The organism is Chitinophaga qingshengii (assembly GCF_014529935.1).
GTDB lineage: Bacteria > Bacteroidota > Bacteroidia > Chitinophagales > Chitinophagaceae > Chitinophaga > Chitinophaga qingshengii.
Map to the genome: position 1 here is coordinate 461,371 of NZ_JACVFC010000001.1, position 57,671 is coordinate 519,041.

Below are 57,671 nucleotides of genomic sequence, written 5' to 3' on the forward strand. Positions count from 1 at the left end.
ACATCGGTTATATCATCAAAACTTCCGGTTACCTGAAATCAGCCGAAGAAATCGGCAATATATCGGTCAAAACCCAGAACAGCATCCCCATACGGGTAGCCGATGTAGCTACCGTTCAAATGACCGGCGAAACGCGCCTCGGCATTTTTGACCAGGACGGACAAGGAGAACGTGTAGGCGGTATCGTAGTGATGCGTTATGGCGAAAATGCCGCCGAAGTAATAGACCGCGTAAAAGCCAAAATGCAGGAAGTGGCCAAAGGTTTTCCGGAGAAAGTGAAGTTCGACATTGTATATGACCGCGGGGAACTCATCAAAGAATCCGTAGACTCCATCAGACATACCCTGATCGAAGAAATGATCGTGGTATCTGTGGTGGTGATCATCTTCCTTTTCCACTGGCGCAGCGCCCTCAGCATCATCATACAGATACCAGTTACCCTGGCCGCCAGCTTCCTGCTGCTAAATGCTTTCGGCATCTCCTCCAATATCATGTCGCTCACCGGCATCGCACTGGCTATCGGCGTGATCGTAGACAACGGGATCATCATGAGTGAAAATGCCTATAAACATCTGGCCGAAAAATATGCCGACTGGCAGGAACAACAAAAAAAGCAATAACATGAACTGGCTGAAAAAAATATTCAAAAAACCACCCCAGTGGATCACTGAAGAAGAAAGGCTGAAAGTCATCGAGCAGTCGAGCAAACAGGTGTCGCGCGGCGTATTTTTCGCTACCATCATCATTATCACCTCTTTCCTGCCCGTGTTTATGCTCACCGGTCAGGAAGGCAAACTCTTTCACCCGCTGGCCTATACGAAAACATTTATCATGATCATGGATGCCCTGCTGGTGATTACCCTGGCGCCTGTCCTGATCTCCTTTTTTATGAAGGGCAAATTCCGGCCCGACAACGCCAACCCGGTGAACCGATTCCTGGAACGGATATACGAACCGGTCATTAAGGGAGTGTTGAAGTGGCGTAAAACCACGATCGCCATCAATGTAATAGCGCTGGTGATCACCATCCCTTTGCTGAAAAGCCTGGGCAGTGAATTTATGCCGCCGCTGGACGAACAGAGTATCCTGTTTATGCCCGTTACCCTGCCTGATATCTCCAATGCTGAAGCCAAACGTATCCTGCAGGTACAGGACAAGATCATCAAATCGGTACCCGAAGTAGAAAAGGTATTGGGCAAGGCCGGACGTGCCAGCACCGCCACGGATAACTCCCCTATCAGCATGATTGAAACCATCATCATGCTAAAGCCCAAATCACAATGGCGGGAAGGCAAAACAAAGAAAGACATTATCGACGAGCTGGATGCCAAATTGCAGATACCCGGAGTGGTCAATGGCTGGACACAGCCCATCATTAACCGTATCAACATGCTGGCTACCGGTATTCGTACAGACGTTGGCGTGAAAGTATACGGCCAGCAGCTGGACACCATTGCCGCCGTATCCGAAAAAGTGCGGAAAGCACTGGAAGGTACACCCGGCATCACCGACCTGTACGTTGAACCCGTTACCGGTGGTAAATACCTCGATATCACCGTTCGCCGTGCCGACCTGGCCCGTTACGGCCTCAACGTAGACGACGTAAACCAAACCGTAGAAACCGCATTGGGCGGTGCGCCTATCGGTAACACGATCGAAGGACGGCAACGTTTCTCTATCAGTGTACGCCTGGCACAAGACTATCGTAACAGTGTGGAACGTATCCGCCGCATCCCTATTATGTCTGCCTCCACCGGCGAAATTCCTTTATCAGCCGTAGCAGATGTGACATTCACCGACGGTCCGCCGATGATCACTTCTGACAATGCCATGCTGCGCGGCGCTGTTTTGTTCAACGTCCGTGACCGCGACCTGGGCAGCACCGTACAGGAAGCCATTCAGAAAATGAGCCAGGCACAGGGTATCCTGCCACAGGGTTACTACCTGGAATGGAGCGGCCAATACGAAAACCTCATCCGTGGCCAGCAAACGCTGTTGTGGATTGCGCCGGTGGTATTGGTCATCATTTTCTTCTCGCTGTATTTCGCGTTCCATTCTATCCGCGAAGCGTTCCTGAGCCTGATCACCGTTCCTTTCGCCCTGATTGGCGGCGCATATATGATCTATTTCTGGGGCGTGAACCTTTCCGTGGCCGTGGCCGTAGGTTTCATCGCCCTCTTCGGCATTGCCGTGGAAACCGGTATTGTGATGGTGATTTACCTCAACGATGCCATGCAACAGCTGGTGAAACAGAAAGGCAACAGCGCCGACACCATCACCCGGGAGGACCTGCGTATACATGTGATCTATGGCGCCGCCAAAAGGCTTCGTCCCAAGTTGATGACGGTGTGCGTATCCTTATTCGGACTGGTACCGGTTTTATGGGCCAACGGCGTAGGCACCGATGTGATGAAACCCATCGTACTGCCCATGATCGGCGGCGTACTCACGTCATCCACGCATATTTTGCTGGTGACCCCGCTGATCTTCCTCATGACAAAAGAATATGAATTGCGTAAGCACGGAAAACTGGAGATCCATGAAGTACATCACTAAATATATAGCAGTCATGCTGGCGATACTGGCAACGGTTCCCGCCGTTGCACAGCAATCGCCCGTGATGAGCCTGCAAGCCATACTTGAGAAAATAGACAGCAACAACGTATTGCTGCAATCTTACCGCCTGAAAGCGGAAAGCTACCACCACAGCGCCGAAGCTGCTACCGCCTGGATGGCACCCATGGTGGGCGCCGGCACCTTTATGACACCGTATCCGGGTCAAATGGTGATGGACGACCGCGATAAAGGCAGCCTGATGCTACAGCTGGAGCAGGACATTCCCAATCCGGCAAAACTGGCCGCCAAAAAACGTTTCATCGCCTCCCAGGGCAATGTGGAAATAGCCAGCCGGGGCATCACGCTCAACGAGTTCAATGCCCAGGCTAAACGACTGTATTATACCTGGATCATCGCACAGCAAAAAATACGGGTGTTGCAGGAAAATGAAAAGATCATGCAAACCATGCAGAAGATTGAAGAAGTGCGTTTTCCCTATAATCAGTCGCAGCTTAGCGGAGTGTATAAAACCACCGCCAAACTGGAAGACAACCACAATATGATCCGCATGCAGGAAGGCACGATTGCCAAAGCACGCGCCTGGCTTAACAGCCTGATGAACAGGCCCGGTAATCATTCCTTCGATATTGACACGGCCTATCAGCCGGTATTTGAACCGGCTGCCTCTTACGACACCGCTTCCCTGGCGGCCGTACGGCAGGATGTGTTCAAAATGAACGAAAGCATCCGGTCTATGCAACTCAATGTGGAAAGTATGAAAAAGGACAAAAAGCCTGATTTCAAAATACGTTTCGATCACATGCAGCCGCTGGGATCTATGATGCCAAAGGCATTCAGCGCTATGGGCATGGTCAGCATCCCGATAGTGCCCTGGGCATCGAAGATGTATAAATCCGGTATCAAAGCCATGGAGTACAATGTAGCTGCCATGGAAAAAGAAAAAGCGGCGATGTTGCAGGAAACACAAGGTATGCTGTACGGTATGCAGTACGAGATCCGTTCCATGCAACAGCGTATCAGCGCTATGGAAGATAAGATCGTGCCTTCCCTGCGGCAAGCCCTGGACGCAGGTTTCGTGAACTACCAGGAAAACAAACAGTCGCTTTCCGCGGTCATCGATTCCTGGGAAGCGCTGACCATGATGCAGTCCAACATACTGGATGAAAAATTGAAACTCTATGAAATGATTGTGGATTATGAGAAACAACTATATCGTTAATATCAATATCCTGTCGGCGGCCGCACTGGCTTTGCTGGCCCTCGCCGCCTGCCAGCGTAAACCGGCGCAGACACATGCTACCGGTCACGCACAAACGCCCGACAGCAGTATCACCGCGCTGACGCAGCCGGTCAATGCCCGCGTGATCGCCACCATTCCGGTAATCAAAGCCGAAAGCGGCACCCGCATCTTCACCTCCGAAGTAAGCGGTGTGATCACTTACGACACCCGGCGGCAGACCAGCATTGCCAGCCGCGCAGGCGGCCGCATAGAACGGTTGCTGATTAAATACAACTACCAACCGGTGCAGAAAGGTCAGCTGATCATGGAGATTTATTCGCCGGAACTGGCCGCCGCACAACGGGAACTACTCCTCGTCGCCAAACAGGACGGTCCGCTGAAAAACGCTGCTCAACAGCGTTTACAGCTGCTGGGTATGCAGCCGGCGCAGATAGCCCAGGTACTGAAAACAGGCCGGATATTATACCGTGTTCCGGTATATAGCAACGCCAACGGCTATATCCTGGAGCAAAGCAGCGCTGCTGCACCTGCTGCCATGGCGCCAGCCGCGACTGCCGCCGCGCCCTCCGGGGACGGTATGGGTGGTATGGGTAACGGCGGTGGCAGCGCTGCACCGGCTACGCCGGCGGCTCCCGCCAATACGCCCGTGATGCTGCGGGAAGGCCAGTATGTAAGTGCCGGCCAATCTTTATTTACCATTTACCAGGCAGACAACCTGGTCGCGGAATTCGCCATTCCTGCTTCACTGGCGGCGAAAATAAAACTACAGCAACGCCTGTTGTTTTACCCGGTACAGGACAAAGCCGCCCTGCAACCCGGTACCATCGGGCTGATAGAACCGGTATACCGCAACGGCCAGAATTTCACGCTGGTACGGGTATACCTGGGAACGCATCATTTCAGGGCCGGGCAACTGCTCACCGCCAGCATTCCCCTTGTATACCGTGAAGGCTGGTGGCTGCCCGCCAAGGCCGTGTATCAGTCCGGGAATCAGTCGCTCGTATTCCGTAAAACAGGCGGCGCCTTTACACCGGAAACTGTGACTACCGGCGCTGTCATAGCCGGCATGGTACAGGTAACAGCTGCCATCGGCGACTGGGAAGTGGCGTCCAATGCCGCTTACCTGGTAGACAGTGAAAGTTTTATCAAAACCCGGTGATCATCTTCCTAAATTTTTACAACCATGGAAAGAAAAAAATTCCTGCGCAATATCGTCCTCGTATCCCTGGCGCCAGCGGTATGGCTGGCTGCCTGCAAAGATACCGGCAAACCTGCAGCACAGGCGGGCGAACAAGCCACGTACACCTGTCCCATGCACCCGCAGATCGTACAGCACAAACCCGGTACCTGTCCTATTTGCGGGATGGACCTCGTTCCCTTCGACAAAAACAACAAAGACCATTCGCTGACGCTGGATAACAGCCAGATAGCCCTTGCCAATATCACCACGATGACCATCGGCGCCGGTGACCTGGCAGGTTTCAAACAACTCAATGGCCGGCTGGCCACCGACCCGGAGAAAACCACCGTTATCTCCAGCCGGGTACCCGGGCGTGTAGAAGCGCTATACGTAAAGGAAACAGGTGTTAGCATCAAAAAAGGGCAAGCGCTCTACCGCATCTATTCGGAGCAGCTGGCTTCCCTGCAACAGGAATACCTGCTGGCGGTAGCACAGGTACGGCAGTTCCCCGATGATGCCCGGTTTGCACAGATTGAAAAAGGTGCCCGGCAAAAGCTGTCGCTTTATGATCAGTCAGATACCGATATACAGCGGCTGGTACAATCGCAAAAGGTAGATCCCTATGTGACATATCCCGCGCCACAGGGCGGCGTAGTAGCAGAGCTGTCTGTTACCGAAGGGCAGTATGTAACGGAAGGCGGCGCTATCATGCGCCTGGAAGGCTATCATCAGTTATGGGTGGAAGCAGACCTCTACCCTGCCGAAGCCGTAAAACCCGGTCAGACCGTGAAAGTAATCGTGGCCGGCTGGGAGCAGGAACCTCAGCAGATGACGGTTCAATTTATCAATCCTGCCCTGCAAAGCGGTAGTCAGCTGATGCAGTTGCGTGGTACCATCCCCAATCCGGAGAACCGCTGGCAACCCGGTCAGCAGGCCAATATCCTGTTGCCCGTTAAAAGCAAAAACGACGTACTTACGTTACCGGTAGATGCTGTAATCCGCGATGGTAAAGGAACCCATGTATGGATAGAAAAAAGCAAAGGCAAATTTGAACCACGTATAGTCGCTACCGGTATGGAAAATTACGATGCCGTAGAAATTACTGACGGGTTGAGTGCCGGCGATAAAGTAGTCGTCACCGGCGCGTATCTGCTTTACAGTGAATACATCCTGAAAAAAGGAGCCGATCCGCTGGCAGCAGCAGCCGGTCATCAACATTAATCTCTTTATCATTATAAAAAAGAACCACCATGAACACATTTCTGAAAGCGGGTATGCCCGTATTATCCGCCCTGGTACTGGCTGCCTGCGGTAACAACGCTGCAAAAACCAACAACAGTGATTCCACACAACAGGCGACCACTCCCGCAGCAGCTCCAGCAGCGCTTCAATTGAAAGACGATCAGCTCAACGCCGTGTATCAGCAGTATCAGCTGTTGTCCCAGGCGCTTGTCAAGGGTGATGCAGCAGCAGCCAAAATCGCCGCCAACGCCCTGGAAGCAGGCGCCAGAGAACTGACAGGTGCTGAACAAACCGTGAAAACTGCCGCCAGTATTATTGCTGCAGCAGACATCGAAGCACAACGGGCGGCCTATGCTACCTTGAGCAATGACCTGATTGCGCTCGTGAAAAAGTCAGGACTCAACAGCGGTGCGCTGTACGTGGATTTCTGCCCTATGGCGCTGAACGACAAAGGCGGTTACTGGCTGAGTAGTGAAAAAGGCATACAGAACCCGTATTTCGGTGACCAAATGCTCACCTGCGGAGAAGTAAAGGAAACGATTCAATAACACTCAATACATACGCATGAAAACTATCATCCTCAGTACCCTTGCGGTTACCACACTGGCCTTTGCCGCCTGCAACCATCAACCTGCCGGTCATGACGCCGGTCACAACGACAGCTCCGCTACCGCGCATCATCATGATACCGCACCTGCCGCCAGAGATGTCACTACCGTCCGGCCACAGTTCATCGACGTCGCCCCTACCATTACCACCGCTTTTAAAGGCGTGGTAGACGGCTACCTGCAACTGAAGAATGCGCTTGCCGCCGATGATGATGCCGCCGCCGCCAAAGCCGGCGAGACCATGAGCGCTGCGCTGGCGAAAATAGATGCTTCCGGCTTTACCGCAGCGCAAAAGAAAATATATACCGACAACGAGGCAGACCTGAAAGAACATGCCGAACATATCGGCAAAAACGCCGGTAATATTACGCATCAGCGGGAACACTTTACCATGATGAGCGACGATATGTATGCGCTGGTGAAAGCCTTCGGTGGCGGACAGCCGTTATACTATGCCCATTGCCCGATGTACAATCAAAATAAAGGTGCTTATTGGTTAAGTGAATCTGCCGCCATAAAAAACCCCTATATGGGTCAGCAAATGGCAGGTTGCGGAGCTGTGAAGGAGTTAATCCAATAACCATATTTTCATTTATTTTCTTTACCTTAACCATCCCGGGGCTTGACGCCCCGGGGACTACAACATGAAAAAACTCAAATGGACAGCCGGCATATTATTGCTCCTTTTCGCTGTCATACAGCTTTTCAGACCGGTCAAAAACCAGGGCGATGATCAAACAGCAGATATCAGCCAGGTTGTTTCCCTGCCGGACAGTATACATACCCTCCTGCAACAGGCCTGTTATGACTGTCACAGTAACTATACACATTATCCATGGTACGCACAGATTCAACCTGTTGGCTGGTGGCTGGCCAATCATGTCAACGAAGGCAAGAAAGAACTGAACTTCCATGAATTCGGCAAGTATCCCTCCAAACGTCAGCTTCATAAACTGAAAGAGATGAAGGAACAAATCGTTAAAGGAGAAATGCCACTGTCATCCTATACCCTGGTCCATAAAGAAGCCATTTGGACGCCGGCACAGCAACAGGCGGTGATCAACTGGATAGATAGTACAGCGGGAAAAATCAGGTAAACTTCAATACACCACAGGTAAAAATGGCGAGCAACAACAACAGCTGTATCATGTAAAACAGCGTTAACTGGCCTTTGATCGGCTCCAGAGACGTTTCTATTTTTTCATTGGATGATACCGCCAGTAAAACAGGCCGCATCTTTTTTCCCAGTCTCCTTCCTACCACACTATTCAGCACCAGCAGTACTACCATACCCATTTTGATGCGGAACCAAAGCTGCTCGCCATAGGTACCATGCACCAGGGCCATCATATAGATACCCGATACCAGCAATAATAACATACCGACACCCATGATGATGGGAAAACGGGCGGTCAGATCCAAAATAGCGGCAGCCCTTAAACGATCGGAAGCATATACTTTCCAGAAACGGCGATTGGCCATAAATCCAGCCAGCACGACACCGGACATCATAGACAGTCCGATGATGTGCAGCAGCAAACTCAATAAATAGGTGTTCATTTAGCAGTATTTTTTATACTGACAAAGGTCTGTATGCGTTGCTTTTTCCGTTTACATTAAAGGGAGCCTTATTTATATAAAAAGGAATTAGATTTGTAGAAAAAGAACCATGCCGCTGCAATGGGATGACTCAGGAAATGGCCGGCCGCAAATCGATCGCACACAGCCGGGCATCAATACACCGCAATTACATGAAGGGTCTGCCGAAGTATCGATGGCTTTCGGCCGGGGGCAAATGTCTCACTGGATGTTTGACGGTATCCGTATGATAAAAAGCGACTGGGAATACAACAACCGCAGTCAGATGAGCTGGCAGAATGAAGATGATGTGATCCACCTGCATTTTATTATGCGGGGACATATGGTCATGGAATCGCTGGAAGGTAAAGCGCCATTGCATTTTACCACCAATACCCATAACATGTTGTACAACAATATGGCGCCTGGTATAGTTTCCAATGAAGAATTGAATGCTTCCGCCTTTATCCTGCAATTTACCAAAGAAACTTTCCTGCAACTCACAGAACACTCAGACGAAGTATTGCAACGTTTTGCAGACAAAGTACTGACTGGCAAACCAGGAGCATTATCTGACCGCAGTTTACCCATAGACCTGTCCATGCAGCAGACTATCAATGCTATCCTCCATTGCGGTTACCAGGGCGGTATCAAAAAAATGTTCCTTTTTTCCAAAGCTATTGAGATGCTGGTACTTCAGGCAGCATCCTATCATCAGTATCACCAACGGCAAAGCAGTATCGTACGCACCGCTTATGACCGCGACCGGCTGCACTTTGCCCGGGAACATCTGCTGGAAAACCTGGAAAATCCTCCTACCCTTCCTGCACTGGCCAAACTGGCAGGACTAAACGAATACAAGTTGAAACACGGATTCAAGGAGCTGTTTAACACCACCGCCTTCGGACTGGTAGCGGAACAGCGGCTGGAACTGGCACGTACCTATTTGCTGGATCATCACAAAACCGTAGGTGAAATTGCAGATATGCTGGGGTACTCGTCTATACAGCATTTTAGTAGCGCGTTTAAAAAGAAATTTGGTCGTTCACCTAATAAAGCGAGATGACGTTGTTTGCACCACTACCTGGTTAAAGCAAGCACTCCTCACAAACTTATCAAGACCGCCCACCAGCGGTCTTTTTTCATCTCCTCTCTTTTCCGGTTCATCCCCCATTTTTTCCGCTTCACCCCGATTGTCGGTTTCCCATCTCCTGTAATACGCCACATTTGCCCCCTATAAAGAAAAATTGATGGCAATGAATCACCTAACAAGCAACATAAGAAACAGATATCTGATTCCAGGGATGATCATGGCCTGCCTGCTGCCCGCCGCCCTGAGCAGCTGCGGCAGCAAAGCCGGTGCGGAAGCTGCCGGTATGCAGGCTCCCGTACCGGAACTGCCGGTGATGACCCTGGATACGACTTCGGCTCTGACCGTCAGCGATTATTCCGCCCTGCTGGAAGGAAAAGTAAATGTCGATATCCGTCCACAGGTGGATGGTTATCTCGATAAAATATTTGTCGATGAAGGCAGCTATGTAAAAGCCGGGCAGCCTTTGTTCCAGGTCAACGAGCAACCTTTCCGGGAGCAGCTCAACAGGGACATTGCCAGTCTTCATGCAATGGAATCAGCCCTGAATGCCGCACAACTGGAGGTGGACAAAGTAAAACCCCTGGTAGACGCCAAAGTGATGGCAGAGATGCAACTGAAAACCGCGCTTGCCACCCTTCAAACCGCTAAAGCCAATGTAGAACAGGCGAAAGCTGCTGTAGCAGCCGCCCGCATCAATGTAGGTTTTGCCCTGGTAAAAGCGCCGGTGAGCGGCTATATTGGCCGTATCCCAAAAAGGGTCGGCAACCTGGTAGGTAAAACAGATGCTATGCCACTCACTACCCTGTCCGATATCAGCGAAGTATATGCGTATTTCTCCATGAGTGAAAACGACTTTATGAATTTCAGCAAAGGCGCTTCCGGCGCGACTTTACAGCAACAACTGAAACAACTTCGCCCGGTAACGCTGATACTCTCTAATGGAGAAACCTATAACCAGAAAGGGCGTATTGAGATGGTAGACGGTCAGTTTAACAAAACCACCGCTGCTATCAGTCTGCGCGCCACCTTCCCCAACCCCGCTTCCCTGCTACGTTCCGGCAATACCGGCAAAGTGAGGGTAGAACAATTGTTCAACGGTGTGATAGAAGTACCGCAGGCCGCTACCCTGGAAATGCAGGACAAGGTGTTTGTATACCAGCTGGGTGACAGCAACAAGGTACAACGCCGCATTCTCCAGCTGGCAGGCAGAAGCCAGGACAACTTCATTGTCAGGGAAGGTGTACAGCGGGGCGATAAGATTGTGACCGCCGGTATCGAAACCCTGATGGAAGGCGCCGTGGTAAAACCCGCCGGCAGTAAAGATTCCGTTGCCCCGGCAGCGGGAAAATAAACCCAAAGTAATACAAGCCATGCTGAATAAAATCATTCAACGACCAGTACTTGCTACCGTTATATCGGTGATCCTGGTTATCCTGGGTATCGTAGGGCTTACCCGCCTGCCGGTTACCCAATTTCCCGACATCGCTCCACCCAGCGTAGTGGTGAGCGCCACCTTCCCGGGTGGTAACGCCGCAACCGTGCTGCGTTCGGTAGTTACCCCGCTGGAAGAAGCCATCAACGGCGTGGAGAACATGACCTATATACAATCCACCGCCAGCAATGACGGTATGGGTATGGTCACCGTTTTCTTTAAACTGGGTACCGATCCTGACCAGGCCGCGGTAAACGTACAAAACCGCGTAGCCCAGGTGACAAGCCAGTTGCCGCCGGAAGTAATACAGGCCGGCGTTACCACCACCAAACAACAGAACGGGATGATCATGATCCTCGACCTGGTGAGTGACGACAACAAAAAATACGACGAAGCTTTTCTGCAGAACTACGCCAAGATCAATGTTATACCGGAGATCAAACGTATTCCGGGTGTAGGCCAGGCGCAGATTTTCGGCGCCAAGGACTACTCCATGCGTGTATGGCTGAAGCCCGAGCAACTGGCCGCCTATAACGTAACCACCACCGAGGTGATGAACGCTATCCGCGACCAGAGCCTGGAAGCCGCTCCCGGTAAATTCGGGGAGGGTACCAACGAACCTTTGTCTTTTGTGATCAACTATAAAGGGAAATTTAATCTCCCTGAACAGTATGAAAAAATCGTGATCCGCGTAGCGCCCGACGGCTCTGTGCTGTACCTGAAAGACCTGGCCCGTATTGAGCTGGGATCTGCCAACTACACCACCGATAACCGGGTGAACGGTAAAGATGCCGTAACCATGGCCATCTTCCAGACCAATGGCTCCAATGCCAACGCTATACAGACCGCTATCAGCGAAGTGATGAACAATGCCTCCAAAACGTTCCCCAAAGGGATACATTACAATGTGACCATGAGCACCAAGGAGCAGCTGGACATCTCTATCGAGCAGGTAAAATCTACCCTGATAGAAGCATTCATACTGGTATTCGTGATCGTGTTCCTGTTCCTGCAGGATTTCCGTTCCACCCTGATCCCGGCTATTGCGGTACCGGTATCACTGATAGGCACCTTCTTTTTCCTTCAGTTGATGGGCTTTTCCATCAATATGCTGACGCTCTTCGCGTTGGTGCTGGCCATCGGGATTGTGGTGGACGACGCTATCGTAGTAGTGGAAGCCGTGCATAGTAAGATGGAGCGATCGCACCTTCCCGCCAGGGCTGCCACGCTATCAGCCATGAGCGAGATCACCGGTGCGATCGTATCTATCACCCTGGTAATGGCTGCCGTGTTCCTGCCCGTAGGTTTTATGGAAGGCCCCACCGGCGTGTTTTACCGGCAGTTTGCCTTTACGCTGGCCATCGCCATCCTGATATCCGCGCTGAACGCACTGACCCTTAGTCCTGCATTGTGTGCCCTCTTCCTGAAGAACACCCATGCCGGCGAAGGCAGTCACGATGGTAAAGCCCCGGCACGCCAGGGATTTGCCGGTCGTTTCTTCACCGCGTTTAACTCTGGTTTCCAGGCCATGACCAACAAATACGGTCGTGCGGTGAAATGGCTGATCTCCCACAAATGGGTAGGTCTTGGGCTGTTGGCTATCATCACCGCCGTATCGGCATGGCTGATGCAGGTCACCCCTAAAGGCTTTATCCCTAATGAAGACGGCAGCTTTGTGGCCTACTCGCTGTCACTCCCTCCGGGAGCGGGTTTAGACAGGACCACCAAAGTATTGCACCGGGCAGACAGCATTCTGCGGCAGATGTCCTTCGTAGAATCAGAGACCAGTATCTCCGGTTATAATATCCTGAGTAATGGCGCCAGTCCCGCTTACGCCATGGGTTTCGTAAAACTGAAGCCTATCAAGGAACGTGGCGACATCAGCAAAATAGATGACATCGTGGGTGTGCTCACCGAAAAACTGGCAGCCATTAAGGAAGGGACTTTCAGTGTGTTCACCTTCCCTACCGTACCCGGCTTCGGTTCCTTCAGCGGCCTGGAGTTGGTATTACAGGACCGCACCGGCGGCCCGGTGGACAAGTTCAGCGAAGTAGCCAATAAATTCATCGGCGAGTTAATGCAAACACCGGAGATAGCCGTTGCCTTTACCATGTTTAAGGCCGACTTCCCCCAGTACGAGATCGTGGTAGATGCCGTAAAAGCCAAACAGCTGGGCGTGAGTGTGAGTGACCTGATGATGTCTTTGCAGACCTATTACGGTAGTAACCAGGCCAATGATTTCAACCGGTTTGGTAAATATTACCGCGTAATGGTGCAGGCGGAACCCGGTTCCCGTGGTAACCCGTCCAGCCTGGAAGGGATGTTCGTTAAAAATGATCAGGGACAGATGGTGCCGGTGAACAGTGTGATCACGCTTAAAAAAGTGTATGGCCCGGAGATGATGAACCGTTACAACCTGTTTAACTCCATCACCATCAACGCCATGCCTAAACCGGGCTACAGCAGTGGTGATGCCATTAACGCCGTAGAGCGGCTGGCCGCTACCCGTCTGCCTGTTGGCTTCAGTTATGAGTGGACCGGTTTAAGTAAGGAAGAAAAAACAGCCGGTAACCAGATGGTGTTCATCTTCGTGCTGGCGCTGGTATTCGTTTACTTCCTGCTGGCAGCGCAATACGAAAGTTACCTGTTACCGCTGGCCGTACTGTTGTCTATCCCTACCGGTATATTGGGCGTGTTTCTCGCTATCAACCTGACCGGTATCGACAACAATATTTATGTACAGGTGGGGCTGGTGATGCTCATTGGCTTGCTCGCCAAGAACGCCATTTTGATCGTGGAGTTCGCCGTACAGCGGCGCCGTGCAGGTAAAACCCTGTTGTCTGCCGCGCTGGAAGCTGCCAAACTGCGTCTCCGTCCGATCATCATGACATCCCTGGCCTTTGTGGCAGGTCTGATGCCGCTGATGTTCGTAAAAGGACCTTCGGCGTTGGGGAACCACTCCATCAGTATTGGTACTGCAGGTGGCATGTTGTCCGGGGTTATCCTGGGGGTATTTATCATCCCGGTATTGTTCATCGTGTTCCAGTACCTGCAGGAGAAAGTCTCCCGTCACAAACCGGTGACCATCAAAGAAGAACCCGTTACGGCGTAAACATATTCTAAAATCAGTATACAATGACTATCAATAAATCACTGTTGTTTGCCATGGCCGTACTCTCCTGTACGGTGATGGCCTGCAGGGTGGGCAAAGATTTTACCCGGCCGGCAACGGCATTGCCGGAGCAGTACCGGAGCATTCCGGCGCCGGCAGATAGCAACAATATCGGCCAGGTATCGTGGAAAGTATTTTTCACCGATCCGGCGTTACAAACGCTGATCGACAGCGCCATTGCGCACAACTTCGATATACAGACCGCGCTGAAGAATACAGAGATTTCCGCGCAGACACTCAAGTCCGCCAGGCTGGGCAATCTGCCGGACCTCAATCTGACCATACAGGCCAACCGCAGTTACCCCTCCAAAAACAGTCTGAATGGCTCCATGGCCGATCAGTTTATGGGTACCCGTTATATGGACGACTTCAACGCCAACGTAGGTTTGAGTTGGGAAGTAGTGGCCTGGGGTAAGATCAGCCGGCTGAAAGAAGCTGCCCTGGCTGGTTACCTGCTGAGCAACGAAGCCGCTCATGCCGTGCAGACCCGTATTGTCAGTGAAGTAGCCCAGGGATATTATAACCTGTTGATGCTGGACCGCCAGCGGGACATCGCTGCCCGGAACCTGGCATTGAACGACAGTACCCTGTCCATGATGCAGTTACAGTTTCAGTCCGGTCTGATCAACAGTCTCGCTATCGAACAAACCGCCGCCCAAAGGCAGGTGGCTGCCGCCCTGTTACCCCAATTGGAGCGCCAGATTACGCTCCAGGAGAATGCACTCAGCATTCTTACCGGGACATTGCCTGCCGGCATTGCCCGGAGCAACCGGCCTTCATCCGTTGTAACAGGCAGCCCTTTACAAGCCGGCGTACCCGCCAGTCTGCTTAGTCAACGCCCCGACGTACAGGCAGCCGAGATGGCCGTTAAAGTGGCGAATGCCAAAGCCGGCATCGCCCAGGCCAGCATGTACCCGGCCCTTAATATCACTGCCAGTGCAGGGCTTAATACTTTTAAAGCCTATAACTGGTTCAGCATACCAGGCAGCCTTTTTGAAACAGTAGCCGGCAGTATTACGCAGCCGATCTTCCAACGGAGGAAATTAAAGACAGAATGGGAAACGGCTAAAATAGAATGGGAGAAAGCAGCCATCGACTTCCGGAAATCGGTATTAACAGCGGTGGGAGAAGTATCAGACGCCCTTGTGAAGATAGACAAGCTCAAAGCGCAACAAGAGATGACACAGCTGCGGGTGGACAAGCTGCAAAGCGCCACCAGAAATGCCGGCTTATTGTTTCAAAGTGGTATGGCTACCTACCTGGAAGTAATCAGTGCACAAAGCAACGTATTGCAGAGTGAACTGGACCTGGCCTCCGTACAGCGCGAACAGCAGGGTGCTGTCGTGGAATTGTACCGCTCACTGGGCGGAGGCTGGAAATAGACCTGATTACTTTATATTTAGGGCCCGTTGATGCACTAAAAACAAGCAATGAGCAAAAATAACATGGCAGAAAAGATGTTCAACAGGTATTACCGGATATTTATCATTCCGATGATATTTCTCCTGTACTACCTGTTGTCCTACCTGGTGAATCCCTACAGCGAGTCCTGGACCAGGATGTTTAAACAGAGCTGGAAAGAACTGCTGATAGAGTGGACCATTATGATGATTTTCTGCTGGCTGATTACAGAAGCGAGCCTGATCACCTCCCGGTGGATGGACCGCCGTATTCCCTGGGAACGTTGGCCTATCCGGCGTTTTATTGCCCAGCTTTTTGGTCAGATTGTTTCTGTGGGTATTCTGCTCAGCATCCTATATGTTATCCTCTCCCTTATTTTCGGTCCGCCTGAAAACAAGCCTGCTACCATACCGGAAAAACTGGACGAATGGCAATTTGTTTTTGTATGCGTGATGTTGTCGATCCTGATCAGCGCCGTGCATACCGGCAACTTTTTCCTGCAGCGTTGGAAAACCTCGATGCTGGAGGCCTCAGAGCTAGAGCTTAAAGCGGCGGATTTAAGGCAGATAGCCATGCAATCACAGTTGCAGTCCTTAAAGTTACAGCTGGACCCGCATTTTATGTTCAACAATTTCAGCACATTATCCGCGCTGATTGAAGAAGACAAAACAATAGCCTTATCCTTCCTGGAGAACCTGTCACGTGTGTACCGCTACATGATCGTGAATTTGCCGAATGATATTATCACGCTAAAAGAAGAGCTGCGTTTTATACAGGCCTACATCTACCTGATCCGTATCCGTCATGGCGACAATGTGGACATCCGGATAGACGTACCCAACGATATCTCCGGCCGGGGCATCCCACCTATCACGCTGCAGTTGCTGATAGAGAATGCCATCAAACATAATGTGGCTACCGGAGAACACCCCCTGCATATACATATTTATCAAAGCGAAGAAGGAAAATTAACTGTCAGCAATAATACCCAGCGTATCCCCAATGTGATCCCGTCAACCAAACTGGGCCTGGAAAATATCCGGAACCGTTATGCCCTGCTCTCCGACCAGACACCGGTAGTAGTGGAAGAAAACGGGATGTTTATAGTCACGCTGCCATTACTGGATTTTTAAAATTACCGATATGAGAATTGTGATCATCGAAGACGAAAAACCGAATGCCACCCGGTTAAAGAACCTCGTTCAGGATATCTGTCCCGATGCAGTTGTAGAAGCCATGCTGGACACCGTGAGCGGTAGTGTAGCCTGGTTTAAGGAACACCAACACCCCGATGCCGTATTGATGGACATCCGGTTGGCAGATGGGTTATCATTTGATATTTTTCAGCAGGTGTCCCTGCAATGCCCTGTTATTTTCACCACCGCTTACGATGAATATGCCATCAGGGCGTTTAAAGTGAACAGTATAGACTACCTGCTGAAACCAATAGAGAAAGAAGACCTGCGGCAGGCGTTGGATAAGATCCACCGGCAGCCGGTACAGGCAGGACCTACCGAGATGGTACAGCAATTACTGGAGTTTTTTAAACAGAAGGAAGTCAGCTACCGTACCCGTTTTATGCTGCCTTTCCGGGATGGATACCGTACCGTACTCGTAGAAGATGTAGATTTTGTTTATTATGCCAACAGTGTTACCTATCTCGTTTTAAAAGACAAATCCCAGGTTGTTGTTACCCAAACGATGGACGAGCTTGAAGAGCAGTTAAACCCTGTCCAGTTTTTCCGGGCCAACCGGCAACATATTATCGGCGTACACAGTATAGACCGTATACTCCATTCATTTAACGGCAAGCTGCAGATAAGGCTGAAGCGTGATCCTGAGCGGGAAGTGCTGGTCAGCAAAGAGAAAGTACCGTTGTTTAAACAGTGGTTGGATCAGTAGTCGGCTATTTAAAGTGCAGTTGGCCGGTTTTATCGAAATAATAATCTACCGTAGTTGTTGACTTCAGGTTTTCCAGGAAAACCGTGATCGGCTGGCTTCTTTCCACGCTGCCGGTGAAGGTTTCGCGGGCGATATGCGGGTTGTCCATGATGATGGGGGTACCGAACCAGCGGGGTAGTATCCGGGCGATATCGGCGAGGGAGGTATTGGAGAAGTAGAAGATGCCCTGGCGCCAGCTGAGTTCCGTTGTTTCATCGAAAGGCTGTACGCGGATACCGGAGGTGCTGGCAACCGCCTGTTGCCCTGGTTTTAATGCCACTTGTTCCATTTTAACCGCTCCTTCTACGAGAGATACCTTTACCACCGTACTATCGTAGGTATTTACATTAAAGGCTGTTCCCAACACTTGTACAGTACCTTGCGGCGTATGTACCAGGAATGGTCGGGTAGCGTCGTGGGCTACAGCAAAGTAGGCTTCACCGGTAAGATATACCTCACGGGAACCGGCAGTAAACGGTACCGGAAACCGCAGGCTGGAAACGGAATTCAATGATACGACGGTACCATCCGACAATTTGATGGAATAATGTTGGGCTATCGGGACCGTCAGTGTTAAGTTATCATTACCAGTGGTTTCACCGATAGTACTAACGGGCATTGAAAGCGTATTATTGGTGTTGATTGCCTGTAAAGTGCCGGTATGAAGAAGGCCGGTATCTTTTGAGAGGTTCAGTAGTTGGCCATTACCGGTTTGCAGTTGTACATCACCTTGTGTTTCAGACAGGGCGAGCGATGGTTTTGCCGGCGTATGCGACCGCACCAGCCACCATGCGGAGGTTACTGATATCAGCAGAGCGATGGCAGCCGCCCATGCAAGGGGGCTTATCCATTGTCTTATTTTCTGATCAGGGAGTACCGTTTGAAAAGGCATTTCCTGCCAGGGAAGCGTTTCAAATCGTTGAAAATGGTTGTCAATATCTTCCTGGCGATATAAGTCTTTCGTATTATCCCACGCAGCAGCCACCACTCTATCTGATTCGATCAGGTGGTCGAGGTAGGCTTCATCGGCGGCGCTGATAATGCCCCCGATTTTCTCCGTCATCAGCTGTTGTATATCCAGATTACTTCTCATTACTTTAATAAAGACACTTTTTCTGACACATCGGGCTAACCTCAGTGTACATTATTTTTTAACAGGTTTCTCAGGTCCTTCAAGGCAAGGGCCATATGGTTTTTTACAGTGGCTTCACTGATACCGAGTTGGTGGGCTATCTGTTGCCGGGAATAGTGATATAGGTATCCCAGCTTAAAAACCTTGGCTCTTACCGCTGGCAGTAGCGACATGGCGTGCGACAGTTGCTGTTGCAGTTCTTTGTTTTCCAGTATGTTGGCAGGTGGTTCGAATGTTTCCGGCAATTGTACCTGGGCATAACGTTTCCGCTGTATTTCATTGGCTCTGACCTGGTTGAGGCTGCGATTACGGATGCTGATGAAGAGGAAATTGCGGATAGGTCCTGTCAGGTCGCTGCTGTTCTTCCAATCCATCTGCCAGAGGTCTTCAAAAAACTTCTGTACCAGGTCCTGCGCCTCCGTTTCGTTTTGTACGATACCATAAGCAACGACCATTAACCATTTCCGGTAAGTAGTATAAATAAAGGCAAAGGCATCCGGATCGCGCTCCTTCAGCTGTTGCCATAGTACCATATCGTTTTCGTATATCTTCATCAGGGTGTATTCAGCTAATCATACATTAAAAGGTATCTATGGAAACATCCCGGCAAAGAATAAACAAGGCCATCTGCTAAAGCAGGGCACAGTTTATCAACCGTAAAAGGTTATTGAGCGCAGGTATGGGATGTGTTTCCGTCAGACAACCAGTGTAACGTACTATAGCTATGCTTGTTATTGTTACATGAAAATAATATTTAGAAGGAGTTTACGCCAGAACGGATGAAAAGAAATTTGTTAATCGGTTGTTATGAAAATCTGATATGCAAATAACGATGGCATTTTTGAATTATAAAAATTCTGACTGTTAATTTTCTGTAACCGCATAACATTAAGTTAATATAAAAACTTCTCCGGCAGTTAGGCCAGGATAAAATATTTCTTGTCTTCATTACAGAGGTACCTGAATTTATACAACAAAATATTTTATCCAAACCTATCAACACATTGTCATGAATCTAACGTTACTCCTTTATGCGGGAAGACTTCGTAAACTACTGGCACCCCTTCTTTTCGGAAGTCTGCTACTGGCAGTTCTCCCGGTGGCGGCCCGGAGTCAGGGCGAGCACAAGGTAACGCTTTCCTTCAGCGAAGTCCCGCTGTCCCGTGTATTTAAAGGCATCGAAAAACAAACAGGGCTTATTTTTATGTATAACAACAACCAGATAAAGGATAACTATCGGGTAAGCATATACGTAAAAAAGGAACCACTGGAAGAGGTGCTGCGGGAGCTGCTTTCACCGAAGGGTATTACGTGGGAGTTCAGGTCTAAAACAGTGGTATTAAAACCGGAGAAAACAGCAGCGCCAACAACCGCAGCTCCGGCGGACTCGGCGGGTCATGTGGTTACCGGCGAGGTACGGGATCAGAATGGAGCGCCCTTGCCTGGTGCATTCATCATTGTGAAATCAACGCAGAAAGGGACTATCAGCAATGAGAAGGGAAAATTTTCATTGCGTAATGTTCCGGTAGGATCCCTGTTACAGATCAGTTATACAGGTTATGCTCCCAGACTTGTTGCCGCATTGGCCAACACGCCGATTCAGGTTAAGCTGGATGTAGCAGACAACCGGCTGGATGAAACGGTGGTGATGGCGTATGGTACTACTTCACGACGTCTCAATACAGGCTCAATTAGTAAGGTAACTTCAGAGGAGATAGGCAGGCAGCCTGTATCCAATCCATTGGCAGCATTGGAAGGGAGAGTACCGGGTATGCTGGTTACTCAAAGCAGTGGCGCACCAGGCGCTTCTGTAAAAGTACAGATACGTGGCCAGAATTCACTGACTAACGGTTCCGAACCATTATATATCATTGATGGAATACCATTCGCACCAAACAACAATAATATCAATAGTCTTAGTTCAATTTTAACACAGGGTGATGCGGGCCTTAGTCCGTTCAGCCTTATTAATCCTTCTGAAATTGAAAGCATTGAAGTGTTAAAGGATGCAGATGCAACTGCCATCTATGGAAGCCGTGGAGCTAATGGAGTTGTACTGATCACTACACGTAAGCCTCAGGCTGGCAAGATGACACTAAATGCCAACTTCAATACGGGAGCAAGTACTTCTTCCAGGTTGCCAGAACTGCTTAACACGCAGCAATACCTCGCCGTGCGCCGCGAAGCATTTAAGAATGATGGGCTCACTCCCAATGCCACTCCTGGACGACCGGGGTATGCACCCGACCTCATGATTTGGGACACAACCCGTTACACTAATATGCCCAAATTACTTTATGGTGGTACTGCAAAGGTATTAAATGGAGCTTTATCTCTCAGCGGAGGCAATCAGCAAACACAATTTCTCATTGGAGGTAATTTCCATAGAGAGACAACGGTACTACCTACCAGTGTAGCCGACAATAATTCATCCATAAAGTTCAACCTAAGACATCTCTCCCCTGGTGGCCGAATTGATGTTAAACTATCCACAATCGTCAACTTTGACAACAACAACCTGGCAGGCGGGAGTGTACTTAACATGACACTTCCACCTAATATACCAGAGCTGTACGACTCAACAGGGCATTTGAATTGGACCAAGGGAGCAACAACCTTTCAAAATCCCTTAGCCGTTTTTCAAACGAGCTATAGTGCCGTTTCTCAAAATTTTTTAAACAACCTTACGGTTGATTTTAAAATAACAGATGGGTTAGTCTTTCGCACCAGTGCAGGTTTAAACATGCTTTATCTTAACGAAAAAAACAAAGTCCCTATCTCCACCTTCAATCCCAGCACCAACTCCACAGGATCAGCTTCTTTTTCAAACAGTAACTTTAAAAGCTTTATCATTGAACCTCAGCTTGAATACACCCATTCAATATTCAAAGGAAAACTGGATGTTTTACTCGGAAGCACCTGGCAGGAAAGCAGAAAAGACAACGTGGCATTAATGCTTGCCGGATACACATCCGACATACTATTGGGATCTGTAAGCGCGGGTCCGCTTTTAAGCAATAAACTCTCCGACGAAAGCAAATATCGTTATGAAGCTATATTTACCAGAATCAACTATACTTACGCCAACAAATATATCATCAACCTTAATGGGCGCCGGGACGGCTCCTCACGTTTTGGTCCGGACAAAAGATTTGCTAATTTCGGTTCAGTTGCAGCCGCCTGGATTTTCAGTAATGAATCCTTATTCCTGCATCAACTTAATCTTATCAGTTATGGGAAAATACGCAGTAGCTATGGCATTACCGGAAATGATCAAATAGGGGACTATAAATACCTATCAACCTGGTCGAGCGACGTAACACCTCCCTATCAAGGAGGCATCGCGCTCAAGCCCGAGAATCCATTTAATCCCGCATTTAGCTGGGAGCGGAACAAAAAACTCGAAGTTGCGCTGGACCTAGGGTTTCTGCATGATAGGTTATTAATATCTGCCGCCTACTATCAAAACAAAAGTGATAACCAACTGGTAAGCTACATGCTCCCTTCGCAAACGGGATTTTCAAGCATTACTCAAAATCTCCCAGCCTTAATTTCCAATAAAGGCTGGGAACTGGAAATGAATCTCAAAATTATTAATACCCATAACTTCAAATGGACTACAAGCGCCAATCTAACCATACCAACTAATACATTACTGGCGTTCCCTGATCTTCAAAACTCCAGCTACGCCAATATTTATGAGATTGGAAGATCTGTCAATTTAATCAAGGCCTACCAATACACAGGAATCGATACAAAAAAAGGTACCTATACCTTTAATGATGTCAATAAAGATGGTAGATTCAATTCACAGGATTTTCAATATGGTGGTAAACTGGATCCTGACTATTTCGGTGGCGTCACTTCCGATTTTATCTACAAGAACTTCCAACTCAACCTCTTATTTAGCTTCAGAAAACAGTTTGGGAAAAACATAAGAGCAGCCACATATCTGGCTCGTAATTACCCGGGACTAATGTATAACCAATCCATTGACGTATTTAACAGATGGCAACAACCAGGAGACGATGCTACCTATGAAAAATTTACTGCAACTACAAATAGTGAAGCTTATAAACAGGCTTCTCTCTATGCAAGATCCAACGCAGTATACAGCGATGCGTCCTTCATAAGGTTAAAAAACATCAGTATTAGCTATAATATCCCTGCAGCGCCTCTCAAAATCATCGGCATGAAATCCGCCCGGGTTTATTTGCAGGCTCAAAATTTATTTACCATCACTGACTATCCGGGAGACCCTGAATCACAAAGTATTTATGGAATTCCTACTTTAAAAACCATTGCAGGTGGTATACAACTTACCCTGTGATGAACGTAAGGCATTCAACTACTTGTACGTCCAAAAAACACATACTATGCATACTATCAACAAACTTCTACTGATTATCAGGAAACTATTCATACTTACCTCCCCTATTTGTGTATTGTCGGCCTGTATAATAATCTTCAGTTGTGCATGCAACAAATTTGCAGACGTAGGAGATCCGGCTACAAAAATCACCACCGAACAATTATTCAAGGATGATGCAAGCGCAACCTCTTCGATATTGGGTATATATTCTGCGCTATCCGCCTATGGCCTCAATATAATTGGCGGTGGTGCCACAGTATGCGGCAGCCTAACTGCGGATGAGCTCACCTGTACAAATCCCACCTCCGACTATGCAGAATTTCAGAATAATGCTATCTCCACCACTAACTTTGTTAATCAATACAAGTTATGGTCTGTTGCTTATACAATAATATACCAGACAAACATTTGTGTAGAGGGACTATCCAACAGTACTAATCTGACTCCGGCGTTAAAGAAACAACTCCTGGGTGAGGCAAAACTCGTAAGAAGTCTTACATATTTTTATTTAGTTCAGCTTTTCGGAGGCGTTCCCCTTATCACACAGTCTGATTATCATCAGGCAGCTATCAAAGGAAGAAGTCAACCAAGTGAAGTATACGATTTTATCATCTCTGATTTAACAGATGCCAAGGGCTTGTTAAGTGCAGCCTATCCTTCTGCCGGTCGCTTACGCCCCAATAGCTACACCGCATCTGCTTTATTAGCAAAAGTATACCTCTATACCAATAACTGGCAACTGGCAGAAAAGGAAGCCAACAACGTTATAAGCGCTAATATTTACAAACTGGAACCAGATTTAAACCAGGTATTCCTTGCCGGCAGCAAAGAGGCCATATGGCAGCTCCAATCCGTTGCGGCAGGTTCCAATACCGGTGAAGGCTCTGCATTTGTTAATCCTGATGCGGATGTCATGCCAGGATACCTGGTCACTGATAAACTATTAAACTCGTTTGAAGTAGGCGATCCCAGAAAAATAGCATGGATAGGCAGTAAAGCTGTAAACGGTCAATCGTATTACTTTCCCTATAAATATAAAGTAGCCTCCTCAGCATCAACTACTATTACAGAAAACTACGTTATGTTTCGTTTGGCGGAACAATATCTTATCAGAGCAGAAGCTGCTATCAGACAAGGGAAAATTCCGGCAGGAATATCAGATTTAAACATATTACGAAGCAGAGCACGGGGAAATGATACATCCATCTTACGCGACATCACTACGAACCAGAACATGGATGATGCGCTAAAGGCAATCCTACAAGAAAGACAAGTAGAATTGATGGCAGAATGGGGAAACCGCTGGTGCGACCTAAAGAGATTTAATAAGGCCAGGCTGGTCCTCCAGTCTATAAAGCCAGGCTGGAAGGATACCGATACACTATATCCAATTCCAGACCAGGAAATGCGGCTTAACAAAAATCTGACTCAAAACAATGGCTACAACTAATTACGAGACTCATTTACAAAACATATAACTGTTATGAAGCTACGCATAATCATTTTTCTGCTACTAAGTATCGCAGCCTCCTTTCCGATAAAAGCGCAGAAACTCAACATTGGCGACAAGTGCCCGGACATCCTTTTAAGATCACTGCTTAATCATCAACGGAAAAAAGGAAATCTGGTAACTGACTTCAATAATAAACCACTCATTATAGATTTCTGGTTCAGCAATTGTGGACCATGTCTCGAGTTTATCCCTAAATTAGACACTCTACAGAAGAGCTATCATAATGAATTCAACATCTTGTGTGCAACCCTGGACAATGAAGAAACCGTAAAAAAAACATTCACAAAAAATGTCAACCTGAGTAAAACCAAATTGCCCATCGCCACTAATATAGAAACGACCAGTGATTTATTGAAGTTATTTCCACACACAATGGAGCCACATGAAATATGGATTGGAAAAGATGGCATCATCAAGGCTATCTCTTCGCACTATTATGTTACCCCCTCCAACATCGAAAAATTCATCAACAACCAGCCGTTAAATATTCCGGAAAAAAAGGAAATTACTGACCCCAAAATAGCAGGAAAACCGCTTTTACTCGTGGATAATGAGTATAGCGGAGGGAAAGGAAAATTATATTACCTGTATATTGGCAAAGCAGATCCGCAGCTACCGGGCATATCAAAGGTATCGTTTGACAAGACAACTGGCGAAGGCAGAATACTTTGTCAAAACTGCCCTGTTCATACTATGTATGAAGTAGCATATAAACGTAGAGGCGTACATACACCGATGAAAGTAACCAACAAATATAAGGATAGCACCAAATTCATACCCGATATACTTACCATGAAGGGCATATATTGTTTTGAAGTGATTATTAAAGATACATCCGAAGTAAAGGCGCAACAATTAATGAAACGGGAGCTGGACAACTTTTTCGGTCTAAAAAGCAGTCTGACACAGGAACTTGTTCCCTGTTACGTACTTTCGAGCACTAAGACAACTGAAAGATTTAAATCCAAAGATAAAGATGACACCAACTCAAGCCATGACATAGAAGGAAACAATATTATAGTCAAAAATATTGGAATCTATGCAGTAATGAGAAATAGGTTGTACAATAACCTCCCGTATAATGTTATCAACGAAACCGGGTATGACGGTATCGTAAACCTCGTTGTGCCTCATTCAACAGACATCAATCAGCTAAAGAAAAGCCTTAACCAATATGGGTTAGATTTAAATCTGGAAATGCGCAACGAGGAAAGAATAATATTGGAAGATATGTAGTGGCTGAGGGAACACTATATTCGGCTACCCTTCAGGGCTTAAAAACAAATGTTGTTGCCAAAGAATATTTGCTGGCTGTACCAATCAGGCAAGTAACACCATTCTCGGCCGGGCATATCGCCTTTGCTACGTTTATAGTTGCGTTAAAGGCATATTGACCATTGGTAAGGTACCAATTGTATGGTATATGAATTACAGTTGCTGCACCCTGATACACAGTAGCATAAGCTCCACCAATACCTAACAAGGCACTAACAGCAGTCCAAGCTATACGTAATTTCTTCATTTTGCAAGCATTTTATATGTAGGATTATAGGTTAATTTTCAAAAAAATACAAAGGAGACAGTCCTGCTGTCTCCTTTGTATGAAACGGTTATGGCTTGTAAACAAAAGCGGTTGGTTTGTTGAGAGCAGTACCGTACAAACAGGTTACACCACTAGGTGCAGGACAATTTACTCTAGCAGCAACGGTAGTACCACTAAAAGTAACTTTGCCACCTACGGTATGCCACCTATAGATTGTACCAACACGGTTAACAGAATCAGCAGTAGTAGCATAAGCACCACCAATACCAATAATAGCAGTTAATGCAGCAAAAGCAATTTTAATCTTTTTCATAAAACTGATTTTTTAAAAGGTTATTTAATAAGGGACTTGTCATTTTTTTACAGGTTGACTCCTGTACTATGCGCAGTAGTATCTTTATTTAGTTTAATTATCCTTCTGAGTTCTGAAGGCCATATTGCAATGGCTCCCAACAAAAGGAAAAACAGGTTAAATACCAGATGTTCTTTCCAGGTAAGGGCGCTTATAACCCCACCACAACTGCAAGGCATATTTTTAAATAGCCCCATCACAGCCATTGAGATATACCCTGTAAACACCAACATTAATCCTGTTGCTAATTTTAATCCCAATAGCCGAAATCGGGGCAGTATGAGTAATAAAACAATTACAATTTCTACCGAAGGAATCCCCCAAGATAGAACGGGAATCAGATAAGCGGGAAAAGCCTGCCGTTCCAGCTGAAAGACGAATAACTCTACATCAAGTAATTTACTGGCAGCAGCATAGGAAAAAAGCAATATATATGCGATAGCAGCAATCTCTAATATCTGGTTCTTTTTCATAGATGTTATTTAAAGAAAATATTTTCAATCGTTTCTCTTATGATGGCTACGACCGGTCGATTACCAGGATTCATATCTAAACATTGCCTTATTAATGACATTAACCTGACATCCGGCACATGCAAAAGCAATTCGTCCCATTTTATTTCACATTCCTTACTAATAAAAGCAGATGGATGTACCCCAGTTACAATGTGTATCATCAAAGCTCCTAAGGTGAATACATCTTCCTTAACTGTAGGCGATTCTTCTCGTATCTGCTCTGGTCCAACATATCCAAAAGCGCCTAACGAAAACGGGACCGCTGGCTCGCCTTTTACATAGTTATAACTTAACTCAAGATCAATTGTATACACTTCTCCCGATGCTAAAATCATGAAGTTCGCGGCTGTTGCGTCTCTGTGAACATATCCGATAGCATGCATTTTCTCCATCATTTGTAACGCCTTTATATAATACGTCATCAGCTGCCGCCTAATAGAATCTGTAACATCTACCCATGGCACATCCTTTCTTAACTCATCAATCTTCCGGCCTAAATCAACACCTTCCAACCACTCCATCACCAAATAACACTCCTCTCCCTGCTCAAAAAAGTCGATAACTTTAGGTACATTAATATGATCCTGCACCTCCGACAAGGCTTTTGCCTGCCATCTAAGTCTATCTTTTATGTCTCTTCCATTACGGTCAAGAAACACTCTCTTTTTACCCTCTTTAATGAAACACCAGTTAAACTTCAGTCCTTTAAGGTCGACAGACTTCAACAAGTCACCTTTCGGCGAATGAACAACCATAAACAGCGGTACATACCTATTCTTAAGTAACCGTTTCCTTTTCCAATATCGATACTTAGGATCAACCTTAAACGGCAGTTTCTTAATTGGTGGCATCCCCGTTACAATTACGGGTATACCCTCCACTGGCGGTTGCGAGAAAATACGCGCCACATAAACACTCTCATTTAGTCTTATCGCATTATTTATCTGAGGCCCTTCCATTCCTACTACCACCGCCGACAATTCATATATCAGGTGTTTAGTCAAAACTTCGTTTATCGAATAAATAGTCATAATTTTCCCTACATAATCAATGCCTCTCCAGAAATCATTATAATCTTTCGCAACAGATAGGCTTTTAGTAAATCCAAAGCTGACTTTATGCTGCAACAAAATGGGCAGCACTCGTCTTATCATCTCTTCAACAACCTGGCTCCTCACAGAAAGATACAATATCCATCCAGATTCGGTCACCTGCGACCCTACATGTAAGTACGCATCATCCTCCACATAAGGAATACCCATTTCATCAAGCAGGTGGTGGAAACCATTTTGCTGATCTACATTCTGGTTGTGTGTTTCCTTCAATTCGTTTATCATATTTATTCTTTTATTCAATAAGATACCCTCGCCATAAAAATCATGGCATGATTTAACCAGGGCACAACTATGAAAACTATTTACCGGGATTACTTATAGCATCCATTGGCATAACAAAGCTATCAGAGACCAGGTGGTCTCATGACCGCTATTCGCTGCATCTTCTTTAATATTTAATGGTACTCACCAGGATCAATTAACGGTTATTTTGATAAAGTTGTCAGGTTCTTCTTGTCGGGCTTTCTTATTTTCCTGGTGATAACGTCAACGATATAAAGTTCCTTAATAAAAAAATAACAAAATATTCATTTTGGAAATAGTATCTAATCATTCGGGGCATTTTTCAAAAGTTAACATTGGAATGTTAACGGGCGCCCCCGGGGGGCTTACCGTGGTATTTTTTATATTCCCGGGTAAAGTTCGCCGGATAGCCATATCCCAGCATATAGGCTATTTTATTCATACTTAATCCTGATTCCCGCACCAATCTTTCGGCTGTTTCCATCCGCTGTTTGATAAGGTACTTACTGATCGGAATCTGGTAATATTTAGAGAACCCTTTTTTTATGCGGGACTCGCTGATGTTGTACATGTGCGCCAATTCAGCCACTGTATGGGGAATATCCAGGTTCTGATCGATATAGGATTTAATTCCGGCGAATAATAGAAAATCATTATTGGCCACATCCGATTGTTGTTCTCCTTCAAAATAGCTTACTACCCAAATCAGCACCTCAAATACTTTATGCTGTACCCATAATGCTTTTAATTTGCCGGGAATACTACCTCTCTTAATTTCCCTGATACGGTTTCCCATCTCTTCCTGTATAATACCTGCATGCCGGCCTACTATCGCCGATTTAAGGCCATCGATCAACAACAACCATTTATTGAGCATAGGAGACAAGCTCGCCAGATCACCGATCTGTTTTCTTGAAAAAGTAAAGCCCTGCCATTCATAAATACCCGGCTCAAAATACAGGATGAGTTTATCCGGCTTTATCTCAAGGAGATTAAACTGCCCCTGATACAACAGTGTCTTTTCCAGTCCCTTAATGGAAGCCTCCGCCGTTCCCTGGATCATACAGGAGCATACGTGAAAGGAATGCCGTAGTTGCGTCTCCAGAATTGTTTTTTCCCGTACAAAAAAGATGGCATTGATGATGGATGAACCGCTGGATTCATAACGATGAATAAGAATATCCGCCTTCGAAGAACTTAACAGTTGTGCATCTGCAAAAGCAGACAGGTATGGCTTGTATTCTTCCGGTATTACTGTTGAAGAATTGAAATGGATATTGGGCGCGTTAGCAACAACAAACTCTATTGTATGGACGAGGGACATTTAGAAAGCGGTTTTAAGGTGGTCATCCAAATAAGTCATAACATACAAATTATGAAATCACACTGCTAACATGTTACACACATATAAAAACAAACCAACTTAAGACCTTTTACAGTATTATATTACAGCCAATGTTAAGTTTTTGTGACTGCGGTCATTTCAACAGTTCGGCATCATAACTTGATAGTTATTTTCCCTCAACTTTAAACATGCGTATATTATGATGCTAAGTATTGCAGAAACCGAACCGGAAGGTTTTACCAAAGAAAAAGCCGTTCCTTTTTATTATTGTAACCATATCAAACAGTTTACAACTACATCATTCTTACATTTCAAGGATGTTGGCATTCTCTTTCAGACAAAGAAATATGCCGGATGTACACTACGCTGGATGGTCTGTTTCACTGAAAAAAGAAGAACGTTATTAATTAAGGAAGAAACGCCCAAACTAGTCTTCGAAACCTCTCCCAATAAAACGCTTTACACCCGTTTTATAGAACAAGGTAAGGTACTCCTTCAACCCGATGAATACGGCATTTCCCACGGCAGTACTGAATACTCTTCCGTCATCCTCACACAAGGCCGGCAGGAAATCATCCGCCTGGAATACACTGCCGAAGCTCTCAACGACGAAAGGCTTTTAACACAAACCCAACACTGGCAGGATAATTTCGACGAGAAAAAATCATGGCTCTATGGCAGCGGAAAAATTAGCACACAACTACAACAACAGTTGAATACCCTCCTTAACACACCGGCTAATACCCCTGAAGAAGAGGCACTCTTCGGCGCGCGATGCCAGGATATTTTACTACACGTAGCGGCAGACCATATCACCGCCTGATAATAATTCCCTACCTTCATAGCATGATTATCAGACCGTACACCGCTGCCGACAAACCTGCCTGCCTCGCGGCTTTCCGTAGCAACATGCCCAAGTTCTTCGCACCCGGGGAACTGACAGACTTTGATACCTGGCTGGAAGAACAAGGGAAACGCGACCTTTCCGATCGTAACGAATGTTACTACGTACTCGCATTAAACAACGAAATAATTGGCTGTGGCGGTTATTATATCCGTGGCAACGGGACAGCCATCATGACCTGGGGGCTACTCCACCAGCAATACCATAAACAAGGATGGGGTAAAAAACTTTTGCTGCACAGAGTAGCTGTTATCCGGGAGATATGTCCGTCATGTACCATTCAATTGGATACCTCTCAACATTCCGCACCTTTCTTCGAGAAACTGGGATTTGAGGTGACGAAAATCACCCCGGATTTTTTTGGCCCGGGACTGGACCGCTACGATATGGAATTAAGAAATTAACCGTTAAACCGGGGATGGTTTAACCCATATAACATCACATACACATCATCTCCTTCTGCATTAAATTCATTGATGAGACCGATGCCCAGGATTTTATTATCCATGTAATCCGACAGGCTATCTGTTTCGGCATCGAAATTAGGTGTAAAATAAAGACAGATACCCAGGAAATTAGGACTCATCAGGCCGCCCGGAGGAGAATAACAGCTAAAGCCGGCATCTACCTGCAGCACTTCACGTACCGTCATGCCTACACGAAGTACGCCGTTGACGGTACCCTGATAACCTTTCGTGGCAATAATATTGGTGATTCTGCCATCATAGATGTCCACTTTCAGACGGATGATACCACCCATATACCAATATTCTATATATCGCAAGGAAGGCGTTGTCACGAGACTGATCTTTTTATCACGGGCAAAGTACTGGTCCGTTCGAAACATCTTCTCCAGCCCTTTTACCTCCATTCCCTGTTGAATGCCACCCAGACTTACCCCAGGAATGATCGGTGCTTCAATGTCAAAATATTGCTCCTTCTCCATTTATTCATTTAGTCAGGCGTCAAAAATAAGGGAAATCCTGTACAATCAGGAAGAGATATAAAAAAGCCTTGCAGGCCAACTAACCTGCAAGGCAAATCTGCCATACTGCAATATATGTATCTGACTAAAAATCAATAAATTATAAATCAATAAATGACTTTCAATTCAGAACGCCTGTTTTGCTGATGCTGTGATTCATTACAAGGCACTCCATCCAAACAGCCATTCGCAATACCATCCCGGGTCATATTACGATAGTAAACACGCTTAGGTGAAATACCCTTGTCATCCAGGTAATTGATCACCGCATAACAACGCATGGTAGACAGATCCCTGTTATAGGTATCGGTACCACGACTATCGGTATACGAAACAACCACCAGCTTCCAATCCGGATGCCGTTGCATAATACCCGCCACGTAATCCAGTATACGCCTGGATTCTGTCAGCAGTTCGGTACTGTTGAATTTATAAAAGAACTGCAACTTCTCCAGTTCGGCCTTATCTTTCTCTTCTTCAGGCGTCAACTTACGGGGAACGTTTGTTTTAGCGGTACCGGTATGACCATTGGTGCTGTTACCACCGCCATTATTACCATTGCCGCCGTGGTCGTTATTGCCGTTATTTCTATTACTCCCATTACGATCATCACCATCAGATGATCCCCCCGCAGGCCGCAACCTGGAAAAGAAATAGGCATCTTTAAAGGCATAGATATCATCCGCACCTGTACCACCCTGCCGGTTAGAAGAGATGAAACCCTCATAGGCATTGCGTTTGAGGATAAGACCAATATCATCGCCACCAGTATTAAACGGCGCTTTCATATTATCAGGCTCCTGCCACTGCGCCCGGCTACCAATAGCCCGGAACACATCATATCCCCCCATACCAGGATGTCCTTTACTGGAGAAATATAATGCCCCGTCTTCATTGATCGTCGGAAAAGCCTCTGCCGCCACGGTATTCAGCACCGGACCACAGTTAACCGGTTCTCCCCAGCTTCCATCGGCCTGCTTCTCACTATACCAGATATCAGACTGCCCCTGCCCTTCCGGCCGGTCAGACACAAAATACAGGATACCGCCTTGCTCCGCCAATACCGGATAACCGGAAGAATAGCCTGCTTTGTTGATATTGGCCAGCAACACCGGCGTAGTCCATTTTCCATTTTGTTTGACTGACTGGTAAATATTCAGCCGGCGAATACCGCTTACCGGTCCACGCAGACTATCAGGCAACACCTTATCCTGTTCATTGATGGTGACATACAAGGTATCCTCCCCCTTGTTCATACACAACGGACCAATATGATACCGGTACCCTCCCAGCAACTGCGGGAAAAGCTCCTCCAGCAATACATTGGAGTCGCCCACACTGTATTGTTTGAAAATATAAGGTTTGTAGTAAGGTTGTAAAGTCCGCTTGTCGGCAGCCGGATGTTTTTCCATTTTATCATTCATCTGCATACTGCGATAACCGTTGGAGATCAATAGCAGCCCATCTTTCACCACCCCGCTGATAATTTCGGAATTCTCCGTATTCAGTTCCTTAACAGGATTCAGTGTAACATCTGCCCGCTGTTGCTTCCACACCAAAGCACTATCGCAGGCACGTAAGGCCAGCGCCTTCAGCTGCATACTGTCGGCCTTCGGCGACGTAAAACGGGCATACTGTTGTTTAGCTTCGGCATACAGCTCGCGGTTGCGTAGCACCTCACCCAGTGCGAACCAGGCCTCCGGCGGACAATCAGGCAATGTGGTGATCCTGGCATACCAGTTACCCGCATTGTCGAATAACCCGACTTCCCGGTAACATGCAGCCAGTTTCATCAATTGGGCTGTTTTCACCCGTTTGCCTCGTTGCTGGACCAGTCTTTCATAAAGTGCAGCTGCGGGGGCATACTCCTGCCTGGCATAGGCTTCTTCAGCCATTTGCAACACGCTTTTCTGCTCTTGCGCTACCACCTGCAATGGCAACCAGGAAGCCAACAGGACGACGAATACCTTACCGTAGATTTTCCTGAAATAAAGATGATACAGTTTCAAGGGCTTATTTTTTAAATAATCAGTTTAGAAATAACGGGGGCTGCTGACATTATATCTTTTGGATGGAAATAAGACACCAATAGATATTTCATGCGACCCGGCCTGGTAATTGGCCATCCGGTTCACATTCAGGTCATAGGAATAACCAAAACGATAACGGTCGGCAGCGAAATATTCCAGGATAACACTGGCAGCATTCACCTGCTGCAAACGGGTATCGAGGTTCGATTTATTCCACAGCTTCATGCTGGTACGGTAAGAACCACCTACCCATAACTTTTCCGAGATCAGCAGGAAAGCATTTAAATCCACACTGGACGGACCTTTGAAATCTTCTTTCCACATCATCGTCGGTTTCAGCTTCAGGTTTTCAGACAATGTAATGACCGTGCCTGCTGTCAGATAAGTATGCTGTGTTTTCCGGATCGTTTCATAGGTATTGCCCTTCCAGGCAAAACGGCTTCCATCAGTATAGAGCGACAAAAGGTCCATCACGGAGACGCCAATATACAAAGAAGGCGTGTAATAATAAATACCAAAACGGGCATCCGGTATCCAGCGCGATACTTTCCCTACCGGAATGGCATCGTCATTATTATCTACATACCGCAAGGCAGTACCATCAATACTATATTGGGTAACGCCGGCGCCTATACCAAAACACAAACGGCGGGTATCTTCATTATCCAGCGGAATACGGTAAGCGTAGGAGCCATATAAGGAGAGCGCTTCCTGCGGACCGGTTTTGTCAAACATCATTTGCACACCCAGCCCCACCCTTTCACCGGCAGCACTGGTGAGGCCATCCAGGGAGATACCGCCCGTTTGCGGTGCGCCGGGAAATCCGGCCCACTGGTGGCGATAAAAGGCATTGAGGTATAAATCCCCCTTATATCCGGCGTAGGCCGGGTTTACAGACAGTCCATTGAACGCGTATTGACTGAACTGGATGTTCTGTTGTGCTTTCACCTGTATACCAGTTAGCAGCAATATAGCGGCGCACCAGGCTTTTAATTTGTTTTGCATTGTATCATGCTTTTATTAACACCTATACAGAAGGCAGGCCGCTGAACGGCGGCCCGCCACTTCCATTATCTTAATATTTGTATCCAGCCTTTGTAACGAACTACTCCTTCCGGCTTCCTTACTTCCAAAACATAGTAGTATGTTCCTTCATTCAGTTGCGAGCCATTCCAGTCGTTGCGGTAATCTTTGGACTGATATACCATGCTACCCCAACGGTTGTAAACATAGATCGCTGATCCCGGGTATTTCTCCAGTCCTCCGATGATGAAGCGTTCATTTTTACCGTCACCATTCGGTGTGAACACGTTCGGGAAGGTGATATCAGCGCCATCGGCCTTAATGGTGGCTTCCGCCGTGTTGTTGGTATTGTCGGTTTCCGGTTCGCGGGCTTTTACAGATACGCGGTTGGTAATATTGCCTCCCTCCACGATACGGGATACCATGATCAGCTCCACTTCCTGGCCTGCAGGCAGGCTGGCGATGGTCCAGGTAATCTTACCGGCGGTTTTGTCCACCTGTCCTGTTTGTACCTGAACAGATTTCGGCATTTCCAGGTTAGGCGGCAACAGGTCTTCCACGACCACGTTGGTGAATACCTGTGTTCCGCTGCTCTTCACTTTTACGCTGTAGGTGATGTCCTGCCCCATACGGTAAGTACCCATAGGCGGGTTTACCACCGTTTTGGTAACAGACAGATCACCAATGATATTGCTGGCTTCTATCACCGTACCGGCCTGACCGTTACATCCTGGTGCGGCAGGGTCACAACCTCCGGTAGGTTTGGTCGTAGTGCCGTCGCTTACCTGCGCCGTATTGGTGATGGAAGTCACTCCATCCAGGGAGGCAGGCGTAGTTACAATCAGTGTAGCCGTCGCCGTTGCTCCCGGCGCGAGATTGCTGATAGTGAAGGAAGCCACATTACCATTCAGCGTACCACCGCTTACGTAGATGGTATTCGCCGGTACCGGGTCTGTAATAGTTACCTGTGCAAGTGGAATATTACCGGTATTACGAACGAAGATGGTATAGGTCAGCTTTTCGTTCGGATAAGCCACGCCGCTGGTATTATCAGCAGGCAGCGCGACAGTTTTCCAGGTGTCGAAGCTTTGAACATCATCGTCATGGATATTAACGGTGGCTTGCGCTGTTCCTGGCGCGAAGCTCCAGGCGCCGCCGGTTCCACCGGTAAGAGTGAAGTTCACCGTGCGGGTACCATCCTGTATTTTATTGTCGATTACTTCCACGGGTACGGTTACACTGTGCTCTCCGGCAGGAATGATCACGGAACCATTGAGCGCTTTGTAATCTGTTCCGCCTACTGCTGTTCCTGCTACTGAATATTGAACCGTAACCGGTACAGTGGTGGTGAGCTTACCTGGGAACGCGATCGTCACTTCACCATGGGTAGCCGGTTCGGAGGCATTAGGCTTAGTGGCGGTAATATTTACCACCAGGTTACCTGTCACGTCGTCATCGTCTGCTATGGTAACGGTAGCAATACCGTCGGTAGCGCTGGCAGTGAAGTTGCCCAGCATGGCCGCAGTGCCGCCTTGCAGGGAGAGGATTACGTCTTCCGGCCCTTCGATGATATCATCATTGATCACGGTTACCGGTATGAATATTTCTTCCGCCCCTTTAGGGATGATAGCGCTTCCGTCGATCGTATAATCATCACCGTTGGCAGCAGAGCCGGTGATCGTATAGCTCACTTTGATTTCTTCAGCAGCAGAAACGTCTTTCGGCAAGGCAATGCGGAAAGCGCCATGCGTGGAGGGTTCCGCTGCATCCTTGTCTTTGGTGACGCTGATCACCCGGTTGGCGGCGTTGTCTTCGTCATCTGTAATGATGACGGTCGCGGTATTTTTAGCACCGGGTGAGCGTTATTATGGTCTGTATTAATTCGGAGTGTCCTTCAGCGTAATAGTCAATAAGGGGTAACTACACCGTATAGGCGTAGTTGCTCAGTGCTGCACAGATAAAAGGCTTAAGATGCTGCCATCTTTCTGATCACATGATGATAAAGGGTTTGCGTAGAAATTTTCATAGATCATTGGTTTTTATCGTCCTATAGCATTGGAAAATGGCTACAGCCATTCTTCAGGGACAAAAAAACGACTCCCTTAACAAATCGTTTGTAGTAAATTCATGAAAGTGATGTAGTAAATTTTCTACAGTACACTGTGGGGGTAATCAACTTCCATCGTCAAAAAAGTCTTCGTATATGTGGCAGCGTTATATTAAATATCCAGGAAGAATTCAAAAATGGGGGTTATATATTCATTTAATGCCGTAGCCCTTTGCTCTCTATGCCTCCGGGATAATGAACCCTCAGACGACCGTCGTCATTTTTTCCATAAACACCCCCAAAATGAATAAAATGAACGCCGCTCATTTCCCATATCCCCCGTACCTTCAGCTGCTAAAACCCATCTCCTATGTTCAAGGAAAGCCCCACCCTGTTCACCTGGGTTACCTGTAACTGCTGGTTAGTATTCGGCTGCTGTTGGTTAACGCTCCGTAACCGCACCAAGGAAAACGTGCAGCTGAGAACTACCCGTCAGCGGTGGATGGGCTTCATCGGTTATTGCGTCATTTTTGTTTCGTTATATCTGCCGTTATTTACGGGTACCCGGTTACTGCCAGCCTTGTCAGCCTTACAAGCTGCCGGCGCGCTGCTTTGCATCGGTGGTATTGCCTTGTGTATCTGGTCCCGGTTATTGCTGGGAACCAACTGGAGCGGCGGCGTAGCGGCTAAAAAAGATCACGAACTGATTGTAAAAGGCCCTTACCGGCTGATCAGACATCCTATATACACCGGTTTTATCACCGCATTGGCCGGCACCAGCCTGGTATCCGGCGGGTCGGCCGCGCTCATCGCTACGCTTGTTTGCGCCATGGCGCTATACCTGAAAATAGAACAGGAAGAAACCCTGCTGAATGAACTATTCCCCGGCACGTATGCCGCCTATCAGCAACAAACCCGGAAGTTGATTCCGTTTATCCTGTAGCAACGTTGCACCTTGTATATTCGTATTATCTCCTGGCCGGTAACGCCCACAACATCCCAGCTACAACCACCAGGCAAACGGTTCCTGCCGCCAGCCCGTAACGCAGCGCTTCCATGTAGCCGTTGGCGTGAGCACCGGATGGCAGTACGGCAAAAAATATCCCGCCGATAATACTGATCCCCAACCCGGATGCAGTTTGCTGAAAAGTGGAGAAAATACCCGACGCAGCTCCCGCATCCTGTACCGGCACTTTGTCCAGCACTATATTCAGCAGAAAAGGCAGTACCATACCGTTTCCCAGGCCGTACAGGGCAATCAGCGCCACCGTCGTCACCCGGTCATCGCCACAACTATATTGCAGGATAAAAGCGATCCCTATCAGGAGCAACCCGGTCAGCAACACCTTCTTCCCATACTTTACCAGTAGCCGGGAAGCTACCACGGACGACAACATAAACAACAATGCATGCGGGATAAAACTGGCGCCACAAGCCAGCGCCGACATACCCAGTCCATCCTGCAGGTATACCGCCATCATCAGCAGGTAAGCCGTATGCAACATAAAATGAAACAAAACAGCCAGCAACCCGAGGTTAAATACCGGTTGTGCAAACAATGCCAGGTTGATCAACGCACCGTTATCAGGCCCTTGTTTTAACTGCTGTATACGCACAAATACCAGCGACAAACCCACAAACAATGCCAGCAGTACGCCGCTCCACCATGGCCAATGCTGTTCCCGGCCTTCAGTGATCGCATATATCAAACAACCCAATGCCAGGGTGAGGACGGCCGCACCGGCATAATCAAACTTCACCCCTGCTGTGGTGGCGGTTTCCGGCAGATAACGGTCAATCGCCCACATAGCGGCGGCTCCCACCGGCAAATTGATAAAGAAGATCAGCCGCCACCCCTCCACCACCCCATCAGTTTCTGCCAGGTAACCACCCAACATCTGCCCGATAATGGCCGCTACACTCAGCGTAATACCGTACCAGCCAATAGCTTTAGCCCTTTCTTCGGGTACCGGAAACAAGACCTGTATCAGGGCGATGGACTGGGTCACCATAAAAGCGGAACTTACCCCTTGCAGAAAACGGGCGATATTCAGTTGCAGCGGCGTTTGACACAACCCACAAATACAGGAGGTAAGCGTAAACCATCCCATTCCCCAAAAGAATACTTTCTTTTTACCGAGGTAATCCCCTGCCCTGCCACCCGTGATCAGGAAACAGGCGCTCCCCAGCAGATAGGCCGCTATCACCAGCTGAACTTCTCCATCGGTTGCATGCAGACTGCGTTTGATAGTGGGAATGGCAATATTGATGATAAAGATATCGATGACGTACAACAGCGGCGCCGTCAGGACAATAAGCAGCGCATACCATCTGTTGACAGTGGTAGTAGTGATGATCATAAAAGAGGTAGAAAATAATCAGGAATGGTTTTTCTCAAAATCCAGCAGCCATTGTTTGCGCCAGATACCGCCGCCATAGCCGGTCAGGGAGCCGTCTGCCCCCACAATACGGTGACAGGGAACGAGGATAGAAATTTTATTCATGCCGTTGGCATTGGCTACCGCCCGGATAGCCTCGGGTTTACCCAGGGCTGCAGCCTGGTCTTTATAGGAACGGGTAGCGCCATAGGGCACCTCCCGTAATACCTGCCATACCGATTGCTGGAAAGGCGAACCCGGCATATACAAGGGTACCGTAAAGGTTTTCCGTTGTCCGTCAAAATAGGCTTTCAGCTGTGTTTCCAGCGTGTCAAAATGAGGATTATTGCCTTGTACGATGGTAGCGTTCAGCACACGGGCCAGGTAACGGAATTCCGTTTCCAGCATCTTACGGTCGGTAAATTCCAGCAGACAAACGCCTTCTGTTACCGCACAGGCGTACATGGTCCCCAGCGGTGTTTCCAACCGTTTCAGGTCAATGACCCGTTGTGTTTTGCTTTTTTGGGGAGATACCCCGAAGATGTTTTTAAAAGAGTCCCCAAAGCCACTGAGGGACTCAAACCCCGCATCGAAGGCTGCTCCGCTCACCGATTCCCCTTGTTGTATTTTCTTAAAGGCAGAATTGATCCGGAACATACGCTGATAAGCATGGAAGGTGATACCATGGTTTTTAAGGAACCATCGGCGCACCTGGTAGGGTTCGATACCACGGCGGAGCAGATCTGCGTCCTTTATTTTCAGTCCGGGATCAGCGGCCAGATCCTGTAGCAGCTGCCGGATATCATCGGGTGTCTGGTTCAGCTGCTCCAGGGGATGGCACACCTTGCAGGGCCTGTATCCTTTCAGGATACATTCTTTGGTGGTCGCAAAAAATTCTATGTTCTCCGGCTTCGGTTTCCTGGCACGGCAGGAAGGCCGGCAAAAGATACCGGTCGTTTTGACTGCGGTAAAAAACACGCCTTCAAAAGCGACATCTTTTTCCACCGAAGCCTGGTACATCCTGTCAAAGCTCAACTGCATAGTTTAAGGTATTGATTTCCTCACAAAAGTAGGACCGCCGGTACAGCCGGACAACCGGAAAATGAACAACTATTTTTTAAAATACTTCTTTCGGCGCTTGTTTAAACAATTCAAACAGATCAGACAGTTTTTGCAGGAAGGCCTGGCATTGTGTTTCGTTCAGCCAGAGACTTCTTTCCAGTTCGTCTACTTCATTCATGGTGGCATTGTCGTATAATTCCTGCCTTTCAGCGCCTTTGCCGGCAGCATCGATATACAGTATTTTGATATAGGAATTTATCTTTTCCCCGCTGGCTAAGGTGATAGACCCGCTACGGGCAATACGGAACAGGAAGGAAACCAGGTTTTTATCGTCGGTCAATTGTGTATCCCATATATGGTTCTTCAGGTATCTCTCCGTAAAACCCAATATAGCAGCATGATCGGTGGTCAGTGGCTCGCGGTAGACATCTTCCGGTAATAAAAAATAATGGTGGTCAAACAGCCATTTTACCAACAGCGTGTAGGCTTGTTTGATAGTGTTGTATTGATTCGTTTCTTTAAAATCGTACCGGGAAAAGATTTCTCTTTTCTCAGGGATACGTACTTCCATGGCCGTTATACGACTTTGATCATCTTCCAGCCAAACTATCAGCTGCGCGACCTCACTCACCTGTTTTCTGAAAATGGCACATTTCGGATCATGTGACGCCTGAAAGAAAGCCAGGCATTCCTCATAACTGCTGCCCGGATGGATAAATCCTTCCCAGAAGGCCGCAGGCTTGGGGTCCGGCGTTTTCTTCCGATCGGTACTGTATAATACCACCGAGCTCAGGAAACACTCAAAGGTGTACTCATCCTTTTTAGGACTTACCGGCGGATAAAACTGGTCGTGGGTGATATCGAATTTAAAACGGTAGCCGAGGTTATTTTGTTTATCCTGGTAACTTTTGTCGCCCTGATTGGCATTTAAAGTTTTAGGCGGCTTTGATAATCCGCAGGTAGCAAACAACTGGCTGATGGCGGGGTCTGTGCTTTTACGTCCCACCAGCCCAATAAGATCATAGACTGTCATACAAGAGATTGATTATCGTACCAAGGTACAAAAAAAGAAGAGGCAGTATACCGCCTCTTCTTATTGATGTTATTGTTCGAGTATCTGCACCACATGATCCAGCCATTGGGAGGAAGGGATACTTTTATCGATATAAAAATCAGGCATAATACCTTTTCCATCGATCGTCAGGTCGGGTATGCGCAGACTTTTAGACAATGCATACCATAACTGAAACTGTTTATCCGGCGAATTCACCCCATACATATTGGAAATATCCAGCACACCAGCGGTGGTAACACCAAAGAGTTTTACTTTTTTACTTTGCCGGGCGGCCATCAGGAACTCTTCTGCCGTACTGCCGTTGAGGTTATTGATAATGATGCCTACATTTTTGGGAAACGGGAAGATGGTATCCAGCTTTTGTTCGTCAACGATCTTGCCCGACAGGTTCACGAACTGTCCCGGATGTTCTTTTAATTTTTTAAGCGCAGCCTGTACTTCAATTTTATCGTTTTCGGAAAGACCTGGCCGTGCTGAATACTCTTCCATCCTCCGATTGTTGAGCGGTGTAGAAAACATCTCCACGTTCACGCTGCGGATAGGATTGGTATACAACAATGGTAGAATTCCATAATAACTGATATCAGAGCCGCCACCATTGTTCCTGATATCGATGACCAGGTTCTCAGTACGTTTCAGCAGTTGATCATTGGCTTTCAGCACGCTGTCTATCAGACCTTTCTGGGCATCGTCAAAGGTAGGGATGCGGAGCAGTATGGTTTTGGCAGACAGTTGTTGCAGGAACGGTCCGTCAGTGCTGATTTCTCTGACATACAGTTCTGTTGCAGGATCTGCAGGGAATACAGGATACTCTCTCTTCAGGAAGATGCGTCCTAGTTGCAACACGTTTTTTCCGTAGAACACCGCTTTATCGAATGGCCTCGCGGAGTAGTCTCCCATATAGAAAGCACCGGAACTGTCTGCCGAGATTTTCAGTTTAACACTCTCCGGTTTCCAGGCAGGGTTAGTGGAGGTCAGTATCACTCCCTTGTAACCTTTATCTTTAGGGATGATAGCTATTTTGTAAGCACCTGTAGTCCAGATACCTTCAAACAAAGCTGCGCTGCCGGAAGATATTTGTTGTTTGGCTTGTTCTTCCGATAGTGCTATTTTTTCCCAGGAACTGGTGTTGGCAGCAACAGCCGGAGCGTTGTTAGTCAGAATAATGCCATGATGCGCTTTTCTGAAAAACTGTAACCAGTCGCCCATAACGGCGGCACATTCCTCTTTGGTAGTGGCTTTTTTAATACGGGCAAGGATGATCTTGTTGAACTGCTGATAAGCATCTTTGCCTTTTTGTTGCAGCGCATAATCGAAGCCGGCATCGTTTTTTTCAAAGGTTTCTTTTACCCATTTGAAATTGCCTTCACAATCGCATTTTTGCTGGGCCACCAGACAGAGGGGGCTGAACATACTCCAAAGTAGCATCGTTGTGGCTACACGGCGGGATGAAATTTTTTTTGCACTCATAGGTTACAACTGTTTTATCCGGATTTTGGTGAAAGTGATAACAAGTTCCCAAATGTATGTTATCGCTTTCACATATCCGACAGGCAGTAACCGGAGCAGATCATTTTCTCAGCAACTTCACCTTTGCCTCCATGCCATCCGCTTTCTGATGGGCTGCATCCGCTGTGACTGCGTTGGTACAGGCCCATTCCACCAGGGCGGTATCGTTTTTAATGGCCGCCTGTTGCGCCATCCGGTAGTAGAGATAAGCCAATAATTCCGCCGGACGGGATACACTTTGCAGCGCATGTTGATAATACCCCAGTGCTTCATCGGGTTTATGCTGCGCTGCAGCAATACGTCCCATATGATAATACAGCGAGCATTCCACCCCGTATTGGTCATCAGGAATACCGGCCTGCAGATAGGTCTTTGCCAGGGTCATGGCTTCCTCCGGCTTTTGTTGTATGCGCAGGTTCAGCACCCGCACTACTTTAGCTTGCGCCACCGCTATAGGTTTCAGGGAATCGTCCCAGTGCAGCACTTTAAAATACGGATCTATCTGTACCTGGGCTACCGGTCCTTTTACCGGTAATTGAAACTTACCGGTACGGTCCTGCAGGGTAATCCGTTGCAGGGAAGTGGAGCCGTTGCGATAGGTGATCAGCACTTCCAGCGGCAGGCGGTAAATACTGTCTTGCTGTGTGATGGTCAGCAGCAACAATTTATCTTGTTGCTGCCAGCTATGTGACCATTCCGGCACACCGGTACGGTTAAACCATTGCTGATAAAACCATTGGAGACTGCTGCCGTGCGCGGTATTTATCTCCTTTAAAAAATCTTCCCAGGTAAGGCCATCACGGCTATACTTCTCCCCGATGGTTTGCAGGGCCTTATGAAAAATTTGTTTGCCCACTACATTGGATAATAGTTCAAATGCCATGAAACCCTTGCTGTCTCCCAGGATATGGCTGTTTTTACCTGACATGGTCGCCAGTGGTTCATCATTACCGGCAGCGGCATTTTTGAGGTACCCCAATCCGCTCTGGTCCGGCAGATAACCCGGGTAACCGGTAGTGCGGTACTGGATGGCGCGGGCGCTGTCAAAATGTTCCACTACCTGTAAAGAGCCATATTGCGCCATGGCTTCCGAGATCATTTCCGTGCCGGTACCGCCTTTGGAAAGGACTTTATTGCCCCACCACTGGTGACCAATTTCATGACCAAAGAGCGCATAGTTAAATTCCCGCAGCGCGCCGGTTGGCATCACGATACCTCCCAGGATGCTGGCGCCGCCTATACCGGTAATTTCCGCTACTTCGTCGGGATATTCGATGATGGAAAAATTGGGAATGGTCAACGGACCAAACTGTGATACCAGGAACGCCAGCACTTCCGCTGCTTTATGGGAAATTTCATCTCCCTTAATTTCCTTATGCAGGCTGTACGTATAAAAAGGCATACGGCCTTTGTGTTCCTGGCGGGTGTATTTCCCTATATACAGGCTGAAGATATCCGGTTGATTGTAATGATACTCGTAGGTCTGCGTGTTTTCACCCGGCATTGTCTTTACGGTGGCGGAAGCCATCACCGGCATGAGTGGCCGGGGAACGGTTATCCGGAGATTCCCGGTGCCACGGGTATAGTTATCGGTCCCATCACCGGCACGGGACATTACCTGCGGATACCAGGCGGAGCCATAGCCTCCGGCCCAAACGAAACTGCTATCGAGATAAAACTGGAAAGTGGGTGCATCTCCCCTGTCGTAGGCATAGGTAAAATGTAAAACAGTGCCGATGGGTTGTGTATGTTTAAACCGCCAGTGATACACGATGTCACCGGAAGCATTCAGACTGGTATCCACCGTACCGGGAACCTGCTGCAGCTGTAATTGCGCCGCACCTTTTCCCCTACTGATAACGATATTAACAGAATCGGCCGTAGTAGCCGTCGTTTCAAACGAAAGACTGCCCTGCACCCTAAAAGTCTTCTTTGCCGGATCTGCATTTACCTGCAGTTGATAATCCAGTTTTTTCTGTGCAGCGACCCATAAGGGTAAAGACAAGCATAAAAGCGCGATCAGTCGACGCATATTCTTTTTTTTACAAAGTAACGCCGGCATACACTAAAAAAATAGTATCAGATTAACTATTCAGCTGGCGGCGGAATTGTAGAGGGGTACTACCGTAGTAGGTCCGGAACACCCGGATCAGGTGGGAAGTATCGGAAAAGCCAGCCGTGAACGCAATATCCGTGACCGGTAAACGGGTAGTAAAAAGCAACGCCATCGCTTTTTCTACCTTCATTTTAAGCTGATACCCGCCCACTGTCATCCCTTCTTTTTCCTTAAAAGCACGGGCCAGGTAAATGGGATGAACAAACACCCTGTCAGCGATGGATTGAATGGTGTGGTGCGTATCGAGTTCGTTTTCCAGGATGGTTTTAGCTTGTGTAAACCAGGGTAAACGGGAGGGCAATTTTACCGCCGTTATCTCCGAGAGCCAACCCAGGATATATTCTTCCGTCATACAGGTGGCAGGGTCCCGCAGAAAGGCATGCAGTAACCGGTAAAGGTAGTGGAACGTCCCCACTTTATATATCATCAGGGAAGATGGCAGGGGTTTGTCCAGCGTTAGTTCCTGTAATGCTTCCCGCTTAAATTCTATATTCAGGCATTGACCGGGCTGCTGCCGGAAATGGTTGGCATGCGTGTAGCCGGCAGGCCGGAACAGAATCTCTCCGGGCAGGATTTCATCTTCCGAATGCCGGTTCACCTCATCATAACCACCCCTTACCAGGAGGCTCAGGTACGCATTTTCATGATAATGCGCATGAATATGCGTATCCGGCTGATAAGCCGTGATATTCAGTTTGAAGAAAGCACTTTCATTGAATTGCTGCTCCTTACCAAAATAGTGACCGGGTGAAAGAATGATACTCATAAGCCTGGCGGTATGTAAATATACCGCTTATAGCGGATATGACCATTAATTCCCCTTTGCGTGAATCTTTTTCACGACTCCTGGGGAATGCAGGCGGTTGGCAGATGATTTAGGTACCTTGCTCGAGAATGCAAAGGTTTGTTAAATATTTTTTGATCCACCACAAAATTGCTAGCTTTTGTGCTGAAACGATAGCAGATGTTGCACCTCAGACAATTCAAAAAATACTACCACCACCGGCTCGTTCTCTCCGTGGAGGAGCTGATACTCGCACCCGGTATTTATTGGGTACAAGGCGCCAATGGATCGGGCAAGAGTACTTTGCTCAAGTCCCTGGCCGGGCTGTTGCACTTTGAAGGTGAAGTGGTGCTCAACAATGCCTGCTCTCTCCGGCAACAAACAAAAGCCTATCGCCGTCTTGTAAATTTTGCCGATGCAGAGCCGCTGTTTCCGCCGTATCTCAGTGGACGCAATATGGCAGCGCTTTTCGTGGAGGCTAAAAATGGCGATGCTACCCGTTATATTGAGCAAATGAACATGCTGGATTACATTGATGATCCTATCAGTACCTATTCCAGCGGTATGCTCAAGAAGTTGTCCCTGGTACTGGCGTTTATTGGTCAGCCGGCGTTGATACTGCTGGACGAACCATTGATTACCATGGACGAGGCTTCCTTACAGGTATTATTCCGCTGGATAAGGGAAGGTCATGAACAAGGCGTCAGTTTTCTGCTCGCCTCCCATCAGGCGCCGATGGACATCACCGACACGCTGGTAGTCGCTTCCCAAACCATCAAACGGCTTACTGTATGAGGCGCCCGCTCACTATGGTGCTGGTCCGCCTGTTTGCCCATAGCTTTTATAAGATGCACGCCGGCCTGCTGCTCTTCCTTTTTGTGACCTTCGTGAGTTACGCTTTTTTTATCAATACCACCGGGGAAGTACCACCCGACCTGCTGTCGTATTGCCAGCAGATTATTACCATCACGCTGGTGAGCAGCCCGTATATCATGGTATTGTTCTTTATTGTCTGTTTAATCTATAATATCAAAAGCTGGCAATATATTAAACAACAGCTGGCGGCCAACGAACAACAGTTTATTTTCTACAGTGTGAATGCGATGCCTACCCGTCGTCAATTCAGCAGCTGGTTTTATGTACAGCTGCTGATTAATGCGCCGGCCTTCTTCTATGCATTGTTCGCGGTAGGTATCGGGTTGATATGGCAACACTACCTGTTGCCGGTACTGATATTGCTTTACCTTTTTCTGTTGACGACCGGCGGCGCTGTTATCCATGTGATACGCTGCAACCGCGTTATTGACACTAGTTCACCTCCATCTGTTTTATTGCGTTTTACACAACGTTGGCGGAAACCCCTGTCCAGTCTCTTCATATATTATATACTGGATAAGAAAAAGATCGCCTGGCTGATCACGAAAGCTGTCACGCTGGTTATTATCAGCTCCCGTTTTTTCCATTTACTGGAAGAGATACCGTCCGACCTTCGCGTAGCCGGTTTGGCCATGCTGCTGATCGTGATGGCACATGCCGCGCTGATTTTTCAGGAACAACAGTTTGAACAGTATTACCTGGGCTTCCTGCGTAATTTTCCGTATAGCCGGGAGCGTATTTTCGGGTATTCCCTGCTGACGCATGTCTTATTACTGCTGCCGGAATTATCCTGGATGCTGCTGTATTTTAAGCCGGCCACCGGACTGCTGCTGGTATTTTCCGCTTTGGGATATATACAGCTATTGCGGAGTATCTGTTACCGCTATGGCGATAATATGCGTAGGTACGTGGCCGTAGTATTTGTATTGTTTATGCTTATGTTCTGGGGGATTATGTTTGGCGGGATTTGGTGGATGTTGCCGGGGAGTTTTGTGGTAGCGTATTTGCTTTTTTATAGGTTGTATTTCAGACAGGGGTAATTAGCCCCTTCTGGTTGTACCCCAAAAGACTTAACCATTTCATCGTTTCAAAATAAGCTATTTAAAGTATAACCAATGTCAAAGCACACGTGCAGCTGACAACGAAAAAAATATGATTTCTGTCACCCAAAAGGTATGACCACCCTCATTTATTTCATTGGTAAAATGAGTTTTCTTTGAAGAAAATCGAGAAATGCCTGATTATTTTACCCGTTCCTCCAAACCCAATGAAGAGGAAATGGCCGGCATTATTAAACAATGGGCATATCCACTAACCGGAAAAAACGACCTCGACCCTTTATTCAACAGAATTGGCGAGGCCAGGATCGTGATGCTTGGTGAGGCATCTCACGGAACACACGAATACTACAACTGGCGAAGCTATATTTCCAGGCGGCTGATCGAAGAAAAAGGTTTCAATTTCATTGCGGTGGAAGGAGATTGGCCCGATTGCTATCATCTGAACAGATATATAAAGAATTACACAGAGGAAGGAAAGGGCGCTTTTAAGGTGCTTCATTCTTTTAACCGGTGGCCGACCTGGATGTGGGCCAATTGGGAAATTGTTGCCTTGGCAGACTGGCTAAAGCAACACAACCAGGCGCTGCCTTTAAACCGGAAGATAGGATTCTACGGGCTGGATGTATATAGCTTGTGGGAAAGCATGGAAAACATCATGCAATACCTTGAGAAAACCGATCTCCATGCGCTAAAAATTGCAGAAGAGGCATTTAAATGTTTTGAACCTTACCGGTACGATGATGGCCGGTCCTATGCAAAGGCAACACAATTCGTTCCGGAGTTATGTGAAAATGAAGTAGTCCATCTGCTGAAGGAGATTCGTGCCAAACTCCCCTCTTACAACACAGATCATGAAAATGTATTCAATGCCGAGCAAAATGCCCTGGTGATGGTAGACGCAGAAAGATATTACCGTGCAATGATTCATGGTGGGACTCATTCATGGAATATCCGCGATGATCACATGGTGCAGACCCTCGACCGGCTCCTGAAATTACATGGCGAAAAAGCCAAGGCCATTGTCTGGGCCCATAATACACATGTGGGAGATGCCCGCGCAACCAATATGAGTCAGCAGGGGATGTATAATATCGGAGAGTTGGCCAGATTGAAGTATCATGATCATAACGTTGTATTAGTAGGCTTTGGTTCTTATAAAGGCGCTGTAATCGCGGGCCGTAGCTGGGGAGCATCTATGCAAAAAGTGGAAGTTCCTCCTGCCTTGTCGGGATCATGGGAACATCTGTTGCATACCACCGGTATTCACAACAGATTATTGATAATGAACGATTTTCACCAGGATATCTTTATGGAAAATCATATCGGCCATCGCGCGATTGGCGTTGTTTATCATCCGCAATATGAAAAGTACGGGAATTACGTTCCTTCCATACTCCCGTTGAGGTACGATGCTTTTATTTATGTGGACGAGACGACCGCCCTGCATCCTTTGCATATTCTGCCAGATGGTCATCAGACGCCGGAAACATTTCCGTTTGGTGTTTAGCCGGCGATTGTTCCGGGTTATGGCGGCGAATCGCCGGAAGTGCATGAAGCATAAAAGACAATCCATTATTCATTGATTAACAATTTCAACATGGAAAAGATCTTTGAAAATAAAGTAGCTATTGTTACCGGTGGAAGCTTTGGTATTGGCCAGGCAACGGCGATAGCTTTTGCCAGGAGAGGTGCAAAGGTAGTGATCGCAGATTGGATAGAAGATAAAGAACGGACGACCTTAAACCAAATTGAAGCCGTAGGCGGCAAAGGACTTTTCATAAAATGCGATGTTTCAAAACCAGGAGATATAACAGCCGTAATTGATGAAACATTTTCTGCCTATGGACGCCTGGATTTTGCATTCAATAATGCGGGGATTGAAGGCATATCTGCCCCGACCCATGAATGTACCCAGGACAATTGGGAGAAGACGATCGCCGTTAATCTGACCGGTATCTGGTTATGCATGAAACACGAGCTGCCTCATATGATCAGGGAAGGTAAAGGGGCCATTGTTAACTGCGCATCTGTTGCAGGGCTGATCGGATTTGCCGGGCTCCCTGCATATGTAGCCAGCAAACATGGCGTAATTGGCCTTATCAAAACGGCCGCACTGGAAACAGCAAAGCTGGGGGTACGCATTAACGCTGTATGTCCGGGAGTAATCAGAACAGCCATGATAGACAGAATCACCGGAAAAGACAAAGTGGCGGAACAACAATTTGTCAATATGGAGCCGGTAGGCCGTTTTGGAGAACCGGCAGAGGTGGCGGAAGCAGTGATTTGGCTATGTTCGGATGCAGCGTCTTTTGTGACCGGGCATGCCATGCCAGTTGACGGAGGATGGATAGCTTCCTGAAAAATTATTTAAATAACGTACTTTCTGGCATAAAAAAAGGCCGGTCTTCATCAGACCGGCCCGGAAAGGGATTTAACAAGTAATCTTAGTATCCTTTATTCTGCGTCAGCTTAGGATTCCATGAAAGTTGTATGGAATTGAAAGGCAGATACAAACGGGTTTCATCCCGGCCTTTACTGGAAAGAAAAGGAATAGCGGTACCAAAGCGGCGCATGTCCTGCCAACGGCGGCCCTCTCCTACAAACTCCCTTCTTCTTTCATTTTCCAGCTCTTTCAGGAAAGCAGCCGGACTGGCAAAGTCGCCATTGCTTTTGGTACTGGCTTTACGGGCGGTTCTCAGTTGGTTATAGTAAGTCACATCTATTGCTCCTTTTCTGGCACTGGCTTCTGAAGCAATCAGGAACGCCTCACTATAACGGATATACGGATAAATAGCATAGGAATTAGCCGCGGTTTGCAGGGTATCTGTTGAATATTTCAGCAGATAGGTCTGTTCAATACCGGTGGTAGCGTTACGCTGGCGGCGTAACAGCTGTGTCCGGATATCCGCCGGCTCGTACAGCGCAACGAGGTCGTCGCTCATCCAGGTAAGTCCGGGACTGTTGCCTTTAAACGGAGGACCCGGGCTGTAAAGCGCGTACAAGCCATAACGGTTGTACCCCAACGTACTGCTCAACGGACCATCTATTCCCCGCCACATCATTTCTTTTGCGGGGGTGTTGTACAGAAATACCTGTCCGTAGTTACTGTTTACCAGGGAGAATTTTCCGGAGCGGATCACTTCCGCAGCCAGATCTCCTGCTTCCTGGTTTTTACCCAACTGCAGGTAAACCCTCGCCAGCAGTAGTTGCGCCGTTTGCCGGCACGCCATATTAGGAGAGGTAAAATCCTTTAACAGCGGAATGGCGGCAGTTAAATCAGCGACGATAGACGCATATACTTCTGCCTCCGTATTTTTATCACGACGGATTTTGTTGATATCCGTTTCTGTTTCCAGCGTCAGCACCACGCCACCAAAAGTTTCTACCAATCTTGTGTAGTGGTATGCTCTTATCGTCAGGGCCTCTCCCAGCACCTGCGGCATGTCTGTGATATGCTTACTGTTGATGTAATTAATGATCAGGTTAGCATTCCCGATTGATTTATAAGCGCTGTTCATGGTACGGTTATTTCCGAAACCATCTTCCACCGTAGGATTACAGGCATCATAACCCATCGGATTAAACTGTGTAGGAGAACCACCCTGTATAGATACAATATCGTCACTATAGATATCCCATACCGGATACCCCATGTAATATATACCATCCGGTTTGTAGGCCCCATTCAATAACAGCGGCAGTTCCTGTGGTTGTATATGGTCCAGGTCGATGGAATTATCCGGTTGCGGCTCATCCAGTTTACCGCTGCAAGCCGCCAGGGAAAGCGCGGTAGCGAATAACAGCAAAGCATTTTTATATGTCAGCATATGATAGTCTTTTTAGCAATAAGAAATTAGAACCGGGCATTTATACCAATGGAAATAGTACGGGGCATAGGCACAATATCCAGCTGTATTCCGTTTTCCAATGCCTGTTCAGGATCACCCGATTTCAGTCCTTTATCCTTGATGGTAAAGATATTCTGTACAGCTGCGTATAACCGTAACTGTTCGAATGCCTTATTCTTTACGATCCTTCCTGCGAAATCATACCCCAGTGTGAAGTTTTTGAAACGGAGGAAAGAACCATCGAAGAGGAACAAAGTAGAAGGCCTGCTGTTCCAATCTGTCGTTTGTCCGGCGCCATGAGGCCCTACGACAGCGCGCGGATAACGGCTTTGATCACCGGGTTTGGTCCATCTGTCCAGTACCCAGTCAGGCATGTTATCCATCACACCGGTGTAATCACTCAAGCCAAAATTGCGGGCGCCCTGGTCAGTAAGGTTATATATTTTATTACCAACGGTATATATAAACTGTGCAGAAGCGCTGAAACCTTTCCAGGAAGCATCGAAATTGAAACCACCGCTGAATTTAGGCTGAGCCGTAGGTACATAGATCATATCCGCCTGGTTGATCACTCCGTCTTTGTTGACATCTTCATAGATTACATCCCCTGTTTGAGAATCGATGCCTAAAGCATTATACAACTGGAGCATACCGGTAGGTCTTCCCATTACCACGAATCCCATCGGGCCGCCCGGGTAGTAAGAGGAATAATTCATGATACTGTCGCGCAGCTGTGTAATGCGGTTGCGGTTGATATTACCTACCACGCCTACATTCCATTTAAAGCTATTGGCGCCGGCAGCGGCACTGCTATAATTGATGGCGATGTCCACACCGCGGTTGTCCATCGCTCCCAGGTTCACGCGCTGACTGGTGAATCCACCGGCGGATGCGGGAATGTTAACAGAAGAAAGCAAGCCGTCTGTTTTTTTGGTGTAATATTCTATCGTGGTACTCAACCGGTCGTTGAGGAAGCGGGCTTCCAGGCCGATGTCCTGTTGCCGGGTACGTTCCCATTTAAGGGAGGGATTACCCAACCTGGTAAACAGCTGCAGAGAGGGTGCGTTCAGATAAGCCTGTGTATTCACCAGGGTGCTGACATCATTTAAGCCTACCGGACGGATATTACCGGTCATACCATAGCTGGTACGTATTTTCAGATAGCTGATCCATTTCTGTTGCTGCATAAAAGGTTCGCTGGTGACCACCCAACCTGCGGAAACCGCCGGGAACCAGGCATAACGGAAATCTTTCAGTTTTGAAGAACCATCTCTCCTGATAGAGACGCTAAACAGGTACTTGTAGTCCCAGCTCATATTGGTACGCAGGAAAAACGACTGTGAATTTTCCCGGAACTCACGGTTCTTGGACACATAATTATTATCGAAGCTGGAAGCGTTACCCGGCTTCCAAAGGCTCGGGGTAGACGGGAAACCAGTCAGGGAAAAACCACTAACATTATAGCTGTTATCGGTATATTCCTGTCCCAGTACCGCATCGCCTCTCCATTTGCTGAGCTGGAAACGGTAGCTCAATACATTGTTCCAGGTATAACGCAGCCCATTCACACCTTCGTTTTTATACACCCCGCGGCTGGACTGTCCGTAATAACTGATAGGGGTATCGAATGCCTCGGAGGTATTATTATTCTTAGAGGCTGCCAGGGCAGTGCGGAAGGAGAAGTTTTTCGGTAAAGTAATCTCCCCAAAGAAATTACCCACATAATTCCAGGTACGTATGGTTTTCGTATACCCGTTCAGGAGAGCATAAGGATGTTCCTGGTATCCATGCCAGTAGCCATAGGTACCGTCGCTGTTGTAGTTGATGGAATCAGGCGTGTCCGGTCTGACGAGTATGCCGTTATAGTAGGAAGCGTACATATCCGCATCGATATCCTTACTGATAGTATTGGAAATGCTGATGTCTGTTCCTGCCTTGAACCAGTTGAATATTTTCTGCGTCAGCGCCAGTTTACCGGAATAACGTGTAAAACGTCCTTTTCCTACCGGGTTATCTTCAGCATACTGACCAAAGGAAAGATAGTAGGTGGTTTTATCAGTACCACCGGACAGACTGGTTTGCAGATTTTTGGTAATAGCCTGTGAAGGCATCACTTTCTTCAACCAGTTGTTATCAGCGGTTCCCAGTCCCAGGTTATCAATCTGCCCTTGCAGGAGTACTTTTTCATCGTTCAGATTGGCTATTTGCCCGGGTGTAAGTCCGCCGGCCTTCAATTGTTTGTCGATATCACCGATCCGGTTATTTCTTGCCTCGTTGAACATCATCCCGTACTGTTGGGTGTTCAACGGATTGTAGTTGAAGATGGCCTTGGTAGAACCCCAATAGGCGTTCACGTTCACCTGAGGCTTGCTATTGAAATTACCTTTTTTGGTAGTGATCAGTATAACTCCCTGCGCTCCCCTCGCACCGTATATGGCCGAAGAAGCGGCATCTTTCAGTACTTCAATAGATTCTATATCCTGCGGATTGAGGTTGGCCAGGTTGTAATTGGCGTTGGTGCCGCTGGCAGACGCATCTATTACCAGTCCATCTACCACGATCAGGGGGTTGCTACCGCCGTTAACATCCGACTGCAGGGTTTGCAGGCCTCTGATGTTGAACTGTGGAACACTGCCCGGCCTGGAATCGGACTGTTTTACATATAAACCGGCCACGCGGCCTTGCAGGCCATTGACGGTGTTGGAAGACATGTTTTGTTCCGGACGCAGGGATGACACCTTCGCGATAGACCCGGTCAGGTCTCTTCTTCTGGCGGAGCCATAGCCAATCACGACTTTTTCATCCAGCGCCTGCGGCGCGATTTTAAGCACTATCTTAATAACAGGCCTGCTATTGAGCGGTATTTCCTGTGACTGATACCCGATGGAAGATACCATCAGCACCGCTTCCGGCGCTACCTCCGGCAGGGTAAACTCCCCGCTGGCGTTGGTAATGGCGCCTTTAGCGGAACCTTTCACGCCCACTGACACGCCGGGCACCGGTTGACCGTTTTCATCATAAATAAAGCCGGAAACCCTGATGGGTGGCGGCGGCGGGATAGCCCTGTCGCGGATAATCACCATATTTTCTTCGATGGTATAGGCCAACGGCTGGTTACGCAGGCAGCTGTCCAGCGCCTGTGTCAGCGTAACATCCTTTAGGTGCAGGGTCACTCTTTCTGTCTGGCGCAGCTGCGAAGCGGTATATACAAAAGTATATCCCGACTGGCGGTGCAGTTCACTGAATACCTTGCTGACAGGCGCTTCATTCAGGGAAAGTTGTAATCGCTGCGAATAACCGGTGGCACTGAGTTGTAAACAGGCCCCCAGCATAAGAACGGCGGATAACTTCATAATCCTCCACGGTTTGGATGATAGGAAACGGAAATCTGTTCCGGCTTGGTTCCAAGCAGGTAAAATCATACTTTTGATTTTGGGTGATTAAAAAATGATCATCAGCGTGATGTTTTAAAATTACCCGTAGTGCCTGGTGTTAGTAGCACCAGGCACCAATCCTGTTCATTAGTAGTGGACAGGATTTTTTTACGGGAACGTTTATACGAATGGTTGGTTCGTCTCTTTATTCATGGTAGGTCAGGGATACACTGTCACACGCTGTCCATCGAGCCGGAAATGTACCTTGCCGGTGAGTTCCAGTATTCTGCATGCTTCCGCAGCATTGGCAAAACGCGGGATTTCGGCATAGAACTGTTCATTCACTTCTCCTGCATACACTACTTCTATATTATACCAGCGGCCTAATTGCCGCATGATTTCTTGGACGGTGGCGCCGTTAAAAATAAAACGGCCATTTTTCCAGGCTACCGCTTCGCTGGTGTTGACCGGCGTGCTGGTCAACTTCCCGGTATTCCGGTTTAATACCGCCTGGTAGCCCTTTTGGAGCGGCAGGCTGGTTTGTCCGTGTTTTACCACCACTTTACCGGTCAGCAACGTGGTGTTCACCAACGTTTCATCCGGATAAGCCATCACATTAAAACTGGTGCCCAGTACCGTTAGCTCCATATCGTTCACTTTCACGACGAACGGCTGTTTCGAGCTGGCCGATACTTCAAAGTAGGCTTCCCCGGAAAGGTCCACGGTGCGTGTACCTTCACTGAAGGATACCGGATAACGCAGGCTGCTCTGGGCATTAAGCCATACCTTGCTGCCGTCTGCCAATACCAGGCTAAACTGCCCGCCCCGGGGAACTGTCAGCGTGTTATAGACTGGCCTTGCATCCGGGGCTGTCAGCTGCTGATAGGTGACCAGTCCACTGTCCGTTTTAACGATACGGACATTATGCTGGGCCATGACAGCGCCATTCAGCGTACTATCCAATGGTACCACCGAACCGTCGGCCATGGTCAGGGTGGCCTTGTTACCACCCGGTTGGGGCACCTTCTTCTCCGCCACCTTTACCACTGCCGGTTTTGCGGGTTGTCCTGCTTTCCAGCGGGTATACCCTCCTGCCAGCGCTACCACCGTTACTGCAGCAGCAGCATAGCCGAACCACTTACGCATCGGGCGAACCCGGGGCGTTGCGGCTTCAATATCCTGCCTGCCTAAGATGTCTCCGATGATCCGGGAAGAGACCTCGTCTGTGAGCTGTGCCTGCGGCTCATAATCTGCCCATACACGCTCCAGCAGCTGCTGTAACTCAGCGTCACCGGCAGATTGTTCTATCCATTGGGCGAGTTCAATCTTTTCCGCAGGCGTACAGGTCTGCTGAAAAAATTTTACCGCCAGGTCATGTATTCTCCCTTCGGACATGGAAAACAGGATTTAATAGTGGCTCCCAGTGGCTGTAAATGCCCTGTGATACTATAAAGACAATAAAACGACAGGATATGTCTAGTGGATTTGAAAATTTTTTTTGAGGCTATACAGTCGCCATCAGGAGGAAGAATACCGGCAACAGGTCGGTATGCTCACCCAAACCGGTACGGAGGGCTTTGAGCGCCTGTACCAGGTGTTTATTAACGGTAGAAGGAGATATATCCAGCAGCCTGGCAATTTCTTCATGCTTCAGGCCCTGTTCGCGGTTCAGCAGGTATACCTTACGTTGCTGCGGAGGCAGGGAGTTAACGATTTCGTGCACCCGCTCCCGTAATGCCTTAAAGGCTATTTCTTCATGGGGAGCTGATGAGGGAGTAGTTTCGGGGTGCCCTGCTTCTTCTATGGGTAACAGCGTAGCCCTGGCCATTTTCCGAAAATCGTTGATGGCCCGGTTTTGTGCCATCCGGAAAAGGTAACTGCTGAAATGCGTGATGGCAGCCAGTTTATCCCGCTCTTTCCAGAGCTTGAAAAACACCTCCTGTACCACATCTTCTGCCGCCACGGGAGAGCCGTTCAACTGCAGCATAAAACCATACAACTTCTGCCTGTACTTCATAAAAAGTAGTTCAAAAGCTGTGTCATTCCCTGCTGCAGCCAATTTCAGTAGTGTATGTTCATCCCGCTCACCTGACATGTTCATTATGCACGCTCACTTGTTGCTTAAGTAAATATTGGCCAGTGATAAAGGTATAAAATTTAACGTCTTTTTATAGTAGATTTCATTTTTTATTGATATGTAGAGTATACTTCACATAAAAATCCCCTGAAACGTTTTTCAGGGGATTTTCTTTTATTAATACGCCAGCTCCATTTTCTTTTCCAAAAACCCGTCTCCATAAGCCACCGCAATACGGTCCCCTTTTTTAACCGGCACCTTTTTACCGTCCAGCACCAGGGAGGAGGCGGCTGTTTTCAACACACCCTTGAATGTGGCATTGTTTTCCGGCAGCGTCATTACCCCCTTTTTCACATCATTGACAAGCACGGTAAGTGTTAGTGGGCCTGTTACCGGTGCCTCCCAAACAATATACAGACCGTCCTTTTTACGGGTAAGGGATACCGGGTGGTTATCGTACCAGTTCAATACAGCCAGACTCATATTCCATGCCGTATTGTGGGCAATCCATCCCTCCAGGTGCCGGTCCTTCCCTTGCGGATTAAAAGGATACATTTCCGTTCCCGGCAAACAACTCAGTGAGCCGCGGCATAATTCCAGCCGGGCGGTAACGTCATCCGGAAAACCTTTGGGATAGCCTTTGGAAATGCCTTTGAATCCTCTTTCCGGGTGATGGGCAGCATGTGCGTTAAGTGGATTACGACCATACAGGTTATCGAAATGCGCATAGGCCAGCTGTTCCAGGCGAAGTTTTTTGGCAGGGTCTTTCACGATAGCCGCCGCCAGCAGTGCGGAAGCCGGGAAACCTGCCACATTGCCCACTTCATTGTATTCCGGTACCGCCCAGGAGGTATCCCGGGTGTACTTTCTAAAGTCCCAGGCATTATCAGACCGGCTGATCGCAATATCCGCCCATTGTTCAATTTTT

General features: G+C 47.8%; 47 protein-coding genes (2 of these 47 only partly in view). 24 read left to right on the top strand and 23 right to left on the bottom strand.

Translation table 11 applies throughout. The annotated features are described in order from the left end of the window. The 8 genes from ICL07_RS32570 to ICL07_RS01805 all read left to right on the top strand — a co-directional run. On the top strand, positions 1 to 620 hold the final stretch of the coding sequence (locus tag ICL07_RS32570) for an efflux RND transporter permease subunit (protein ID WP_188086231.1). The gene continues 670 nt to the left of window position 1, outside the view; 620 of the gene's 1,290 nt are visible here — the last part of the coding sequence; the start codon falls outside the window, past its left edge; its stop codon occupies positions 618 to 620. A gap of 1 nt (position 621) precedes the next feature. Further along, the gene (locus tag ICL07_RS32575) at positions 622 to 2,556 is read left to right on the top strand and encodes an efflux RND transporter permease subunit (protein WP_188086232.1); all 1,935 of its coding nucleotides are present in this window, start codon (positions 622 to 624) and stop codon (positions 2,554 to 2,556) included. Continuing rightward, positions 2,540 to 3,796, top strand: a complete 1,257-nt coding sequence (locus tag ICL07_RS01780) for a TolC family protein (RefSeq protein WP_188086233.1) — start codon at positions 2,540 to 2,542, stop codon at positions 3,794 to 3,796. The genes ICL07_RS32575 and ICL07_RS01780 overlap by 17 nt, the downstream gene beginning before the upstream one ends. Further along, a complete protein-coding gene (locus ICL07_RS01785) occupies positions 3,774 to 4,976 on the top strand; it encodes an efflux RND transporter periplasmic adaptor subunit (protein ID WP_188086234.1) in 1,203 nt (400 codons plus the stop codon). The genes ICL07_RS01780 and ICL07_RS01785 overlap by 23 nt, the downstream gene beginning before the upstream one ends. A gap of 24 nt (positions 4,977 to 5,000) precedes the next feature. Beyond that, positions 5,001 to 6,218: an efflux RND transporter periplasmic adaptor subunit gene (locus ICL07_RS01790; RefSeq protein ID WP_188086235.1), complete on the top strand. Its 1,218-nt coding sequence runs from the start codon at positions 5,001 to 5,003 to the stop codon at positions 6,216 to 6,218. Between the two features lie 29 nt (positions 6,219 to 6,247). Continuing rightward, positions 6,248 to 6,787, top strand: a complete 540-nt coding sequence (locus ICL07_RS01795; protein ID WP_188086236.1) for a DUF3347 domain-containing protein — start codon at positions 6,248 to 6,250, stop codon at positions 6,785 to 6,787. A gap of 16 nt (positions 6,788 to 6,803) precedes the next feature. Further along, the gene (locus ICL07_RS01800; protein WP_188086237.1) at positions 6,804 to 7,427 is read left to right on the top strand and encodes a DUF3347 domain-containing protein; all 624 of its coding nucleotides are present in this window, start codon (positions 6,804 to 6,806) and stop codon (positions 7,425 to 7,427) included. A 64-nt stretch (positions 7,428 to 7,491) separates the two neighbouring features. Then, positions 7,492 to 7,944 (top strand): heme-binding domain-containing protein, encoded by a 453-nt coding sequence (locus ICL07_RS01805; RefSeq protein ID WP_188086238.1) that lies wholly within the window; start codon positions 7,492 to 7,494, stop codon positions 7,942 to 7,944. On the opposite strand, the gene ICL07_RS01810 is transcribed toward ICL07_RS01805, so the two are convergent. Continuing rightward, a complete protein-coding gene (locus ICL07_RS01810) occupies positions 7,937 to 8,407 on the bottom strand; it encodes a hypothetical protein (RefSeq protein WP_188086239.1) in 471 nt (156 codons plus the stop codon). The genes ICL07_RS01805 and ICL07_RS01810 overlap by 8 nt on opposite strands. 109 nt (positions 8,408 to 8,516) lie before the next feature. Between ICL07_RS01810 and ICL07_RS01815 the strand changes: the two genes are divergently transcribed. From ICL07_RS01815 to ICL07_RS01840, 6 genes are all read left to right on the top strand, one after another. Then, a complete protein-coding gene (locus tag ICL07_RS01815; protein WP_188086240.1) occupies positions 8,517 to 9,491 on the top strand; it encodes a helix-turn-helix transcriptional regulator in 975 nt (324 codons plus the stop codon). Positions 9,492 to 9,681: 190 nt separating this feature from the next. After that, entirely contained in the window at positions 9,682 to 10,869 is a 1,188-nt protein-coding gene (locus tag ICL07_RS01820; protein WP_246484957.1) for an efflux RND transporter periplasmic adaptor subunit, read from the top strand. A gap of 19 nt (positions 10,870 to 10,888) precedes the next feature. Further along, positions 10,889 to 14,062: an efflux RND transporter permease subunit gene (locus ICL07_RS01825; RefSeq protein WP_188086241.1), complete on the top strand. Its 3,174-nt coding sequence runs from the start codon at positions 10,889 to 10,891 to the stop codon at positions 14,060 to 14,062. 23 nt (positions 14,063 to 14,085) lie between these two features. Further along, positions 14,086 to 15,504, top strand: a complete 1,419-nt coding sequence (locus ICL07_RS01830; RefSeq protein WP_188086242.1) for an efflux transporter outer membrane subunit — start codon at positions 14,086 to 14,088, stop codon at positions 15,502 to 15,504. 48 nt (positions 15,505 to 15,552) lie between these two features. Beyond that, the gene (locus ICL07_RS01835; RefSeq protein WP_188086243.1) at positions 15,553 to 16,656 is read left to right on the top strand and encodes a sensor histidine kinase; all 1,104 of its coding nucleotides are present in this window, start codon (positions 15,553 to 15,555) and stop codon (positions 16,654 to 16,656) included. Between the two features lie 10 nt (positions 16,657 to 16,666). Continuing rightward, positions 16,667 to 17,425 carry a LytR/AlgR family response regulator transcription factor gene (locus tag ICL07_RS01840; protein ID WP_188086244.1) on the top strand — a complete coding sequence of 253 codons (759 nt, stop codon included), beginning with the start codon at positions 16,667 to 16,669 and terminating at the stop codon, positions 17,423 to 17,425. 4 nt (positions 17,426 to 17,429) lie between these two features. Here the strand turns inward: ICL07_RS01840 and ICL07_RS01845 are convergent, their stop codons facing one another. Beyond that, a complete protein-coding gene (locus ICL07_RS01845; protein WP_188086245.1) occupies positions 17,430 to 18,557 on the bottom strand; it encodes a FecR family protein in 1,128 nt (375 codons plus the stop codon). Positions 18,558 to 18,598: 41 nt separating this feature from the next. Then, positions 18,599 to 19,150, bottom strand: coding sequence for an RNA polymerase sigma factor (locus ICL07_RS01850; protein ID WP_188086246.1), 552 nt, complete (start codon positions 19,148 to 19,150; stop codon positions 18,599 to 18,601). 455 nt (positions 19,151 to 19,605) lie between these two features. On the opposite strand from ICL07_RS01850, the gene ICL07_RS01855 reads away from it, so the two are divergent. The 3 genes from ICL07_RS01855 to ICL07_RS01865 are packed head-to-tail and all read left to right on the top strand — an operon-like array spanning position 19,606 to position 25,717. Beyond that, positions 19,606 to 22,926, top strand: a complete 3,321-nt coding sequence (locus ICL07_RS01855) for a SusC/RagA family TonB-linked outer membrane protein (RefSeq protein ID WP_188086247.1) — start codon at positions 19,606 to 19,608, stop codon at positions 22,924 to 22,926. A 46-nt stretch (positions 22,927 to 22,972) separates the two neighbouring features. Further along, the gene (locus ICL07_RS01860) at positions 22,973 to 24,418 is read left to right on the top strand and encodes a RagB/SusD family nutrient uptake outer membrane protein (RefSeq protein ID WP_188086248.1); all 1,446 of its coding nucleotides are present in this window, start codon (positions 22,973 to 22,975) and stop codon (positions 24,416 to 24,418) included. Positions 24,419 to 24,451: 33 nt separating this feature from the next. Beyond that, positions 24,452 to 25,717 carry a TlpA family protein disulfide reductase gene (locus tag ICL07_RS01865; protein WP_188086249.1) on the top strand — a complete coding sequence of 422 codons (1,266 nt, stop codon included), beginning with the start codon at positions 24,452 to 24,454 and terminating at the stop codon, positions 25,715 to 25,717. A 31-nt stretch (positions 25,718 to 25,748) separates the two neighbouring features. Here ICL07_RS01865 and ICL07_RS01870 read toward each other — a convergent pair whose 3' ends face one another. From ICL07_RS01870 to ICL07_RS01890, 5 genes are all read right to left on the bottom strand, one after another. Continuing rightward, a complete protein-coding gene (locus ICL07_RS01870) occupies positions 25,749 to 26,003 on the bottom strand; it encodes a hypothetical protein (protein ID WP_188086250.1) in 255 nt (84 codons plus the stop codon). A gap of 88 nt (positions 26,004 to 26,091) precedes the next feature. After that, entirely contained in the window at positions 26,092 to 26,337 is a 246-nt protein-coding gene (locus ICL07_RS01875) for a DUF6520 family protein (RefSeq protein ID WP_188086251.1), read from the bottom strand. Between the two features lie 47 nt (positions 26,338 to 26,384). Beyond that, positions 26,385 to 26,849, bottom strand: a complete 465-nt coding sequence (locus tag ICL07_RS01880; RefSeq protein WP_188086252.1) for a MauE/DoxX family redox-associated membrane protein — start codon at positions 26,847 to 26,849, stop codon at positions 26,385 to 26,387. A gap of 5 nt (positions 26,850 to 26,854) precedes the next feature. Beyond that, complete coding sequence (locus ICL07_RS01885) at positions 26,855 to 28,228, bottom strand: serine/threonine protein kinase (protein WP_188086253.1); 1,374 nt, start codon at positions 28,226 to 28,228, stop codon at positions 26,855 to 26,857. Between the two features lie 364 nt (positions 28,229 to 28,592). Next, entirely contained in the window at positions 28,593 to 29,573 is a 981-nt protein-coding gene (locus ICL07_RS01890) for a helix-turn-helix transcriptional regulator (protein WP_188086254.1), read from the bottom strand. 220 nt (positions 29,574 to 29,793) lie between these two features. Between ICL07_RS01890 and ICL07_RS01895 the strand changes: the two genes are divergently transcribed. Continuing rightward, on the top strand, positions 29,794 to 30,417 hold the full coding sequence (locus ICL07_RS01895) for a hypothetical protein (protein WP_188086255.1): 624 nt from the start codon (positions 29,794 to 29,796) through the stop codon (positions 30,415 to 30,417). Between the two features lie 23 nt (positions 30,418 to 30,440). Then, entirely contained in the window at positions 30,441 to 30,902 is a 462-nt protein-coding gene (locus ICL07_RS01900; RefSeq protein WP_188086256.1) for a GNAT family N-acetyltransferase, read from the top strand. On the opposite strand, the gene ICL07_RS01905 is transcribed toward ICL07_RS01900, so the two are convergent. The 4 genes from ICL07_RS01905 to ICL07_RS01920 form a co-directional block, all read right to left on the bottom strand. After that, positions 30,899 to 31,444, bottom strand: a complete 546-nt coding sequence (locus tag ICL07_RS01905; RefSeq protein WP_188086257.1) for a hypothetical protein — start codon at positions 31,442 to 31,444, stop codon at positions 30,899 to 30,901. The two genes, ICL07_RS01900 and ICL07_RS01905, sit on opposite strands and share 4 nt — an antisense overlap. A gap of 146 nt (positions 31,445 to 31,590) precedes the next feature. Next, positions 31,591 to 33,492, bottom strand: coding sequence for an OmpA family protein (locus ICL07_RS01910; RefSeq protein ID WP_188086258.1), 1,902 nt, complete (start codon positions 33,490 to 33,492; stop codon positions 31,591 to 31,593). Positions 33,493 to 33,516: 24 nt separating this feature from the next. After that, positions 33,517 to 34,518, bottom strand: a complete 1,002-nt coding sequence (locus tag ICL07_RS01915) for a PorP/SprF family type IX secretion system membrane protein (protein ID WP_188086259.1) — start codon at positions 34,516 to 34,518, stop codon at positions 33,517 to 33,519. Positions 34,519 to 34,583: 65 nt separating this feature from the next. Further along, the gene (locus ICL07_RS01920; protein WP_188086260.1) at positions 34,584 to 36,329 is read right to left on the bottom strand and encodes a T9SS type B sorting domain-containing protein; all 1,746 of its coding nucleotides are present in this window, start codon (positions 36,327 to 36,329) and stop codon (positions 34,584 to 34,586) included. A gap of 624 nt (positions 36,330 to 36,953) precedes the next feature. Here ICL07_RS01920 and ICL07_RS01925 point away from each other — a divergent pair. Then, a complete protein-coding gene (locus ICL07_RS01925) occupies positions 36,954 to 37,526 on the top strand; it encodes a methyltransferase family protein (protein ID WP_188086261.1) in 573 nt (190 codons plus the stop codon). A gap of 25 nt (positions 37,527 to 37,551) precedes the next feature. Here ICL07_RS01925 and ICL07_RS01930 read toward each other — a convergent pair whose 3' ends face one another. From ICL07_RS01930 to ICL07_RS01955, 6 genes are all read right to left on the bottom strand, one after another. Continuing rightward, positions 37,552 to 38,943: an MFS transporter gene (locus ICL07_RS01930; protein ID WP_188086262.1), complete on the bottom strand. Its 1,392-nt coding sequence runs from the start codon at positions 38,941 to 38,943 to the stop codon at positions 37,552 to 37,554. Positions 38,944 to 38,961: 18 nt separating this feature from the next. Beyond that, a complete protein-coding gene (locus ICL07_RS01935; protein WP_188086263.1) occupies positions 38,962 to 40,002 on the bottom strand; it encodes a bifunctional transcriptional activator/DNA repair enzyme AdaA in 1,041 nt (346 codons plus the stop codon). A 76-nt stretch (positions 40,003 to 40,078) separates the two neighbouring features. Then, positions 40,079 to 41,056: a hypothetical protein gene (locus ICL07_RS01940; RefSeq protein ID WP_188086264.1), complete on the bottom strand. Its 978-nt coding sequence runs from the start codon at positions 41,054 to 41,056 to the stop codon at positions 40,079 to 40,081. Between the two features lie 69 nt (positions 41,057 to 41,125). Beyond that, on the bottom strand, positions 41,126 to 42,568 hold the full coding sequence (locus ICL07_RS01945) for a S41 family peptidase (RefSeq protein WP_223151725.1): 1,443 nt from the start codon (positions 42,566 to 42,568) through the stop codon (positions 41,126 to 41,128). Positions 42,569 to 42,668: 100 nt separating this feature from the next. Beyond that, positions 42,669 to 44,639 carry a M1 family aminopeptidase gene (locus ICL07_RS01950; RefSeq protein WP_188086265.1) on the bottom strand — a complete coding sequence of 657 codons (1,971 nt, stop codon included), beginning with the start codon at positions 44,637 to 44,639 and terminating at the stop codon, positions 42,669 to 42,671. Positions 44,640 to 44,691: 52 nt separating this feature from the next. Next, positions 44,692 to 45,489, bottom strand: coding sequence for a helix-turn-helix transcriptional regulator (locus tag ICL07_RS01955; RefSeq protein WP_188086266.1), 798 nt, complete (start codon positions 45,487 to 45,489; stop codon positions 44,692 to 44,694). Between the two features lie 198 nt (positions 45,490 to 45,687). Between ICL07_RS01955 and ICL07_RS01960 the strand changes: the two genes are divergently transcribed. The 4 genes from ICL07_RS01960 to ICL07_RS01975 all read left to right on the top strand — a co-directional run bounded on the left by ICL07_RS01960 (position 45,688) and on the right by ICL07_RS01975 (position 49,803). Continuing rightward, a complete protein-coding gene (locus tag ICL07_RS01960) occupies positions 45,688 to 46,302 on the top strand; it encodes an ABC transporter ATP-binding protein (protein WP_188086267.1) in 615 nt (204 codons plus the stop codon). Next, positions 46,299 to 47,423: a hypothetical protein gene (locus tag ICL07_RS01965; RefSeq protein ID WP_188086268.1), complete on the top strand. Its 1,125-nt coding sequence runs from the start codon at positions 46,299 to 46,301 to the stop codon at positions 47,421 to 47,423. Before ICL07_RS01960 ends, ICL07_RS01965 begins: the two co-directional genes overlap by 4 nt. Positions 47,424 to 47,616: 193 nt before the next feature. Then, positions 47,617 to 48,951, top strand: a complete 1,335-nt coding sequence (locus tag ICL07_RS01970; RefSeq protein ID WP_223151726.1) for an erythromycin esterase family protein — start codon at positions 47,617 to 47,619, stop codon at positions 48,949 to 48,951. Between the two features lie 90 nt (positions 48,952 to 49,041). Then, positions 49,042 to 49,803, top strand: a complete 762-nt coding sequence (locus ICL07_RS01975; protein WP_188086269.1) for an SDR family oxidoreductase — start codon at positions 49,042 to 49,044, stop codon at positions 49,801 to 49,803. 85 nt (positions 49,804 to 49,888) lie between these two features. Here the strand turns inward: ICL07_RS01975 and ICL07_RS01980 are convergent, their stop codons facing one another. The 5 genes from ICL07_RS01980 to ICL07_RS02000 form a co-directional block, all read right to left on the bottom strand. Next, the gene (locus ICL07_RS01980; RefSeq protein WP_188086270.1) at positions 49,889 to 51,271 is read right to left on the bottom strand and encodes a RagB/SusD family nutrient uptake outer membrane protein; all 1,383 of its coding nucleotides are present in this window, start codon (positions 51,269 to 51,271) and stop codon (positions 49,889 to 49,891) included. 26 nt (positions 51,272 to 51,297) lie between these two features. Then, positions 51,298 to 54,645 (bottom strand): TonB-dependent receptor, encoded by a 3,348-nt coding sequence (locus ICL07_RS01985; protein WP_188086271.1) that lies wholly within the window; start codon positions 54,643 to 54,645, stop codon positions 51,298 to 51,300. Between the two features lie 240 nt (positions 54,646 to 54,885). Then, the gene (locus ICL07_RS01990; RefSeq protein WP_188086272.1) at positions 54,886 to 56,061 is read right to left on the bottom strand and encodes a FecR family protein; all 1,176 of its coding nucleotides are present in this window, start codon (positions 56,059 to 56,061) and stop codon (positions 54,886 to 54,888) included. A 109-nt stretch (positions 56,062 to 56,170) separates the two neighbouring features. Further along, complete coding sequence (locus ICL07_RS01995; RefSeq protein ID WP_343070956.1) at positions 56,171 to 56,767, bottom strand: RNA polymerase sigma factor; 597 nt, start codon at positions 56,765 to 56,767, stop codon at positions 56,171 to 56,173. A gap of 153 nt (positions 56,768 to 56,920) precedes the next feature. Then, a protein-coding gene (locus tag ICL07_RS02000) for an early set domain-containing protein (protein ID WP_188086274.1) crosses the window boundary here: on the bottom strand, positions 56,921 to 57,671 show its 3' end. It continues 1,193 nt past the right edge of the window; 751 of the gene's 1,944 nt are visible here — the last part of the coding sequence; the start codon falls outside the window, past its right edge — the gene reads right to left on this strand; its stop codon occupies positions 56,921 to 56,923.

Coding starts and splice junctions, on each gene's coding strand:
- ICL07_RS32575 (WP_188086232.1), top strand. CDS start 622: ATGAACTGGCTGAAAAAAATATTCAAAAAACCACCCCAGTGGATCACT.
- ICL07_RS01780 (WP_188086233.1), top strand. CDS start 2,540: ATGAAGTACATCACTAAATATATAGCAGTCATGCTGGCGATACTGGCA.
- ICL07_RS01785 (WP_188086234.1), top strand. CDS start 3,774: ATGAGAAACAACTATATCGTTAATATCAATATCCTGTCGGCGGCCGCA.
- ICL07_RS01790 (WP_188086235.1), top strand. CDS start 5,001: ATGGAAAGAAAAAAATTCCTGCGCAATATCGTCCTCGTATCCCTGGCG.
- ICL07_RS01795 (WP_188086236.1), top strand. CDS start 6,248: ATGAACACATTTCTGAAAGCGGGTATGCCCGTATTATCCGCCCTGGTA.
- ICL07_RS01800 (WP_188086237.1), top strand. CDS start 6,804: ATGAAAACTATCATCCTCAGTACCCTTGCGGTTACCACACTGGCCTTT.
- ICL07_RS01805 (WP_188086238.1), top strand. CDS start 7,492: ATGAAAAAACTCAAATGGACAGCCGGCATATTATTGCTCCTTTTCGCT.
- ICL07_RS01810 (WP_188086239.1), bottom strand. CDS start 8,407: ATGAACACCTATTTATTGAGTTTGCTGCTGCACATCATCGGACTGTCT.
- ICL07_RS01815 (WP_188086240.1), top strand. CDS start 8,517: ATGCCGCTGCAATGGGATGACTCAGGAAATGGCCGGCCGCAAATCGAT.
- ICL07_RS01820 (WP_246484957.1), top strand. CDS start 9,682: ATGAATCACCTAACAAGCAACATAAGAAACAGATATCTGATTCCAGGG.
- ICL07_RS01825 (WP_188086241.1), top strand. CDS start 10,889: ATGCTGAATAAAATCATTCAACGACCAGTACTTGCTACCGTTATATCG.
- ICL07_RS01830 (WP_188086242.1), top strand. CDS start 14,086: ATGACTATCAATAAATCACTGTTGTTTGCCATGGCCGTACTCTCCTGT.
- ICL07_RS01835 (WP_188086243.1), top strand. CDS start 15,553: ATGAGCAAAAATAACATGGCAGAAAAGATGTTCAACAGGTATTACCGG.
- ICL07_RS01840 (WP_188086244.1), top strand. CDS start 16,667: ATGAGAATTGTGATCATCGAAGACGAAAAACCGAATGCCACCCGGTTA.
- ICL07_RS01845 (WP_188086245.1), bottom strand. CDS start 18,557: ATGAGAAGTAATCTGGATATACAACAGCTGATGACGGAGAAAATCGGG.
- ICL07_RS01850 (WP_188086246.1), bottom strand. CDS start 19,150: ATGAAGATATACGAAAACGATATGGTACTATGGCAACAGCTGAAGGAG.
- ICL07_RS01855 (WP_188086247.1), top strand. CDS start 19,606: ATGAATCTAACGTTACTCCTTTATGCGGGAAGACTTCGTAAACTACTG.
- ICL07_RS01860 (WP_188086248.1), top strand. CDS start 22,973: ATGCATACTATCAACAAACTTCTACTGATTATCAGGAAACTATTCATA.
- ICL07_RS01865 (WP_188086249.1), top strand. CDS start 24,452: ATGAAGCTACGCATAATCATTTTTCTGCTACTAAGTATCGCAGCCTCC.
- ICL07_RS01870 (WP_188086250.1), bottom strand. CDS start 26,003: ATGAAGAAATTACGTATAGCTTGGACTGCTGTTAGTGCCTTGTTAGGT.
- ICL07_RS01875 (WP_188086251.1), bottom strand. CDS start 26,337: ATGAAAAAGATTAAAATTGCTTTTGCTGCATTAACTGCTATTATTGGT.
- ICL07_RS01880 (WP_188086252.1), bottom strand. CDS start 26,849: ATGAAAAAGAACCAGATATTAGAGATTGCTGCTATCGCATATATATTG.
- ICL07_RS01885 (WP_188086253.1), bottom strand. CDS start 28,228: ATGATAAACGAATTGAAGGAAACACACAACCAGAATGTAGATCAGCAA.
- ICL07_RS01890 (WP_188086254.1), bottom strand. CDS start 29,573: ATGTCCCTCGTCCATACAATAGAGTTTGTTGTTGCTAACGCGCCCAAT.
- ICL07_RS01895 (WP_188086255.1), top strand. CDS start 29,794: ATGATGCTAAGTATTGCAGAAACCGAACCGGAAGGTTTTACCAAAGAA.
- ICL07_RS01900 (WP_188086256.1), top strand. CDS start 30,441: ATGATTATCAGACCGTACACCGCTGCCGACAAACCTGCCTGCCTCGCG.
- ICL07_RS01905 (WP_188086257.1), bottom strand. CDS start 31,444: ATGGAGAAGGAGCAATATTTTGACATTGAAGCACCGATCATTCCTGGG.
- ICL07_RS01915 (WP_188086259.1), bottom strand. CDS start 34,518: ATGCAAAACAAATTAAAAGCCTGGTGCGCCGCTATATTGCTGCTAACT.
- ICL07_RS01925 (WP_188086261.1), top strand. CDS start 36,954: ATGTTCAAGGAAAGCCCCACCCTGTTCACCTGGGTTACCTGTAACTGC.
- ICL07_RS01930 (WP_188086262.1), bottom strand. CDS start 38,943: ATGATCATCACTACTACCACTGTCAACAGATGGTATGCGCTGCTTATT.
- ICL07_RS01935 (WP_188086263.1), bottom strand. CDS start 40,002: ATGCAGTTGAGCTTTGACAGGATGTACCAGGCTTCGGTGGAAAAAGAT.
- ICL07_RS01940 (WP_188086264.1), bottom strand. CDS start 41,056: ATGACAGTCTATGATCTTATTGGGCTGGTGGGACGTAAAAGCACAGAC.
- ICL07_RS01945 (WP_223151725.1), bottom strand. CDS start 42,568: ATGAGTGCAAAAAAAATTTCATCCCGCCGTGTAGCCACAACGATGCTA.
- ICL07_RS01950 (WP_188086265.1), bottom strand. CDS start 44,639: ATGCGTCGACTGATCGCGCTTTTATGCTTGTCTTTACCCTTATGGGTC.
- ICL07_RS01955 (WP_188086266.1), bottom strand. CDS start 45,489: ATGAGTATCATTCTTTCACCCGGTCACTATTTTGGTAAGGAGCAGCAA.
- ICL07_RS01960 (WP_188086267.1), top strand. CDS start 45,688: ATGTTGCACCTCAGACAATTCAAAAAATACTACCACCACCGGCTCGTT.
- ICL07_RS01965 (WP_188086268.1), top strand. CDS start 46,299: ATGAGGCGCCCGCTCACTATGGTGCTGGTCCGCCTGTTTGCCCATAGC.
- ICL07_RS01970 (WP_223151726.1), top strand. CDS start 47,617: ATGCCTGATTATTTTACCCGTTCCTCCAAACCCAATGAAGAGGAAATG.
- ICL07_RS01975 (WP_188086269.1), top strand. CDS start 49,042: ATGGAAAAGATCTTTGAAAATAAAGTAGCTATTGTTACCGGTGGAAGC.
- ICL07_RS01980 (WP_188086270.1), bottom strand. CDS start 51,271: ATGCTGACATATAAAAATGCTTTGCTGTTATTCGCTACCGCGCTTTCC.
- ICL07_RS01985 (WP_188086271.1), bottom strand. CDS start 54,645: ATGAAGTTATCCGCCGTTCTTATGCTGGGGGCCTGTTTACAACTCAGT.
- ICL07_RS01990 (WP_188086272.1), bottom strand. CDS start 56,061: ATGTCCGAAGGGAGAATACATGACCTGGCGGTAAAATTTTTTCAGCAG.
- ICL07_RS01995 (WP_343070956.1), bottom strand. CDS start 56,767: ATGAACATGTCAGGTGAGCGGGATGAACATACACTACTGAAATTGGCT.